Consider the following 55,184-nt stretch of genomic DNA (forward strand, 5'->3'; position numbering starts at 1 on the left):
CGGCCTCACGGCCTCACGGCCTCACGGCCTCACGGCCTCACGGCCTCACGGCCTCACGGCCTCACGGCCTCACGGCCTCACGGCCTCACGGCCTCACGGCCTCAGGCGCCGAGCCAGAGGTCCGGCCCGAACACCTCGTAGTGGATGTCCGCCGCCGGGACGCCCGCGGTCAGCAGCTGCTCGCGGACGGCGCGCAGGAAGGGGAGCGGCCCGCAGAGGTAGGCGGTGGTGCCGGCCGGGACCTCGACGGTGGAGAGGTCCACCAGACCGGTGCGCTCGGCCGGCCACTCGCCGAGCGGCCGCTCGTAGAAGACGTGCGAGTCCGCGTTCGGCAGGTCGGCGGTGAGCCGTGCCAGTTCGGCCCGGAAGGCGTGGCTCAGCTGGTCGCGGTCGCCGTGGACGGAGACGATCCGCCGGGTGGAGCCGGTGGTGGCGAGGTGGTCGAGCATGGCGGTCATCGGGGTGTTGCCGATGCCGGCGGAGGCGAGCAGCACCGGGCCGTCGCCGTCGGCCAGGGCGATGTCGCCCAGCGGGGGCGCCAGTTCGACGGGGTCGCTGGCCTTCAGGTGGTCGTGCAGGTGGCCGGAGACCTCGCCGCCGTCCTCGCGCTTGACGCTGAAGCGCAGGGCGCCGTCGGCGCCGCCGGAGAGGCTGTACTGGCGGATCTGCCGGGCGCCGTCGGCCAGTTCGGTGCGCACCGAGACGTACTGGCCGGGGCGGAAGGCCGGGACGGGGCGGCCGTCGGCGGGGCGGACCAGGTAGCTGGTGACGGCCTCGGTCTCCTGGTGGCGGGCGATCACGGTGTAGGGGCGCCACAGGTCGGCCGGGTCGCCGCCGGCGGCGGCCTCGGCGCGCAGTCGGTCCTCGACGGCGATCAGCGCGTTGGCCATCAGCCAGTAGACCTCGTCCCAGGCGGCGGCGACCTCGGGGGTGACGGCCTCGCCGAGCACCTCCACGATGGCGGCGAACAGGTGCTCGTGGACGATCTTGTACTGGCTGCTGTCGATGCCGACCGAGACGTGCTTGTGGGCGATGCGGGCGAGCATCGCGTCCGGCCGCTGGTCCGGGTCGGCGATCAGGGCGGTGGCGAAGGCGGCTATCGAGCCGGCCAGCGCCTCGCGCTGGGTGCCGTTGGCCTGGTTGCCCCGGTTGAAGAGGTCGCGCAGCAGCTCCGGGTGCGCGGCGAACAGCCGGTCGTAGAAGCGCGGGGTGATGTCGCCGATGGCGGCGCCCACGACGGGCAGGGTGGCCTCGATGACCTCGGTGGACTTCGCGGACAGCATCAGTCGGGCTCCTAACTGGTATCTGAGATTCGTATTAAAGGCTGTGAAAGAGGCGCGCGGCCCCGGTGGGCCGATCGGCCGGTGGGTCCGGCAGTCTCGGTGGATCAGGCGGTGCCGGTGACGCCGGTGGGTCAGGCGGTGTCGGCGGGTCTCGCGGTGAGGCTGAGCAGGACCGGCCCGGTGGGGGAGGCCACCAGGTCGTCGATGGAGAGGTGGTCGAGCGCGGCGAAGAACGCCTCCTGGGCGCCCCGCAGCGCTCCGCGCAGCCGGCACGCGGCCCGCAGCGGGCAGGGCGGGTCGTCCTCGCAGCCGACCACGTCGCCGACCCCCTCCAGCTCCCGCAGCAGCAGTCCGAGCGAACCGGTCCGCCCGGCGAAGGTGAGCATCAGCCCGCCGCCGCGACCGCGCCGGGCCTCCACCACCCCCAGGTGCTGCAGCCGGCTGACCACCTTCGCCGCGTGGGTGTACGGCACGCCGACCGACGCGGCCACCTCGCGGGTGGTCGGGTTGTCGCCCTCGCCCAGGACGGCCAGTCGCATGGCGATCCGCAGGGCGATGTCGGTGCTCTTGGTCAGCCTCACGTTCGGAACGCTATCGAATGCGACTCCGCAACTCCAATTTTCTGCACGACGTCGATCGAGACCCCGGTCACGTCGATCCGGAGCCCTCGGCCCGGTCGGGGCCGTGGCGGGTCCGCGCACCCTCGCGCGGCGATCGGATCTGAACATTTGGCGACATTAGTAGTCACTCCCTGACGGAAAGTCAGGGCGGCTTCTACGCTTCCCCCGGCTCCGAACCCACCACAGCACCACCACACGTTCGTCCGTGCCGAGCAGCTGGAGAGACCCGTGAGAACACCCCGCACACCCCGTCGTACCCGGACGGCCGTGGCCGCGATATCCGCGACCACGGCCGCACTGCTGTCGCTGCCCGCGACCGCCGAGGCCGTCACACCGCCGCCGGCCGTCGCCGCGCACCTGGCGGTGGCGCCGTACCCGGCGGGCGTCGCGCTGACGCCGGACGGCGGCCACGCCTATGTGACCAGCCAGAGCAGCGGCGCCGTCAGCGTGCTCGACACCGCGAGCAACACCGTGTCCGGCGGCTTCACCGCAGGGTCCGGCTCGTACGCCGTGGCCGTGTCGCCCGACGGGCACCGGGCCTACCTGACCCACCACCTGGACAACGCCGTCAGCGTCGTGGACACCGCGACCGACGCCGTCACCGCGACCGTCCCGGTCGGCGCCCAGCCCTGGGGCCTCGCCCTCGCGCCGAACGGCTCCCGCGCCTACGTGAGCAACGCCGCCGCCAACACCGTCAGCGTGCTGGACACGTCGTCCGACACCGTGACCGCGACCGTGCCGGTCGGCGCCGAGCCGCACGGCCTGGCCGTCTCCCCGGACGGCGCCCGGTTGTACGTCGCCGCGTCCGGCGCCAAGGCCGTCACCGTGGTCGACACCGCGAGCGGCACGGTGAGCGGCACCGTCCCGGTCGGCCACGGCGTCTTCGGCCTCGCGCTCAGCCCGGACGGCACCCGGCTGTGGACCGCCGACGGCGACGACGGCACCGCCGCCGTGATCGACACCGCGGCCGGTACGGTCCTCGGCACCGTCGCCGTCGGCTCCGGCCCCTACGCGGTGACCGTCTCCCCGGACGGCACGGCGGCCTACGTCTCCAACTACGCCGACAACACCCTGAGCGTGGTGGACACCGCGAGCCGGACGGTCACCGCGACCGTCCCGGTGGGCGCCAGCCCGTACAGCCTGGCCCTGACCGCCGACGGGCGGCACGGCTACCTCGCCGACTTCACCGGCAGCGCCGTCGACGTGGTGACCTTCCCGCTGCCGGTGCCGGACGTGACCGCGATCAGCCCGAACGGCGGCTCCGGGACGGGCGGCACCGCGGTGACCATCACCGGCACCGACCTGGCCGGCGCCACCGCCGTGACCTTCGGCGCGGCCGGCGCCGCCACCTCGTTCAGCTGCACGAAGACCAGCTGCACCGCGACCGCCCCCGCCACTACCGTCGCCGGAGCCGTGGACGTGCGGGTCACCGGGCCCGGCGGCACCAGCGCGGCCGTCGCCGCCGACCGCTTCACCTACACGGCTCCGGCCGCCCACCTGGGCGTCGCGCTCACCGCGACCCCGGTCACCGGGCTGCTCTCCAGCCGGGTCGACTACACCGTCACCCTCACCGGCCAGGGCCCCGACCCGGTGACCACGGCCACCGTCGCCGCCGACCTGCCCGCCGGGCTGACCACGACCTCCGGCGACTGCACCGTCGCCGCCGGGAAGCTGAACTGCGCGCTGACCGCGCCGCTGGCCAAGGGCGCGAGCACCACCCGGCACTTCTCGGTCGGCGTCGGCCTGCTCACCCTGCTCCGCAGCTGGGACGTCACCGTGGCGCGCACCGCCGGGGCGCCCGCCGACCCGTCGCCCGCCACCAGCCGGGCCACCCGCAGCTGCTCCGCGGTGCTCGGGCTGCTGATCACCTGCAAGTAGCGCACGGGCAGCCGCCCCGGGCCCCGCCGGAACCCTCCGGCGGGGCCCGGGGCGCGAAAAGCCCTGGACCAAGTGTCCGATCCGGACGTACAGTCCAGGCATGTCCTCGGAAAACCCCGACCCCCGCGTACGGACCTGGTCCCCGGTCTGCCGCGCGGTGGCCCTGCTGCTCGGCCCGTACGCCGAGGTCGTACTGCACGACACCGCCACCGACCGGGTCCTCGCCGTCTGGAACCCGATGACCCCCCGGGCCCCCGGCGACCCGTCACTGCTCGGCGAGCTCGACGGGATCGACCCCTCCGCCCCCGACGTCTACGGCCCGTACGCGAAGCTGCTGCCCGACGGACGCCGGCTCTCCTCCGTCAGCGCCGTACTGCGCGACGACGACGGGAAGCCCACCGCGGTGCTCTGCGTCAACCTCGACCGCGGCCCGCTGGAGCAGGCCGCCGCCCTGCTGGCCGGCTTCGCCGCCCCCACCGCGCCGCGCCCCGAACCGCTCTTCGAGCGCGACTGGACCGAGCGGATCAACGACGTGGTCGGCGGGTACGTCCGCGCCCAGGGCCGCCCGCTGGAGCGCTTCACCCGCGAGGACCGGCTCGCCGTCCTGGGCGAACTCGACCGGGCGGGAGTGTTCGCCGTCCGGCGCGCCGTCCCCGTCGTCGCCACCGCGCTGCGGATCTCCCGCTCCAGCGCCTACAGCCTGCTCGCCGAGCTCAAGCAGCACCCCGCGGGCCCCGGCGAGGAGGACCACCAGTGACCCGGCTCCCCGACTTCCGGCTCGAAACCCACTTCTCGCGCTGGGAGTTCACCGCCCGCCACCACCTCACCGCCTCCGACGCGCAGACCATGACGATGGCCGAACTGCTCGCCCTGGCGGGCCCCGAGGACCGCGAGGCCTGGGACACCCTGGCCCTCGGCTACACCGAGACCTTCGGCGACCCCGGGCTGCGCCGCGCCGTCGCCGGGATGTACGAGCGGGTCGGCGAGGACGACGTGATCTGCTTCGGCGGCGCCCAGGAGGGGCTCAACCTCGCCATGCAGGTCCTGCTCGAACCGGGCGACCACGCGGTGGTGCTGACCCCGAACTACCAGTCCGCCGAGACCGTCCCGCTCTCGCTCTGCGAGGTCACCGGCGTCGCGCTGGACCCGGAGCGGGACTGGGCGCTGGACCTGGACGCGGTCGAGGCGGCGCTGCGGCCGAACACCAGGGTGCTGTCGGTCAACTTCCCGAACAACCCGACCGGCACGGTGATCGACGCCGCCGACTTCGTCCGGCTGGCCGAGCTCTGCGACGAGCGCGGCATCCGGCTGTTCTCGGACGAGGTCTACCGCGGCCTGGAGCGCGACCCGGCCCGCGCCCTGCCGCAGGCCGCCGACCTCTCCGCGCGGGCCCTCTCGCTCAACGTGACCTCCAAGTCGCTCGGCCTGCCCGGCCTGCGGATCGGCTGGATCGCCTGCCGGGACCAGGAGCTGCGCTCGCGCCTGGAGCGGGCCAAGCACTACACGACGATCTGCAACTCGGCGCCGAGCGAGGTGCTGGCCCGGATCGCGATCACCGCCCGCGACCGCATCCTGGCCCGCAACCGCGCGATCATCGCCGGGAACCTGCCGCTGTTCGACGCCTTCTTCGCCGAGTTCGCCGACCTCTTCGAGTGGCGCGCGCCGGACGGCGGCTGCGTCGCCTTCCCGCGCTACCTGGGCCCGGACGGCGTGGAGGAGTTCTGCACCGCGCTGGTCGAGCAGGCGGGTGTGCTGCTGCTGCCCGCCGGGATCTTCCGCTCGGAGCTGACCCCGACCCCGGCCGACCGGTTCCGGATCGGCCTCGGCCGCCGCGACCCGGGCCCGGGCCTGGCGGCCTTCGCCGACTGGCTCCGCAAGCGCTGAGCGGCGCTTCCCATGCTGAGCGGCGCTTCCCGTGCTGAGCGGTGCTCCCGTGCTGAGCGGTGCTCGCGGTACTGAGCGGCGTCTCCGTACGGCGAAACGGCCGGGGCGCCGGCCACCGAGGGGAGTCGGTGGCCGGCGCCCCGGCCGTCACGGCCGTCAAGGCTGCTGCCCGGGAGCGCTCAGAGCTTCTGCCAGGCCGGCTTGGCCGCGTAGGTGTCGCGGAAGTAGTCGGCGAGCTTGAGGCGGGAGGCGGCCGCCTCGTCCACCACGACGGTGGCGTGCGGGTGCAGCTGCAGCGCCGAGGCGGGGACGACCGCGGAGAGCGGGCCCTCGACGGCGAGCGCGACGGCCTCGGCCTTGGCCTCGCCGGTGGCGAGCAGGACCAGGTGGCGGGCCTCCAGGATGGTGCCGATGCCCTGGGTGATGACGTGGTGCGGGACCTCGTCGAGGCTGTCGAAGAAGCGGGCGTTGTCCTCGCGGGTCTGCCGGGTCAGGGTCTTGATCCGGGTCCGGGAGGAGAGCGAGGAGCAGGGCTCGTTGAAGCCGATGTGGCCGTCCGTGCCGATGCCGAGCAGCTGGAGGTCGACGCCGCCGGCCTCGGCCAGCGCGCGGTCGTAGGCGGTGGCGGCCGCGGCGATGTCGGAGGCGTTTCCGTCCGGGCCCAGGAAGGAGTCCTCGGTCAGGCCGAGCGGCTCCACGACCTCGCGCAGCACCACCGAGCGGTAGGACTCCGGGTGGCCGGCGGGCAGGCCGACGTACTCGTCCAGCTGGCAGATGCGCGCCTCGGCGGCGTCCAGTCGGCCGTCGCGGACCCGCTCGGCCAGGGCCTGGTAGATCGGCAGCGGGGTCGAGCCGGTGGCCACGCCGAGCAGGGCGTCGGGCTTGTCGGTCAGCAGATCGGTGATCGCCGCGGCGATGAGTTCGCCGGCCGCACGGGCGTCAGGGACGATCACGATTTCCATACTGGGTCCACCGTTCTGAGGCGAGGCTGAGGTCTAGACCTCCAAGGTCTAGACCAGTTTGCCGTGAAGGGGTGCCCCAGGTCCACCCGGGTCCGCGTTCCGGATGATCTCCGCCGCCGCCTCTTCTGCCTGATCGGGACGGCTGCCGCCCGATCGGCATGGCCGGGGCCGGTCGTCGGGACGGGATGTCCCGGCGGCCGGCCCCGGTGGTGGTGCTCTTCACTGCTTCCCGCCCCCTGGTCGTCCGGACGGCTGCCCGGTCGTACGGACGGCGTGGGGGTGGTGGGTGCGGCGCCTCGGCGGCCCCGCGGTCAGAACGGGTGGGTACAGGTGGTGACCTGCTTGGCGACGTCCAGCGCGGGGCCGGCGGTCGCGCAGATCATGCGGGGGGCGCCGGCGGTCACCCGCGGGGTGACCGCCTTGGCGGAGCCGAACCGGACGGTGGTCGCGGAGGCGACCGCCTCCCAGGGGCTGCCCCAGGCGGCCTGGGTGCGGACCTCGACCCGAACCAGCGTCAACTGGCCCGGGTCCGCGCTGACCTGGGCGACGCCGACGATGCCGGAGCCGTCGGCCTGGTGCGAAATGCAGGGCTGGTTGAGCACCGTGGCGCAGAGCGCGGTGTCGGTGTCGGACGTCGCGGTGGCCGCTATGGCCGGGGCCGCCGTCAGGCCGGCGATCCCTGCCGCCGCCATCACCACAGCTGCGATCCGAGCGCGCATGATACGAACCTCCTTGGAAATTAAGGGAATCTCACTCCTTGAGATGAGTCTTGCACACATCGTGAACGTGTTGTGTGTGCGTTGCGTCACACTCATGGTGACCGTTCAACTACATCCTGCAACCATTCCTTATCTGTTCAGCACACGGACAACTCCAGTCCTGACGGATGATCAGTTCATGGGCGGAAGAGGGCGGTTCCTCACCCGTCCGGGTGGCGGGTTTGCCCCCGGGGCGAATGGGACGGATACCATCGACCCCATCCCACGGAGGTATCGACCCGATCACACGGAGGTGCCGCGTGGACACGGTCATCGTCCAACTGCCCGGCCCCGGGCCCGGGATGAGGCCCGGTGGGGCCCCCGGCCTGCTGCGGATGGGCCCGGGCGAGACGGCGGTGTTCGGACGCGGGGAGCCCGGCCGGCCGGTCCCCATCCCACTGCCCGACCAGGGCGTCTCCCGTCGGGCGGGGGAGGTGGTCGCGGCCGAGGACTACTGGCGGCTGTCCAACTTCAGCACCTCGGCCACCTACGTGGTGGAGAACCTGGAGGGCGCGGGGGAGCACGTCAAGGTCGCGCCCGGCCGGCTCGGCGCCCCCGTCCCGTTCGAGCTCTCCCGGGTGCTGCTGCCCGCGCTCGGCGAGCCCGCGGCCTTCAAGGTCTTCGCCCCGCAGCACGCCTACCTCGACGGGCGGCCCGGCGGCGCCGACGGCGAGCACACCGTCAGCCCGTTCGCCCTGGACCCGACCGCCAAGTACTTCCTGGTCCTGCTCGCGCTCTGCGAGCCCCGGCTGCGCTCGCCCTCCGCCGCCGTCGTCCCCGGAGTGACCGAGGTGCTCGCCCGGCTGCGCGCCCTGCCCGGCTGCCGCGGGCTGAGCCGCTCGGCGGTCAACTACCACATCGACTACCTGGTGGAGGCCAAGCTGCGGCTGCGCGAGCCGTACGAGGAAGGGCCGGCCGGCGGCAAGCGCGAGGAACTGGTGGCGCTGGCGCTGAAGTTCGACCTCGTCCGGGAGGAGCACCTGGCCCTGCTCCCGCCCCGGCGCCCGGTCGCCCGGCCGTGACGCCCGGCGCCCCGTCCGAGCCGTCGCCGGGGTCCGAGCCTGAGCCGGAGCCGGGTTCCGACCCCGGGCCGTCCGGGGGCCCGTCCTTCGCGGTCCCGGAGGGCTACCCGATCGCCGGCTACCGCCTCGGCGCCTTCCTCGGCGCGGGTGCCTGGGGCAGCGTGTACGCCGCCGAGGGCCCCGACGGGAGCCAGGCCGCCGTCAAGATCCTCGGCGCGGCCCGGTTCGCCCCCGGTCAGCGCCGGACCGTGGCCCGGATGGCCCGCAGCGAACAGCGCTTCAGCCGCCGCGCCGACCACCCCCACCTGATCCGAACCCTCGCCGTGGCCACCGTCGAGGACCCGGACCACCCGGCGCTCGACGGTGCCGTCGCCCTGGTGATGGAACGCGCCGCCGGCAGCCTCCAGGACCTGCTGGGCGAGGCCCGCCCCGGTGCGGCGGTGCCCGGCGCCGAGCGGATCCTGGCCGAGGTCTGCGCCGGGCTGAGCCACATGCACCGGGTCGGCTGGGTGCACGGGGACCTGAAACCGGCCAATGTCCTGCTGATGCCCGACGGCACCGCGAAGATCGCCGACTTCGGCCTCACCGCCGAGCTGGAGGGCACCCACGCCTACGCCCCGCCGCTGGGCTCACCCGACCACGTCCCGCCCGAGTGGTGGTCCGAGCGCACCGGCGCCCGCGGCATCGCGGTGCGTCCCAGCGCCGACGTCTGGGCCTTCGGGGTGATCGCCCACCAGGTGCTCACCGGCGGCCTGCACCCCTTCCTCGGCGCCACCAGTCGGGCCCGCTCGCTGGCCGCCCAGGCGTACGCGCGGGGCGCCGCGCCGCTGCGGCTGCACGAGGCGCTGCCGGTGCGCTGGCGGCCGGTGGTCGCCGCCTGCCTCGCCCCCGGGCGGGAGGAGCGGACCCGGACCGGGCCGGCCGGGCTGGCGGCCCTGGTCGCCCGGGCCGCGGCCGCTCCGGGTCGGGGTCGGGGCCGTCGGGCCGCTGTCCGTGTAGCCGTCCGGTCCGGCGCGGGCCTGCTCGCCTGCGGGCTCGCCGTCCTCGCCCTGGCCGGTGGCCCGGAGTCCGGCGGTCCGGAGCCCGGCGGGCCGAGCGCGGTTGAGCGCGCGGCGCCCCCGCTGTCCGGCGCGATCCCGGCCGGATCGGACGTCCCGGTGGCCTACCGGGGCATGATCGAGACCGCGGCGCGGCGCTGCCCCGAGCCGGAGGTCACCCCGGCGCTGCTGGCCGCCATGCTGAAGGCCGAGAGCGGCTTCGACCCGAAGGCCGCCCGCCCGGAGACCGGCGAGTACGGCATCGCCCTGTGGACGCCCTCCGTCTTCGAGGCCTGGGGCAAGGCCGCCACCCACGCCGGTCCGAAGTCGTACTGGGATCCGGGCGACGCGATCGCCGCGATGGGCAACTACGCCTGCTGGCTCGACCAGCAGATAAAGCGCCACGGCTTCACCCGCGACCTGCCCGCCCTGGTCGCGGCGGCCTACCGGACCAGCGACAAGACCGTGGCGACCGCCGGGGGCGTCCCGGAACGGCTTCGGCAACATGTCGACAAAGTGCTTCAGTACCTTCATGGCTACGGTGGGTGACTGCCGAATTGGGATGAGTTATGCCACATCCCTATGTATCCGGCGCGGGCACCCGGGTGACGGGCCTCCGGTCTGGGATCCTCGGCGGCATGATCACGAAGCTCCGCGCGGCTCTCGCGCAATGGACCGTCGTCGTCCCGGTGGTGTCGTTCCTCGTCCTCGCCCTGACCTGGCACAAGGAACTCCCCGGCTGGGTGGTGGCGGTGGTCGCCTGCTTCCTGGTGGGCGCCGTGCTGTCGGCCGTGCACCACGCGGAGGTGATCGCGCACTGGTCGGGGGAGCCCTTCGGGTCACTGGTCCTCGCCGTGGCGGTCACCGTGATCGAGGTCGCGCTGATCGTGACGCTGATGGCCGACGGCGGGGACAAGTCCTCCACCCTGGCCCGGGACACCGTCTTCGCCGCCGTGATGATCACCTGCAACGGCATCCTCGGACTGTCCATCCTGGTCGCCGCCGTCAAGTACCGGACCGCCGTCTTCAACGCCGAGGGCACCGGCGCCGCGCTGGCCTGCATCGCCACCCTCGCGACCCTCAGCCTGGTGCTGCCGACCTTCACCACCAGCTCGCCCGGCCCCCAGTTCTCGACCACCCAGCTCACCTTCGCGGCCACCGCCTCGCTGGTGGTCTACGGCCTGTTCGTGGCCACCCAGACCGTCCGGCACCGCGACTACTTCCTGCCCGTCACCCCCGAGGGCCGGGTGCTGGCCGAGGAGGAGCACGCCTCCCCGCCCACCCTCCGGGCCGCCGGGATCAGCCTGCTGCTGCTCGCCGTCGCCCTGGTGGCGGTGGTGGGCCTGGCCAAGGGCGTGTCGCCGACCATCGAGAAGGCGGTGGACGACGCCGGGCTGCCGCACGCCGTGGTCGGCGTCGTGATCGCCATGATGGTGCTGCTGCCGGAGACCATCGCGGCGCTGCGCGCGGCCGTCCGCAACCGGGTGCAGACCAGCCTCAACCTCGCCCTCGGCTCGGCGCTCGCCAGCATCGGCCTGACCATCCCGGCGGTCGCGATCGCCTCCACCTGGCTCTCCGGCCCGCTCGTCCTCGGCCTCGACCCGGCGCACATGGTGCTGCTGAGCCTGACCATCGTGCTGCTCACCCTCACCGTCATCCCGCGCCGGGCGACCCCGCTGCAGGGCGCGGTGCACCTGGCGGTGCTGGCGGGGTACGTGGTGCTGGCGCTGAACCCGTGAGGGCCCGTCGGCCGTAGTCGACAGTGGAAGCCCCTGCCACGTTCCCCCGTGCGGTCAGGGGCTTCCGCCGTTCCCGGGGCCGGATCGGGTGGTGCCGGTGGTGCCGGTGGTGTCAGTGGGACTAGTGAGATCAGTGGGACTGGTGGTGAACCCGGGAGGCGGTGCCGGCCGTGGTACCGGATGAGGGCCCCGGTCCGCCCCCGTGGTCGGGGCCCTCGTCGAACCCGGCGCGACCGCCGTTGATCCCCCCGAGGGGTCCGCGCCGCGGAACGACGGAGAGCCCCTGGTCCCGCTGCTGCTCGCGGGCCGGGGGCTCGGTTGCGTCCGGGCCCCGGCGCGGCGGGTGGACCCGTACGGCAGGGGTGGCCGGTATTGGCCGGTTCGCGGGGCGGCCTGCGTGTCGGGGCGGCGGGCGGGCGCCGGGGTTCTCTATCGTCCGTCCGGAACCGCCCAGTCCGAGGACTCCGTCGCGCGGACAGCCGATCCGACCCGTGGGAGAGTGCGATGCCCGGCCCAGAGCAGACCGTCCGGCCCGAGGAGACCGTCAGTGGCGGGGAGGCCGTCCAGGACGGGGGGAGCGCCGACGTCATCGTGGTCGGCGCCGGACCGGCCGGCTCCACCGCCGCCGCCCACCTCGCCCGGACCGGACTGGACGTCCTGCTGCTGGAGAAGTCCGCCTTCCCGCGCGAGAAGGTCTGCGGGGACGGCCTCACCCCGCGCGCCGTCAAGCAGTTGACCGACCTCGGCATCGACGTCTCCGAGGAGGCCGGCTGGCTGCACAACCGGGGCCTGCGGCTGATCTCCGGGCACCGCTCGGTGGAGTTCGACTGGCCCGAGCTCTCCGCCTACCCCGGGTACGGACTGGTCCGGCGCCGCGCCGACTTCGACGAACTGCTCGCCCGCAAGGCCGCCTCGCTCGGAGCCCGGGTGGTCGAACGCGCCAATGTGACGGGCCCGACGCTGGACGAGCGGACCGGCCGGATCACCGGGGTCACCGCCAAGCTGGGAGAGGAGCGCCGGCCGGTCGCCTACCGGGCCCCGGTCGTGGTCGCCGCCGACGGCAACTCCACCCGGCTGTCGGTGGCGATGCGGCGCTACCGCCGCACCGACCGCGCGATGGGCGTCGCCTACCGGACGTACTTCACCACCCCGAGGCACGACGACCGCTACCTGGAGGTCTGGCTCGACCTGCGCGACCCCGACGACCGGGCCCGGCGCCAGTTGCCCGGCTACGCCTGGGTGTTCGGCATGGGCGACGGCACCGCCAACGTCGGCCTCGGGGTCCTGGACACCGCCGGGACCGAGGCGGACTGGCGCGAGGTGCTGCGGCGCTGGTGCGACGGCCTGCCCCCGGAGTACGGCTACACCCCCGACGCGGTCACCGAGCCGATCCGCGGTGCCGCCCTGCCGATGGGCCTCAACCGCGCGCCCCACTACGCCGACGGCCTGCTGCTGATCGGCGACGCGGGCGGGACGGTCAGCCCGGGCACCGGCGAGGGCATCGCCTACGCGATGGAGTCCGGCCGCTACGCCGCCGAGACCATCGTCCAGGCCCTCGCCCGCCGCACCGACCGCGGTCGCGAACTCGCCCTGCGCGCCTACCCGCAGGCGCTGCGCTCCGCCTACGCGGGCTACTTCGCGCTCGGCCGCCTGGCCGCCGACATGCTGGGCCGCCCGAAGCTGCGCGGCGCGGCCGGGGCGGCCGGGCTCGGCCACCCGGCGCTGCTGAAGGCGGCGTTCCGGCTGATGGCCAACCTGACCGAGCCGAACTCCAAGGACGCCCTCGACCGGCTGCTCCACCTGCTCGGGCGGGTCGCCCCGGGGAAGTGACCCGGGCGCGCCGGACCGCTCATCCTCGCGGACGGGCGGTCCCGGTGTCCCGGCTTTGGCCGAATCCGCCGAGTCGAACGCGCAGTCGCACGGATCATGTTGACGAATGATCAGATGATCCGATTGCCTGGTGTCGAACCAGCCACGGAGGGTGAGCAGAACGCTCCTCCGTGGCTCCTTTTTCGACCGCTGACCCGTTCGACGGAGACACCGTGCGCCTTCGCCTTCGCCTGCTCGTCGCGCCGCTCGCCGCGGCCGCCGCCCTCACCGCCGTGACCGTCCCCGCCGCCGTCGCGGCCCCGGCGGCCACCCCCGCCGACCAGTGCTCCGCCGCCTTCCGCCACGACGACGCCCGCCTCGGCCCGGCCGACCTCCCGACCGCCGGGCCGGTCGGCCGCCAGCTCGTCGGCTACCAGCGCACCGGCGGCGCGGGCGAGCAGGACTTCCTGGCCAAGTACTACGACCCGGCCGGCAACGGCGGCAAGGGCGGCTGGATATACCCGCCGGCCGACGGCTACGTCACCCTGCCCGACGGCAGCCCGATCGAGTTCGACCTCACCCTCTACCCGAACCAGAACATCGACCGCTACGGCAGCGAGTACGGCGCCTACCTCGCCCCCGAGGGCCTGCCCTATGCCAGCCGCGCGCTCCCGCCGCAGAGCCTGGACGGCACCCCGCCGGCCGCCTGCAACTACCACGACTACAAGGTGGTCAAGGCCTTCACGGTGCACGCCGGCCCGATCGCTCCCTGGTTCAACCAGCCCGGCTGGGGCCTCCAGTACCAGCTCGACGCCACCCTGCTGCCCGGCGGCCCGGCCAAGCTGAACGTGCTCTGGCTGGTGGAGAACGGCTACCTGGCCCGGATCTGACCGCGCCCCGTCCGCCCGCCCGGTCCGTACGCCCGCTCCGTCCACCAGGGCGGAGCGGGCGTACGGGCCCGGAGGCCGGAATATTCGCTGGCGGGCCCGGGGGAGCGGGGGATAGGAAGACGGGATGACCATCAGCGATCCCGGCACCGCCCAGCGGCTGTTCCGCCCCACCGTCCTCGACCTCGGCGACGCCGTGCTGCGCCCGTGGGGGCCCGGCCTCGACGTGTCCGGCGGAATCGTGCCCGCCCTGCTCGCCGCCGCGGCGGACCCGGCCGTCGCCCGCTGGAACCCGCTCAGCGCCACCGGCCCGCTCGACCCGCAGGCCTACCTGGAGCGCTGCGAGGCGAGCTGGGCCGACGGCAGCGCGGCCTCCTTCGCCGTGATCGACGCCGCCGACGGCAGCCTCTGCGGCAACGCCTACCTGGGGTGGAGCAACCGGGACGACGGCGTGGCCATGGTCGGCTACTGGCTGCTCGCCGCGGCCCGCGGTCGGGGCCTGGCCACCCGGGCCACCACCGCCGTCACCCGCTGGGCGGTGGAGCACGCCGGCGCCCGCCGGATCGAGCTCTACCACGCCGTCGGCAACGAGGCCTCCTGCCGGGTCGCCGAGCGGGCCGCCTTCCCGTACGAGGGCACCCTGCGCGCCTCCTACACCTACGGCGGGGGCGTCTACACGGACGAGCACCTGCACGCCCGGCTGGCCTCGGACCCGTTCACGGACTGAGCGCCCGCCCGCGGGCCCGCGGCCGGCGGAACGGCTCAGCCCCGGACGGTCCCGCCGCGGACCGCGTACGCGTGGGCGGTGGACTCGGCGAAGCGCTCCTCCTGCATGGCCGTCAGCCGCTGGACGACCAGGACGGCGAAGACGGCGGCGACCACCTCCAGCACGTCGGAGGCCAGCAGCCAGCCGAGGGCGGTCTGGTAGTCGTCCGGGTACTTCGCCGAGTTCAGGTAGTTGGCGCCGTACCGGCCGGTCGCGTTGGCCAGCCAGAAGGTGGCCCACCAGAGGTTGACCAGCGGCTGGGGGTGCGGCAGGCGCACCCCGGAGGCGTCCGGCCGGGCGCTGGCCGTCCAGGTGTCCACCGTGATCCGGAACGGGAACCAGAGGGCGACCACGGGGGTGAACCAGCCGCCGATCGCCCAGCCGCGCTTGAACCGGTGCCCGCTCGGGTCGAAGACCTCCGCGTTCACCCGCACCCGGTGGAACCAGGTGATGAAGGCGACCGCCGAGGCCAGCAGGGTGAGCGTCTGGACCAGGCTGACGTTGTCGTAGAGCAGGGCCGCGTCCGTCAGCGCGGACTCGTCGGCCAGGTCGGAGTCGGCGGCGAACTCCCCCGCCTCCCCGTACAGGCGGAAGCCCGCGGCGAGCGAGGCGAGGGTCGCGGTGCCGCACACGGCGAGCAGGACGGTGGCGGCGGTGGAGCTGGGTCTGGGCGAGCGGTACAGGGCGGGCGAAGGCATCGGGGACGGACTCCTGGACTGGACCAATGTGACGGGGCGACACCCTAGGGCCTGCGGGCAGCCCCGGACCAGCGGCTTTTCGCGGACCGCACCGCACGACGGGCCCCGGCGCGTGGCCGCCGCCCCCGCCGCTGCCCCGGCCCGCGCTCCGGAGCGACGGCGCACGCGCGGAGCGGCGGTCCGGGCGGCGCGAACCGACGGCCGCGCGGCCCCCCGCCGTGGCTCCTTGCCACGGCCCCCCGCCGCGGATCCACGGGGCGCAGGCTGCGCGCGCGGCGGGGGAGCGACCTAACCTGGAGGAGAGCGTTCGGTGCGTCGCCCGCGAACGGAAGCGGTGGTCATGACGGTGGTCTCGGCGGCTCTCTTCGGTACCGACTGGTGGCAGCCCGCGCTGCCCGGCGGTGCCGAGTTGCTGCGCGAGTGCGCGGTACGGGGCTGGACGGTCGTGCTGACCGGCCCCGGGCCGGCCGGGGCTCCGGCCCTGGCCGTGGCCGACCCCGGGGGCGACCCGGTGCGGGCCGCGCTGGACCTGGTGGACGGCAGGCCCTCGCACGCCGTGGCCGTCGCCGGGAGTGTGCGCGAGGTCCGGGCGGCGCGGCGGGCCGGGGTGCCGTGCGTCGCCCTGGCGGCCGGCCGGGACACCGGCCCCGAGCTGCGGGCGGCGGGCGCGGCCGAGGTCCACCGCGACGCCGCCGCCCTGTTGAGCGTCCTGGACGACAGCCTGCTCGCCCGCCCCCGGGCGTTCGGGCCCGTCGGCGCCGGAACAGGCGGTGCCCGGAACGGTTAGCGCGAGCCCGTACCGGGCAACCGCCCGGGTGCGAGCACGTCACCCGAAGTGTCGGAGGTGACCGAGATGGACGGACCCGCGTTGAGCGGATGGGAGCGGCGGCTCCTCGAGGAGATCGAGTCCGATCTGCGCCAGGACACACGGCTCGACCGGAAGCTGAGCACCATGGGCGCCGAGCCGCCGAGCCGGGTCCGGGGCGTGCTCCGCGGCATCGGGCGCAGGTTCTCGGCGGGGGTCGTGCTGACCGCCCTGGTGATGACGATGATCTGCCTCGGCGTGGGCCTGCGGACCCCGGCCACCGCCGTACTGGTCGCGCTCGGCGTGGTCTGGGCGGCCACCGTGGCGGCCGCGTTCGCCGCCTCCGAGCTGCTGCGCCGCCGTCGCGCCGGCCGCGGCCGCACCGAAGCGGTGGACCCGGCGGAGGCCCGGGAACGCCGGGAGCGCCGCGAACGGCGGCCCTGGGACCGTCCGGAGGCGTGACACCATGACCACCGACCTGTGGGAGTACCGCCCGGGCTCCCATCCCGCCGCCGACCTCACGCTGGTCGGGTACGAGGTGCTCGCCACCGACGGCCCGGTCGGCCGGGTCGAACAGGACGCCGGGGACCACCTGCTGGTCGACGCCGAACCCTGGGTGCCCGGCACCCGGGTGCTCGTCCCGGCCGGGCTGGTCGCCCGGCTCGACCACCTCGACCGCGCCGTCCACCTCGACTGCCCGCGCGCCAGGCTCAGCTCCGCCCCGCCCGCGGCCGTCGACCTGACCGCCCCGCACCCGCGCTGAGCGACCACGCCATGGGCTGGCCGTCCACCACGCTCACCGGACGCGTGATCGCCTTCCTGGTCGCACCGTACGGGGCCGAACAGGTCGAACTGACCGACCCCTGGCAGGCCGTCGCCGAGTCCGGCGGCACCCCGCGGCTGCTGTCCACCGCCGAGGGCCGGGTCCGCACGGTCCGCCACCACGCGGAGGGCGACACCTTCGCCGTGGACGCCCTGGTCGCCGAGGCCGACCCGGCGGCCTACGACGGGCTGGTCCTCCCCGGCGGCGTCGCCAACCCCGACCGGCTGCGCCTGGACCGCCCGGCGGTCGCCTTCGTGCACGCCTACTGCGCCGCCGGCCGTCCGGTCGCGGCGATCTGCCACGCGGCCTGGACGCTCATCGAGGCCGACGCCGTCCGCGGCCGCACCCTCACCTCCTGGCCCAGCCTGCGCACCGACCTGGTCAACGCCGGCGCCCACTGGGTGGACGAGCCGGTCCACGTCTGCCACGACGGCCCCGGCCCGCTCGTCACCAGCCGCAAGCCGGGCGACCTGCCGCTGTTCGACGACGCCTTCGTGACGGAGTTCGCCCACGTGGCGGCGAAACGGAGGCGGTGAGCAAGGGGAGCGAGGGCGGGGTCAGTCGCCGCGGAGGCGGAGGAAGGTGGCGGACGGCGGGCGGCCGGTGAGGGTGAACTCGGCGCGGAGCGGGGCGGTCAGCGGGTGGACCGGGCCGTGGTCCGGGTCGGTGGCGGGCGGGCCGAGCAGGGGGCGGGCGAGCTCGGCGACCTCGCGGGACTGGACCGGGGTGAGCCTCGGGGTGGTCAGGAACACCCGGCCGTCGTCCAGCTGGAGGATCAGCGCGTGCGGGTGGGCGGCCGGGCCGGTGACGGCGCGGACGGTGGCGTCGAGGGTGTCGCCGCGGCGGTACTTGACCCAGACCCGGCCCGCGCCGCGCGGGCGGTACGGGGCCGCCGCGGCCTTGCAGACCAGTCCCTCCACCCCGGTGTCGGCGAGCCGCTCCGTCCACTCCAGCGCCTCCGCCCGGTCGGTGGTGGCCATGACCGGCCGGATCGGCGGCGGGACGTCGGCGAGGGCGGCGAGCAGCAGCCGGCGGCGGTCGGTGAGCGGAAGGGCCCGTACGTCGCGGCCGGGCAGCGCCAGCAGGTCGAAGGCGATCAGGCCGAGCGCGACCCCGGTGGCGGCGGCGCGGGCCCGGCGGGTGCGCAGCAACTCGCCGAAGGCGAACCGGCCGTCGCGCCAGGCGACCAGCTCGGCGTCCAGCACCAGGCCCTCCGGCAGCCGGGCGACGGCGGCGGCGATCGGGGGGAACTCGGGGGCGAGGTCGCGGCCGCCGCGGGACTGGAGGTACGCGGGCCGCCCGCCCCGGGCGAAGGCGACGCAGCGGAAGCCGTCCAGCTTCAGCTCGTACTGCACGCCCCCGCCGCCCAGGCCGTCGGCGGGCGGGACGGCGGCCACGGCGGCCGGGCGCATCACCTCGACGGGCGGGTGCAGCACCTGGGCCGGCCGCGCTCCTTCCGCCCGCCTGGTCGGTGGTGACCCCGTCGGCGGTGGCGCCGCCGGTGCGCCGGGCAGCGGCCGGGCCCGCTCCGGGTCCAGCAGCGGGGCGAGCAGGTCGCCGTGGGCGGCCAGCCGGTCGGGCACCTCGGCGAGGGTGAAGACCAGGTCCCGCTCGTCGGCGGCCCGTTCCAGCTCCGCCCAGGCCAGCGGGGTGGAGACGGTCGGCAGCGGCCTGGCCCGCAGGGTGTACGGCGCGGCGGTGGTCTTCTTGGCGTTGTTCTGCGACCAGTCGACCAGCACCCGGCCCCGGCGGCGGGCCTTGGCCATGGTGTGCACCACCAGCTCCGGGTGCTCGGCCTCCAGGGCGGCGGCCAGCGCCTTCGCGTACCCGGAGACCCGGGCGCTCGGCGCGGGCTCGATCGGGACCAGCAGGTGCAGGCCCTTGGAGCCGGAGGTCTTCACCCAGGCCGCCAGGCCGTCCGCCGCGAGCCGCTCGCGCAGCAGCAGCGAGACGGTGCGGCAGGTGAGCATGTCGGCGCCCTCGCCGGGGTCCAGGTCCAGCACCAGCCGGTCGGCGAGGGCGGGTCGGGCCGCGTGCCACTGCGGGACGTGCAGTTCCAGGCAGCCCAGGTTGGCGACCGCCAGCAGCGCCGCGCCGCTCTCCAGCACCACCTGGCGCAGCTCGCCGGTGTTGCTCGGCACGTCGACCGTGCGCACCCAGTCCGGGGTGCCGGGCGGCGGGTTCTTGGCGACGAACACCTCCGCCTCGACGCCGTCCGGGCAGCGGAGGAAGGAGACCGGGCGGTCGCGCAGGTGCGGGAGCAGGGCGGCATGCACGGCGGCGTAGTAGCGCAGCACCTCGCCCTTGGGCGTGCCGGTGCGCGGGTAGTACACCTTGTCGAGGTGGGAGAGGGCGAGGGTGCGCCCGTCCACCGTCATCTGCGGCACGGTCCGCCTCCGATGCCTCCGATGCCTCCGGTGGGGTGGCCCCCGCTGTCAGTCTGCCCCGGTCCGGCGGCCACCGCCTCGGCGCCGCCGCTCCGGGCCGTCCGCGACCGCGGACCGCCTCACCCCCGTGGGCGGCCGGCCGGCCGGGGCGCGCCCGGGTAGGTGCCGAAGTACCAGCGGTTGCCCTCCGGGTCGGCGGCGGCGAAGTCGCGCGAGCCGTAGTCGGTCTCGTACAGCCCGGTGGTGATCCGGGCCCCGGCGGCCACCGCGCGGGCGTGCACGCCGTCCGGGTCGGCGGTGACCACGTACGCGGTGAAGCCGCCCGGCAGGCCCGGCCACGGTTCGGCGTTCTCGGGTGTCGGACGGTCGGAGCCGAGCATCACGCCGCCGCCCTCGGGCCAGGCGAGTTCGGCGTGCGCGACGAACTCGCCCTCGCCGTAGGTGACGACCTCCTGGAAGCCGAAGGCGTCGACCAGGAAGCGGATCAGGGCCCGGGCGTCGGTGGCGCGCAGGTTGGGCCAGACCTGCGGGGCGGGGGTCTCGGTGGTGTCCATGGCTCGCTCACTCCTCGGGACGTGCGGGTGGCCGGGCCGGTGGCCGGGCCGGTCGCGTTCTCTTCCACTCTGCGGCCGCGCCCCGGGCCCCGCCTCGAAGGTCGCGCGGACTCGCCCGCTCCGGCTGCGCGGGGTCGCGGGCGGAGGCGGGGTTGCTTATGGTGAGGGCGCGGTCACAGCCCCCTTCCGCCCCGACGGCGGGAGCCCGGGAGCACCGCCGGGGGGATGCGGGGGGACCAGCGGGGGGAACCACCGACGAAGGAGTCCCCGTGACCACTGCCCGAGACATCATGCACACCGGCGCCCAGTGCATCGGCGCCCACCAGACGCTCGCCGAGGCCGCGCGGATGATGCGCGACAAGCACGTGGGCGCGCTGCCGATCTGCGGCGACGACCAGAAGCTCAAGGGCATCATCACCGACCGCGACATCGTGCTGCGATGTATCGCGGAGGGCAAGGACCCGGCCACGATGACGGCCATCGAACTGGGCGGCCACCTGCACTGCGTACGCGCCGAGGACAGCATGGAGGCGGTGCTGCGCAAGATGGAGCAGCACCAGATCCGGCGCATCCCGGTGATCGACGGGGACCGGCTGGTGGGCATGATCAGCGAGGCCGACCTGGCGATGGGCCACCGCGAAGGCCAGCGGCTGACCGATCAGCAGATCATCGAGTTCATGGACAGCGTGTACCTGAAGCACTGACCGGCTGACACCCCGCCCGGCCCGCCCCGCTCCGTTTCCGCCCTGCCCTGCCCCGCCCCGCCCGCTCCGGTGACCGGCCGGCCCCCCGTACCGGCCGGGCCCTTCGAGCGTGCCGGGCGGGGCAGCGGTGCGTCTTGTACGAATGCGCACGCCTCAGCTCCCGGAGCCCCCTGGGTCCAGGACGGTGCTGGTCACCCGCCCGCTGACCCGGTCGGTGACCCGCTCGGCGGGCCCGGGCAGGGCGGCGGCGGTGCGCCGGGCGGCCAGGAACGCGCGCGGCGAGCAGCCGACCATGGCGCGGAAGGTCCGGTCGAGGTGGGACTGGTCGTAGTATCCGCAGCGCGTGGCCAGGTCGGCGCCGGTGGGCCGGTACCCGGAGCGGTGGTCCTCGGAGGGGTGGTCCTCGTGCGCGGTCAGGGCGTTGAGGGTGCGCTGGAGCCGGAGGATGCCGGCCGCCTGCTTGGGGGCCAGCCCGAGGTGCTCGCGGAAGCGCAGCTCCAGTCGGCGGCGGCTCCACCCGGTGCCCTCGACCAGGGTGCCGATCGGCACCAGCCCGTGCGAGTGCCGCAGTTGCCGCCAGACCCAGTGCACGGACGGGTCCCAGTCCGGCCCGTACGCGAACAGTGCGCCGAAGTACCCGTCCAGCATGGCGAACCGGGCCGGCCAGCTCGGCGCGTGGGCCAGCCGGTCGGTCAGTGCCCGCAGCCGCGGGCCCAGGACGTCCCCGGCCTCGGCCCAGTGCCCGCCGAGCTCGCCGGCCAGCGGCCCGAACGCCCGGAACGCGCCCTGTGGGGTGAGCGAGACGGCCAACCCGTGCAGCGCGCCCGCGTGTTCGGCGACCGTCGCGGTGCGGCGCAGCCCGGCCGCGACCGAGCCGAAGGAGGCCGCGGCCGCGGGGGAGACGGCGTCGGTGAGGCTCATGGTGCCCTCGAAGGCGAGCGCCACGGTGACCACGTCCGTCGGCACCTCCAGCCGTCGGAGCGGCTGCCGCAGCGCCAGCCGGTAGCCCCGGTAGCCGAGCACGTACCCGCGCAGCGGCGCGGCCGGCGCGCCGAGGACCGTCCCGGGAGGGGTGTTCCGGATCATCGCAACTCCCCAGCTCGGTCCGGCGGGTGACACGCGCACGGGCCATCGTAGGCGGCACCGCCCGGCCCCCGGGAGGGCCCGGGCGGCGCGGGGCGTCTCAGGAAGCGGAATCCGGTTTCTTGCCAGCCGAGATGGGGGCAGACTGGCGGGCATGGGAAAGCAGTACGAAGCCATCGACGGTCGGCTGCGCCGGTTCATCGAGCGCCAGCCGGTCTACTTCGTGGCCACCGCCCCGTTGGCCGCCGACGGGCACGTCAACCTCTCGCCCAAGGGCCGGTCCGGGACGCTCGCGGTGATCGACGAACTCACCCTCGCCTACCTGGATTTCGGCGGCTCGCAGGCCGAGACGGTCGCCCATCTGCGGGAGAACGGCCGGATCACCCTGATGTGGTGCGCGTTCGAGGGCCCGCCGACCGTGGTGCGGGTGCACGGGCGCGGGGAGCCGGTGTTCCGGGACGACCCGCGGTTCGCCGAACTGCTCGGCCACTTCGACCCGTCCGCCGACGGATCCGGGCTGCGGGCGATCGTGCTGGTCCGGGCGGAGCGGGTCAGCGACTCCTGCGGGTACGCGGTGCCGTTCATGGACTACCGGGCCGACCGCGACCTGCACGCCCAGTACTTCGACCGGAAGGACGAGGAGGAGTTCGGCGCCTACTGCGAGCGCAAGCCGCTGGTCGGCAGCAGCATCGACGGGCTGCCGGCCGTTCCGCTGCCACTCCCGCCCCGGCCGTCCTGACCGGCCCGTTCCACCGGGGTGGCCGGGATCCGGGGGCCGAGGGGCCGGGAGCCGAGGCTCCGGCCGGGAACGCGACGAGGCCGCCGTACCCCGGGCGGGGTGCGGCGGCCTCGTGGCCTACGTCTTACTTGCCCAGACCGGCCTTGACGGAGCAGACCGGCCAGGCGCCGGGGCCCTGGGCGGCGAGGACCTTCTCGCCGATGGCGATCTGCTGGTCCTTGGTGGCCTGGTGGGCCTGCGCGGCGTAGGAGGTGCCACCGAAGGCGGCCCAGGTGCTCTGGGTGAACTGCAGGCCGCCGTAGAAGCCGTTGCCGGAGTTGATGGCCCAGTTGCCGGTCGCCTCGCAGGCGGCGACCTTGTCCCAGACCGTGGCCGGCGCGGCGGAGGCGCTGGTGGCCGTGACGAGGCCGGCCACGGGCAGGGCGGTGATCGCCCCGGCCATCAGAGCCATCCGGACGCGGTTGCGGCGCTTCGGGGTGGCAGTGGTGGTGGCAGCGGCGGTCTCGTTACGGAAGGTCATGGAGTTCCTTTCGGAGGGGTCTGCGAGCGCGCGGAACCAGGCCCTCGGAAGGCCGTCGGTTTCGGGGACACGTCACTCGCGTGGTCCTGCACCGTTCTGCCCGGGGGCGGTTGGCCCGGCCGGAGCGGATCGCTCGGTGCAACGGGTTCGAAGTTACGGGGGTGGACGGGGCGGTTTCAAGGATCCGAAGGTTTAGCCACGTCAGAGGGGTGTTACCGCGCGTAAGGATCAAGGAAATATGGCGATTTCGCCCGATTTGCCACCATTTCCAAGATCAAATAGCCCCGGGAAGTGGCCCGCGCCACTCCCAACCCGCCCCGGAACCGGTGTGAGGCCGCCCACACGGTCGACAGCGTGTGACGGTCGGCCAGCCGCCGGTGCCGGTTCCGCCGCCGCGGCCGCCCGCCCGGGTGGCCCGCGCCACAGCCCTCACCCGGAGTGCCCCCTGCCGTCACTCCCGGTGGCGGGCATAGCCTCGGCCCCATGAGCAACGACAGCGATGCAGCGGACACGGCGGACGCGGGAGAGGCGGCCGCCGGTGCGGGAGGGGCGGCCGACGCCGGTGCGGGACGGGCCGCCGCGGCGGGGGTGCCGATCGGCGCCGAGGAGCACGAGGCCGCGGCCGCGCCCGCGGGCTTCGAGCTGGGCACCGACGGCCCCAGCGTGGTGCTGGCCGGCCTGGACGGCTCCGACTCCTCCTGGCGCGCCACCGCCTACGCCGCCGGACTGGCCCGCCGGCAGGGCGCCGTCCTCGCGGTGGCGTACGTCCAGCCGATCCTCGGCGCCGCGACCGCCCTGGCCGGGGCCGCGGTGGAGGAGACCACCCAGGAGATCGCCGAGGAGCTGCTGGCCGCCCTGCGCGAGGCCGAGCACCGGGTGCGCGAGGTGTGGAAGGTGGAGTGGCGCTTCCTGACCATGCGCGGCGACCCGTACACCGGCCTCGCCAAGCTCGCGGACGAGCTGCGCGCCGACGCCGTGGTGGTCGGCGTCTCCGAGCAGGCCGGGCACAAGGTGATCGGTTCGGTGGCGGTCCGGCTGGTCAAGGCGGGCCGCTGGCCGGTCACCGTCGTCCCGTAGGCGCCTGCCCTGAGGTGCGTGCCCCCAGCCTGGGGCGCGTGCCCTGAGCTGCGTGCCCCGGGCCTGAGGTACGTGCCCGGCCCGGGGTCGGGTAGCCGCCCGAAGGGCGCCGGAGCGGCGGCCGGTAGGGTGCGTGACCATGACGGACACGCGGGGCACGCACCCCTCCGAGCCCGCCCACCCGACCGGCAGTGACCTGCACCTCGACCTCCCCGCCACCGGGGGCCGGCGTGCCGCGCTGATGACGGCCCTGCGCGAGGCGATCCGCAGCGGCAGACTGGCCCCCGGCACCCGGCTGCCGCCCTACCGCGCCCTCGCCACCGACCTCGGCCTGGCCCGCAACACCGCCGCCGAGGCCTACGCCGAACTCGTCGCCGAGGGCTGGCTCACCGCCCGGCAGGGCTCCGGCACCACCGTCGCCGAACGCGCCGAGCCCGTCCCGAGCGGCCGGGCCCGCCGGCCCTCCCGCCGCCCCGGCCCCACCCACGACCTGCGCCAGGGCCAGCCCGACGCCTCCTCCTTCCCGCGCACCGCCTGGCTCGCCGCCGCCCGCCGGGCCCTCACCGCCGCCCCCAACGAGGCCTTCGGACCCGGCGACCCCCAGGGCCGGCGCGAACTGCGCACCGTCCTCGCCGACTACCTCGCCCGCGCCCGGGGCGTGCGCACCGACCCCGACCGGATCGTGGTCTGCTCGGGCTTCGCCCACGCGCTGCGGCTGCTCTTCGACGGTGCCGCGCCCGTCCTGCCGCCCGCCGAGCACGGCCCGCTGGCCGTCGAGGCGTACGGGCTGGGCTTCCACCGCGGGCTGCTGGCCGCCGCCGGCGTCACCACCGTTCCGCTGCCGATCGACGAACGGGGCGCCCGGACCGGCGAGTTGGCGAACCACCCGGACGTCCGGACGGCGCTGCTCACCCCCGCCCACCAGTTCCCCACCGGCGGCCCGCTGCACCCGGGCCGCCGCGCGGCCGTGGTGGACTGGGCGCGCGGGCGCGGCGGGCTGGTCCTGGAGGACGACTACGACGGGGAGTTCCGCTACGACCGCCAGCCGGTCGGCGCCCTCCAGGGGCTCGACCCCGAACGGGTGGTCTACCTCGGCAGCGCCAGCAAGAGCCTCACCCCCGCGCTGCGGCTCGGCTGGATGGTGCTGCCCGACCACCTGGTGGACCGGGTGCTCGCCGCCAAGGGCGAGCGCGAGGGCTGGGCCAGCGCCCTCGACCAGCTGACCCTTGCCGAGTTCATCGACTCCGGCGGCTACGACCGGCACGTGCGTCGGATGCGCCGCCGTTACCGCGAGCGCCGGGACGAGCTGGTGGCCGCCCTCGCGGCCCGCGCTCCGCACGTCGAGGTGTCCGGCATCGCGGCCGGCCTGCACGCGGTGCTGCGCCTGGAGCCGGGCACCGAGCGCTCGGTGCTCAAGGCCGCCGCCTACCGGGGCCTGGCCGTCGAGGGGCTCGCGGACTACCGGCACCCGGCGGTCGGGGAGGAGGCGATGCCCGCCGTCGACGGCCTGGTGGTCGGCTACGCCACGCCGCCGGACCACGCCTACCCGGCGGCGCTCGGCGCGCTCTGCGACATCCTGCCGCCGTGCGGGTGAGGGCCGCCCCCGGGAGCAGTGGCGAAGGATAGGCCCCCGGGCGCGCCCGTGGGGGCGGAACGAGAGCGGCCGGTGCGCGGTGTCCGCTCGCCGCTCCTGCGTCGGTACGGACCCGGGCCGAGGAGCACAACCCCGGCGGAGGCGGGGCCTACGCTCCTTGGTCATGCGCAGAACACATCCGCGTCGCGCCGCGCTCGCCGCGTGTCCGGCCCTCGTCGTCGGTCTGCTCCTCTCCGCCGCCCCTGCCGCTCGGGCCGACGGACAACTGCCCCTCACGGCCGTCTCCGACAAGCAGACGACGGTCCGGGGGAGCGAGTTCACCGTCACCCTGACGCTCACCAACCCGTACGACACCCCGATCCAGTTCGTCTACCAGAGCGTCCAGGAGACCTACGCCACGAGTCTGGAGACCGGGCTGAAGTTCACCGCGACCGCCTGCGGCACCCAGACCAACGGGTGCAGTGACAACGTCCACGGCGGCATCGCCCGCTACAACGTCCCACTCGCCCCCGGTGCCAGCAGCGCCTTCACGGTGACGTACGCCGTCGCCCCCGATTCGGCCTGCGGTCCCGGCACCCGGATCGACCTCTACTCCTACCTGTACTACGAGTACAAGGGCGGTGAGGCCAACAACTCGGGCATCGTCGGCGTCCCCGGCACCCAGGTCGCCTGCGCCTGACCCGCCCGCCCCGACCGGCCTGCCTGACCGGCCTGGTCACCCGCCTGGTCCGCCTGACCCGAATGACCCGCCTGACCCGAATGGTCCGACCGGCCCACCGGTGTCATCGGCGGAGCACCACAGGCGCGCACCGTCCTCTCCGGCGCAGACGCCCACCGCGCACCCCCCGTTCACCCGTCAGGTGCCGGCCTCCCCCGTGCCGGCACCTGACGGGCCGTTCGCGTTTCCCGTGGTCGGCCGCGGGGAGCGGCGGTCGGAGCCCGGCGGCGCGCGGGTGTCCGAACCGCCGGGACGGTGCGTCGGGTTGACGCCGGACGGTGCTCTCCGGGCCGTCCGGCCGGGCCCCGACCGGGATGGAAAGGCCGTTGGCCGCAGGGGGATCGCCGGGGCGAACGGATGTTCCCGGAGTTTGCGGGGAGATGGGGGCGGACCGGGCAAGATTCACCCTATCGGGGGGTAGTGAGCCTTCGTTCGGGCTCCGTCGGGTCCTGATGATCTAGGGTTCCGGGTGGGCCGCCGGGAGACGGTGGTCGCCTTCTCGCCTAAATCGCCAACGCCCCCACCGATAAACGGATCTGATGATCCGTCATGGCATGCGTCAGGGCGGGCCGCTGTGCCCCTGGACGTGTGACCCGATCACAGGAATGGAGAGCCCTGCCGATGACCGTGGACACGAGCCCGGAGGCAGTGCAGGCCAAGCAGCAGAGCCTTGCGACGGCTGCTGCCCGGAACCTTGCCACCACGACCAAGTCCGCACCGCAGATGCAGGAGATCACCTCCCGCTGGCTGCTCAAGGTGCTCCCCTGGGTCCAGGCGGCCGGTGGCGCCTACCGCGTCAACCGTCGGCTCACCTACGCCGTGGGCAACGGGGTGGTGGAGTTCATCAAGACCGGCTCCCAGGTCCGGGTGATCCCGGCCGAGCTGGGCGAGCTGGCCCTGCTGCGCGGCTACGAGGACGAGGACGTCCTCACCGCCCTGGCCGACCGCTGCCAGCAGCGGGACTTCGGCCCCGGCGAGGTGCTCACCACCCAGGGCGAGGCCGCCGACAAGATCTTCCTGATCGCGCACGGCAAGATCAACAAGATCGGCACCGGCAAGTACGGCGACGACACCGTGGTCGGCGTGGCCGGCGACGGCGACCGCTTCGGCGACGACGCGCTGCTGAACCCGGACGCCGTCTGGGAGTTCACGGCCAAGACCGCCACCTCCGGTGTCGCCCTGACGCTGACCCGGGCGGACTTCGCCGCCATCCGGGACAACGCGCCCAGCCTCCAGGAGCACCTCCAGGGCTTCCTGGCCCTGCCGCTCCAGGCGCAGAACGAGCGCGGCGAGGCCGAGATCGCCATGTCGGCCGGCCACCACGGCGAGTACGAGCTGCCCGGCGCCTTCGTGGACTACGAGCTCAAGCCGCGCGAGTACGAGCTGAGCGTCGCGCAGACCGTCCTGAAGGTCCACACCCGCGTCGCGGACCTGTACAACCAGCCGATGAACCAGACCGAGCACCAGCTGCGGCTGACGATCGAGGCCCTGCGCGAGCGCCAGGAGCACGAGATCGTCAACAACCCGGAGTTCGGCCTGCTCAACAACGCCGACTTCGACCAGCGCATCCAGACCCACTCCGGCCCGCCCACCCCGGACGACCTGGACGAGCTGCTCAACCGCCGCCGCGACCCCGACTACCTGCTCGCCCACCCGCGGACCATCGCCGCGATCGGCCGGGAGTTCAACGCCCGCGGGCTGTACCCCACCCACGTCGACCTCGGCGGGCAGCAGGTGCCGGCCTGGCGCGGGGTGCCGATCCTGCCGTGCAACAAGATCCCGATCACCAAGGAGAACACCAGCTCGATCCTGGTGATCCGTACCGGTGAGGACAACCAAGGCGTCATCGGCCTGCACCAGACCGGCCTCCCGGATGAGTACCAGCCCTCGCTGTCGGTCCGCTTCATGGGCATCGACGAGAAGGCGATCATCTCGTACCTGGTCAGCGCCTACTACTCGGCCGCCATCCTGGTGCCGGACGCGGTCGGCGTGCTGGAGAACGTGGAGATCGCGCACCGCCGCAGCTGAGCGCGCAGAACGGTGAGCGCGGGCCGTTACCGGTCGGCTCGATGATCGTTTGACCTGATGACGGACGGCCCGCCCCCTGAAGGCGGGCCGTCCGCCTGACCGTGTCTGATCACTTCTGGTCGTACCCGATGGAACTTCCGTCGGGAACGCGACCGTACTCGACCTTTCCGCCCGTTCCGTCCGTTCTGCCCGTTCCCTCGCGGCCGGTCGGCCCGAGCCCGTTCCGTCCTCCCCGGACGATCCGAGAGGTGTGTGGAGCCCATGCCCCAGCGTCGGCAGATCTGCCGGATACCGTCCGGCGTCGCTGGGGGTGCGGCCCCCGGGCGGCGGGTACGGCTGATCGGCGCGGCGGCCGGCGTGGTCGCGATCTGCGCGCTGGTCGGCGGTGCGACCGCGTCCGGCGCCGGGCATCCCGGGGGGTACCCGCACGGCCCGGTGGTGGACGTCTGCGTGTGCGACGAGACCGACCTCTCGATGTCGGTGCGGCCGGGCGGACAGGTGACCGTCGGCGTGGACGTGGACGTGGACGTCCAGGTCGGCGCCGCGCCGGGCGTCGGCCCGGGGCACCACGGGCCCAAGCCCCCGCACGGGCACCACCCCTGCCGCACACCCAAGCCCGCCCCGAAGCCCACCGCGCCGCACTTCCCGTCGCCGTCCGTCTCGGCGCCGTCCTTGTCCTCGCCGCCCTTCTCCTCGCCCTCGCGTCCGGCGGGGCTGCGGAGCGAGCCCGGACGGCCGGTCGAGGGGCAGGGTGGCCCCGGGCAGCTCGGGCCGGGCCACGACGACGGCGACGACGACGAGTACGACGACGGGTACGGCGACGACGAGTACGGCGACCACGGCTGGCACCACCATCACCATCACCACCACCATCCGTGCCCGAGCCCCAGTCCGAGCCCGAAGCCCACACCGAGCCCGACGCCGACCCTCACCCACACGCCCAGCCCGACGCCCACTCCGACGCCGACACCGACCCGGACTCCGACCCGCACCCCCACACCGACCGCCACGCCGTCGCCGACTCCGAGCCCCACGCCGAGTCCGAGCGCGACTCCGAGCCCCACGCCGAGCCCGAGCGCGAGCCCGAGTCCGAGCCCCACGCCGAGTCCGAGCGCGAGCCCAAGTCCGAGCCCGAGTCCGAGTCCGAGCCCTACCGCCACGTCGTCGCCGACCTCACCGTCCCCCAGTCCGACGCCGTCCCCCAGCCCGTCGCCCGCGTCGCCCGCACCTTCGGCGTCCCCGGCTCCTTCGGTCCCGCCCTCCGTGCCGCCGTCGGCACCCGCACCGGGGCCCTCCCCGGCCGCCCCCGCGCCGGCGACCCCGGCCCCGGCGGCGCCCGCCCCCGTACAGGCCCCGCCGCTCCCCGTTCCGGCGGCTCCCGCGCCCGCGGTCCCGAGCCCGGCCGCGCCCGGTCCGGCGGCCCCCAGCCCCGCGGCCTCGCCGAGTTCGGCCCGTCCGAGCCCGCTGTGGCCGACCCCGTCGGCGCAGCCGGTGTTCCACGCCCCCAGGGCGAAGCCCGCGCCCATGGCCCGGCAGCACCAGGGCACCTCGATGACCACCATGCTGCTGGTGATCATGGTCCCCGGTGTGCTCGCGGCGGCGGCCCTGCGCCCGGGCCGTGGTGGCCGAGGACGCGGCGGCCGTTCGGGCCCGTCCTGACCGTCCCCTGACGGCCCGCCGACCGGTTCCCGGTCGGCGGGGGCCCGCCCTACCGCGCGGTCCCGAACCGAACCGAACCCGAGCGGGCCGAAGCGGTCGGGGGCCGCCCCCTTGAGCTTTCCGTTCCGTCACAAGCCAAGCCAGAGAAGGGAGTTCCCATGTCCGAGTGGGTGGCGTTGATCATCGCCATGGCGTCGGCCTGTGCCGTCGTGATGGCGGTGGTGGTGCTGAGGCAGCGCCGACCGATCGAGGAGAGTGCCGACGAGACCCCGGATGTCATCGAGTACATCACGATGATGATCGGGGTGGTCTACGCGATCGTCCTCGGTCTCGCCATCGCGGGTGTCTGGGAGGCGCGCGGCGCCGCCCAGGACGACCTGTTCCGCGAGGCGCAGTCGCTGCGCGAGATCAGCGACCGTGCGGTGATCTACCCGGCGGAGTTCCGCGACCAGGTCCGGGCCGACGTGGACACCTACGTCTCGTACGTGGTGAACACCGAGTGGTCCTACATGCAGGAGACCGGTGGCATCACCGAGAAGGGCGACCAGCTGCTCCAGAAGCTCCAGAACGACATCGCCACCCGCTCGCCCGCCTCCGACCTGGAGTCGCAGGGCTACCAGCCGATCATGGACCGGGTCAGCCAGGCGTCCGAGTCCCGCAACTCGCGCGGACAGAACGCCGGGCCGACGATGCCCGGGGTGGTCTGGTTCGGCCTGATCGGGGGTGCGGTGGTGACCGTCGGCATGCTCTTCGCGCTCCAGATCCGGCGCACGCCGAGGGAGTTGACCCTGGCGCTCTGCTTCAGCGTGCTGATCGCCTTCCTGCTGTTCATGATCTGGGACTTCGACAACCCCTTCTCCCGGAGCGTCTCGGTGACCACCCAGCCGTTCGAGGACCTCTTCCCCTCGCTCAACCTCGGCGGCTGAGCCGGTCTCCGGCCGCTGCTCGCCGGTCGCGGGCCGCTGCTTGCGGGCCGCCGGCCGCCGGGCGGATCCGGGCAGATGATCTTCGGATAATCTTGCCCGGATCGTCGGGGGTCGGCCCCCGGCGGAGAGAACGAGGAGATCGTCAGCAGTGTCCGACCCGACGCCGGATCTCGGCGCCCACTTCCCGCCGGCCCGCCCGGAGCGCGCCTGGTGGTGGCTGCCCGCCTCGGAACGGCTCCGGCGGAAGAAGCAGCGCCGGGCCTGGGAGGACTACCGGGAGCGCTACCGCAAGGAGGACCACGCCAAGGCCCAGCGGCGCAAGCGCGCCCGGGACGAGGGCGCGGACTGCTGCGTCGACGGCTGCTGCGAGTTCGCCGACCCCTGCCTGATCGCCCTGATCCCGGTGATGATGGCCTCCGGTGTCCGGTTCGCCCTCACCGGGGCGCGCGGTCGCCGGGCGGCCGATCCGTCCGCCCCCGCCCCGCGCGGGTTCGCGGCCGGGGTGCTGTACGGCGCGGTGCGCTACTACCGCGCCGAGGTCAGCCCCCGCCGTCCGGCCTGCTGCCCGTACACGCCGTCCTGCTCGACCTACGCGGTGCGGGCGCTGCACCGGCACGGTGCGCTGCGCGGGGCCCGGCTGACCGCCGGGCGGCTGCTGCGCTGCCGCCCGGGCGCGGGCGGGGCGGACCCGGTGCCGCCGCGCTGAGCCGCGGCTGGCCGGGTCGCGACGGCCGAGCCCCGGACGGGAAGACCGCGGATGGCCCGCGCGGAGTCTCCGCGCGGGCCATCGTTGTTCCTGACAAAGCGTCAGCGAAGGCTGCTGTCCATCGAGTTGAGCATGGTGCCGGAGGCGTCGTCGTTCTCCAGGGAGAAGGCGAACAGCCCGCCCAGGCCCTTGGCCTTGGCGTAGGCCCCGCGCGCCTGGACGGCCTGCGGGGTGTCACCGGTCCAGAAGTTGGTGCCGTCGTAGACCCAGCTGCTCTCGGTGACCGGGTCCCAGTGGGTCTGGGCCGCGGTCGGGTTGAGCTCCTTCCAGGCGGCCAGGCCGGCCTCCTGGCTCAGCGGCTTCTTCGCCGTCGGGCCGGTCGCGCTCTGGTACAGGCCGTAGTTGGAGCCGGCCGGGACGCCGGTCCAGCCGCGCCAGTAGAACGGGATGCCCAGCACGATCTTGTTCGCGGGGAAGCCGCCGGGGATGCCGTACTCGGGCAGGCCGGTGGTGTACGCGGCGAGCGTGGTGTCCACGTTGTACTTGCGGGTGCCCGGGGTGATCGGCGTGGTCGGGTCGGCCGGGCTGTCGTGCAGCGGGTCCTGGTGGTTGGTCGGGCCGGTGGCGTCCCACGCGCCGTGCATGTCGTAGGACATCACGTCGGCGTAGTCCAGGTAGGCGCCGATCTTGTCGGTCTCCAGCTGGGCGACCTTGTCCTGGCCGCTGGGCAGTGCGGCGGTCAGCAGGTAGCGCTTGCCCTGGGCGGCGCCGAGGGCGTCCAGCTGGGTACGGAACTCCTTGAGCAGCAGGGTGTAGTTCTGCTTGTCGGCCGCGGAGTAGTGGTTGCCGGTGTGGCCGCCGGCCGAGCCCGGGTACTCCCAGTCGAGGTCGACGCCGTCGAAGAGGCCCGCCGCCGAGGCCGCGCCGCCGGAGGCGTCACCGGCCACGCCGGTCGGCAGGTTCCCCTTGAGGAACATGTCGACGCACGAGGAGACGAAGGCCTTGCGGGAGGAGTCGGTGGCCGCCGCGTCGGAGAAGTACTTGGAGTACGTCCAGCCGCCGATCGAGATGGTGAACCGCAGGTTCGGGTACTTGGCCTTCAGCTGGCGCAGCTGGTTGAAGTTGCCCTTGAGCGGCTGCTCCCAGGTGTCGCTGCTGCCGTCCACGCTGGTGGCGGAGCTGTAGTCGGCCTGGTAGTCGGCGTAGGCGTCGCCCGCGCCGTCACCGGCGTTCGGGTTGGACTCGTTGGCCGAGTCGGAGGCCTTCACCGCCTGGAAGCAGGTGAACTTCGTCGGGTCGATGTTGGCGAACGCGTAGTGGACGACGTCCAGCTTGCCCGCCGCGCCGCTGGTGTCGACGTTCTTGGCGTTGTACGCGTTCTCGTAGACGCCCCACTGGTCGAAGTAGGCGGAGCGGATCTGCTGCTGGGCGGGGGCGGCCGCGGTGGTGGTGCTCACCGGCGCGGACTGGGCGGAGGCGTGGCTGCCGGAGTAGCCCTGGACGCTGAAGGTGTAGCTCCTGCCCGGCAGCAGCGAGCTGACCGCGACGGAGGTGCCCATCGAGGTGGCGACCAGCTGGCCGTTGGACCACACCTTGTAGGCGACCGGGCCGTCGCCGCTGGTGAGGGTGGACGGCTGCCAGGTGAGCACCACCGCGTTGGAGGTGGTCCTGGTGACCGCGAAGCCGGTCGGGGTGGTGACCTTGCCGTCCCCGGCCGGGCCGCTCGCGGTGGCCGTCGGGGTCGGGGTGGTGGTCGTGGGGGTGCCCGTGGGGCTGCCGGTCGCCGTCGGGCTCCCGGTGGGGCTGCCGGTGGCGGTGGGGCTCGCGGTGGCCGTCGGGCTGGCCGTGGCGGTCGGGCTGCCGGTGGCCGTCGGGCTGGTGGACGAGGTGGGGCCGGCCGGGCCGGTCAGCGTGAGGTCGTCCGCGTAGTAGGTGCCGGTGCCGTACCAGCCGTGGGTGAAGACCGTGACGGAGGTGGTGGTGGCGCCGGTGGTGAAGGTGGTGCTCAGCTGGTTCCAGCCGGTCGCGCCCGGCGTCCAGGCCGAGGAGTTGACGCCGGTGCCGGTGGCGCCCAGGTAGACGTAGCTGCCCTGCACCCAGCCGGCCAGGGTGTACGTGGTGTTCGGCTGGACGGTGACGGTCTGCTGGCACTGCGCGGTGTCGCCGGCCGAGGCGGCGCCGGCGAGCGCGCGGCTCCCGCCGTGCACCGGGGTGGTGACGACCGAGCCGTTGGAGCAGGTCCAGCCGGCCAGGGTGCCGGTCTCGAAGTCGCCGTTGGCCAGCAGGTTGACCGGGGCGGCCGAGGCGGAACCGAAGGTGAGGGCGATGGCGGCGCCGCTGGTGGTCAGCGTGGCGGCCAGGGCCAGTGCGGTGGCTCTTCTGCGCTGGGCGGCCCGGCGGTCGGCGCGCTCCCCGGCGGGGTGGGCGGGCCGTGCGGGCGTGACGCGGTCGTGCATGCGGTGGGTCCTCCGGATGTGTGGGGGGTTCCGGCGGTGCGGTGGCCCGGGACGGGCCGAGGGGAGCCGGCCCGGGCGCGGTGGGGGCGCGCGGGCTGGTGACGCGTGCTGACGAGCGGTGTGCTGACGAGCGGAGTGCGGACGCGACGGGCGGCCGACCCGTGCACGTCACGACTGAACAGATTGGACTGGACCAATATTCGCCGTCAAGGGTGTCCGCCCGCTGGACCGTTCCCTGCCGGGTCGGCGGCGGCCCGGTAGGTTGGCCGGTACGAGCAGGCCCGTCGAACGGAGGACGCGCGATGGACAGCCAGGACTGGGACGACCGCTACGCCGCGAGCGAGCTGGTGTGGGGTGCCGCGCCCAACCGGTGGGTGGTCCGCGAACTGGCCGGGCGCACTCCCGGCCACGCGCTGGACCTGGCCGCCGGAGAGGGCCGCAACGCGATCTGGCTGGCCGCCCAGGGCTGGGAGGTCACCGGACTGGACTTCTCCGCCGTCGCCCTGGAGCGCGCCGAACGGCTCACCGCCGAGCTGCCCGACGAGGTCGCCGACCGGCTCACCTGGCGCCACGGCGACGCCCGCGCCTACGAGGCCCCCGCCGCCGGCTACGACCTCGTCCTGGTCGCCTACCTGCAGATCCCCGCCGCGGAGCGCCGGGCCGCGCTGCGCCGCGCCGCCGACGCGCTCAGCCCCGGCGGCACCCTGCTGGTCATCGGGCACGACCTGAGCAACCTCACCGAGGGGGTCGGCGGCCCGCAGGACCCGGCCGTGCTCTTCACCCCGGAGGACGTCCTGGCGGACCTCGCCGACCGCGGGCTGCGCACCGTCCGGGCCGAGCGGGTGCGCCGGACGGTCGGCGGCGAGCCGGGCCACAAGGGCGCTGCGGGCGCTGCGGGCGCCGAGAGCGCCGAGAGCGCCGGGAGTGGCGAGAGCGCCGAGGGCGCCGAGGCGAACGGGGGCGGCCAGGGCGGCCGGGTCGCGGTGGACGCGCTGGTGCGGCTGGAGCGGAGCGGCGGATGACGGGCGGGGGCGCCGGCGGGGCCTGCCGGACGGCTGCGCCCTGATCCGCCTGGCGGCGTACGACAACTGACGAATCGTCAACTAGCTTGTGGGGCATGAGGACTCGCATGCTCCCGGCGGTCTTGGCTGCCGTCGTGCTCCTGGCCGGCTGCGGCGGCTCGGGCTCCGGTTCCGAGGAGGAGCCGGCGCCCGGACCGACGGGTGCGCCGTCGGCCGGCGGGTCGTCGACCGGCGCGGCCCCGACCGGCGCGGCCCCGAGCGGCACCTTCCCGAGTGGGGCCGAGCGCCGCGCCGACGGTGCCCGGCTGCTCTACCGCGCCGGGGGCGGCCACAGCGCGCAGAACCCGGCCTTCGCCCCGGACGGCCGCTCGGTGCTGCTGACCGAGTTCAGCGGGGGCTACAACAAGGGCGCCGCCGCCCTCGGCGTCCTGCCGCTGGACGGCGGCGCGCCGCGTACGGTGTTGGAGGATCCCGACAAGGCGGCCGTCAACCTCCCCGGCAGCAGCTGGAACGCCGCCGCCGACGCCTTCGCCTTCGCCACCGACCGGGAGTCCGGGCACGACGAGGTCTGGCTGATGAAGCCGGGCGGCGCCCCCGAGCGGGTGACCAGCCACGCCGACGGCAGCGGTTACAGCGAACCGAGCTTCTCCCCGGACGGCGAGTGGATCGTCTTCCAGCAGAGCTGGGAGCCGGAGCACGCCGCGGTGCACGGCGACGCGGCCGAGCAGGACTCGCTCTGGAAGGTCCGCCGCAGCGGCGGCGCGCCCGTCCTGCTGGTGGACGGCCGGGGCACCGGATCCGACAACCGGCAGCCGAACTGGTCCCCGAAGGGCGACCGGATCGTCTTCCAGCGGCGGAGCGCGGGCCGCGAGGACTGGTCGCTGTGGACGGTGGACGCGGACGGCGGCGGACTGCGGCGGGTCACCGACGCGCCGGGCGAGCACACCGACCCGAGCTGGTCCCCGGACGGCCGCTTCCTGGTCTTCTCCTCCAACCTCGGCGACCTGCCGAACGCCCAGGTCTTCGTGGTGGACGCGGGCGGCGGCACTCCCGTCCGGGTGACCCGCGACGACACCGCCTACGACGGCGCGCCGAGCTGGTCCCCGGACGGGCAGTGGATCGCCTTCGAGTCCGCCCCGGGCGGCGAGGCCAACCCCGCCGCCCTCTGGCGCATCCAGGCCCCTGGAAACGGCTAGCCGACAGTGATCGTCACCACCGAGTACTGGGCGACGGTCAGCGGCACGCTGACCGTCGCGCCGGTGACGGTGTACGGGACGGCCTTGGGCGCCGGGTCGGTGCCGTCCGGGCTCGCGACGGTGACGGCGGTGACGCCCGCCCCGGCCGGGAGGGCGTAGGAGAGCGTGCAGTTGGCGGGTGCGCTGCGGAACGCCGCCGGGGTGTCGCCGAAGTTGGTGAAGTTCACCAGGTGGACGACGGTGTCGGCGCCGAGCCGCCGGGCGTCCAGGAAGATCCGGCGGTCCCCGGCGAAGGTGACCGCCGGCGGGGCGGCCTGCTGGACGGCGGTGAGCAGCTGGTCCGCCGAGGCCTGGTCGGTCTTGGTGAGGTAGCTCAGCCCGGGCAGTGCCTTGACGTACCAACAGCTTCCGCTGCCGTAGGAGTTCCGCTTGCCGGTGGGAAGCGGGTCGGCCTTGCGCAGGCCGAGCACGTCGGAGAGCGCGAACTCGGTGCGCTGGCCGCCGAGTTCGTCCAGCGCGGTGGGTGCCGGTCCGGTGATCACGATGGTTCCGCCAGCCGAGACGAAGCCGCGCAGCAGCGCCGCCTCGGTGTCCGAGACCGCCTGGAGGTTGGGCAGCAGCAGCACCTTGAACCGGGCCAGGTCGTCGGCGGTCAGGCCGGGGCTGGACACCGTGTCGAACGGGACGTGGGCGTAGACCAGCGCCTTGACGGTTCCCCGGAACTCGCCGAGCCAGGGGAGCGAGGCGCAGCTCATCTGCGGGTCGTCGCCGCCCCACCAGTCGGCGATCCCGGCCGGGGCCTTGGCGTTGACGTACATCCCGTTGCCCTCGCCCGGGGCCACGTAGTCCCGGGACGGCGCCGAGTGGTAGACGCCGACCTGCGCGATCGAGGCCGGGTCGTAGAGCTTCGTCTGGTTGGTGCGCACGAAGCGGTACATCCGGGTGCGCATCGCCGCGTCCACGGTGTCGTTCTTGAACGGGGTCTTCACCTCGTACGGGTTGCAGCCGGCCGCGATCAGCTGGGACATCACCAGCGAGGCGTCGTCGGCCTGCCAGCCGTAGGAGAACGCCCAGGCCGGCTTGGTGCCGCTGGCGGCGCGGGCGTACTTGTACATGGAGATCAGGCAGACCCAGTCGGAGGCGGTGGCGTGCCGCATGCCGTCGTAGTTGCCGAGGATGTCCACCTCCCAGACCTGGCTGACGGCGCCGGGGGCCTGGCGCAGGTAGCCGCCGTCCAGGCCGATCGAGGTGGCGTAGCGGTAGTCCATCGACACGGTCTCGACGAAGGTGACCAGGTCGGGGTTGACCGAGCGGCCCGCGTCGGCGATGTCCAGCTGGAATTGGAGCAGGTTGCGGTGGCGCCACTCGACGTAGCGGCGGAAGGCCGGGTCGGCGAAGTTCGCGGCCGTGGGCAGGGCGAGGCCGGTGTCGGCCTTGAACGCGGCGGCGCCCCAGGTGGAGGCGTCGCACCAGGTCTGCACGCCGTCGAAGTAGATCGGGACGTCCGGCCAGATGCCGTCCACGCCGGTCGCGGCCACGCCCTTGATCCGCTTGAGGTAGTAGTCCCGCCAGGGCGAGTTGGGGCTGAGCCAGACGCTCTCGTCGCCTGGGTCGACCCAGACCACCACGCTGCCGTAGAACACGTTGGGCTTGCCGGCGAGGTCGCGCTGGACCCAGTTCTTGCCCTGGTCGTTCTTGTAGAAGGAGCGGCCCTTCTCACCGCCCGGGGAGATCAGCTCCAGCGACGGGTAGTACATGACGACCTTGAGGCCGGCGGCGTGGGCCAGGCCGGTGAACTGCTTCACCTCGGCCATGTGCGCGGCGAACTGGGCGTCGGTGAGCCAGTCGGAGAGCAGGGTGTCCAGCTCGATGACGCTGACCTCCTGCGCCTTGAGGGCGTCCACGGCGCTCTGCATGTCGGCGGGCTCGTTGAAGGTGCCGTCGGCGATGCGGGCGTAGCGGGCCCAGTCCGGCCAGGTCTGCGCGGCGGTCCCGGGGGCGGCGGCCAGGTGGGAGGTGGGCCACTGGCCCTGGTACTCCGAGTTTCCGTAGTCCTCGGCCGCGGCCGGTGCGGGCGGCGGCCCGGCGGCCCAGGCGGCGCCGCCGTTCAGCAGCCGGACGGTGGCCAGCGCGCCGCCGGCGCCGAGGCCGGCCCGGAGCAGTCTGCGGCGGCCGAGGCGGGATCCCCCCGGGCGTTCCGGGGTGGTGTGCTGTTCGGTTCCTTCGTGCTGCTCGGGCATGGTGGTCCCCCCAGCGTGAGCGGGCCGGCGCGGGTCGGCCTGGCCCGGGAACGGTCGTGAGCACTGCGAGTGGTGAGCACGGTGGATCGTGGGCACTGCGAGTGGTGAGCACGGTGGGTCGTGGCGTACGGCGATCGGTGCGCGGACGGCGCGCCGTGGTTGCCGGCGGCGGTCCCGGGGCCGACCCTAGACCGTGCGCCGCCCCGGTCGTCCGGTCGCGGTCCACGGCTACGCCAGACGTCTGACCGCCGGTTCCCTCAGTGTGCGGACCGTTGTCGGGGTGAGGTCCGGGGGAGTTCGGGGTAGGGGTGCTCGCAGGGCGCCGTCGATGATCATAAATTCTCTACAGTGCTGTAGATTCGCGGCACGGGCGGTGGCAGAACGAGGAGGACGCGATGAGCGTTTCGCTGGCCAAGGGACAGAAGATCAGCCTGGAGAAGCCGGGCGGTGGACAACTGAGCCTGGTCCGGATGGGCCTCGGCTGGAAGGCGGCGGAGCGCAAGGGCTTCTTCGCCAAGCTGCTCGCCGCCGGCCGGGAGATCGACCTGGACGCCTCGGCGGTGCTGTTCGCCCAGGGGCGTCCGGTGGACGTGGTGTTCTTCCAGCACCTCAACAGCAACGACGGCTCGGTCCGGCACAGCGGGGACAACCTGGTCGGCGGCGCGGGCGACGCGACCGACGACGAGTCGATCACGGTCGACCTGACCGCCGTCTCCGCGGAGGTCGACCAGATCGTCTTCACCGTCAACTCCTTCACCGGGCAGACCTTCCAGGAGGTCGAGGCGGCCTTCTGCCGGCTGGTGGACGAGACCACCGGCGTCGAGCTGGCCCGCTACACGCTCACCGCCGGCGGCCCGTACACCGCCCAGGTCATGGCCAAGGTGCAGCGCACGGCCACGGGTTGGCAGATGACCGCGATCGGCCAGCCCGCCAGCGGGCGGACCTTCCAGGACCTGATGCCGGAGCTGGTCAAGCACCTCTGAGCGGCCGGGGCGGGTGCCCGGCGCCGCGGGCGTCAGTGGACGTCGCGGCGCCGGAGCCCGGCCGGGGCCGTTGCGCGCGGGGAGGAATCCGTTGATCGGGGCGGGCCGTGGTTCGGCGAACGCTGGCCGTCGCCCGGCGCTTCCGGGTGGTCGGGGCGGACAACGGCGCGGCCGTGAGGCAGTGACCGGCAGCGCCGGTTGAGCGGGGCGCGGTTCCTCAGGAGGAACCGCGCCCCTTTGCTCACTTCGTCGGGGCGGCCGACGGCGAGAAGGCGGCGCTGGGAGTGGTGCTGGGCGCGCCGCTCGGGGTGTCCGTCGCGGTCGGGGTGGGGGTGGGGCAGCCCGGGAGGGGCGTCGCCGTCGGGGTGCCGGTGGGCGTGGCGGCCGGGGACGGGGAGCCCGTCGGGGTGGGCGTGCCGGTGGGGGTGGCCGTCGGGTCCGGGCAGCTGGTGGGCGTACCGGTCGGGGTACCCGTGGGCGTACCGGTCGGAGTCGTGGTGGGCGTGCCGGTCGGCGTCGCCGTCGGGGAGGCGCCGCCGCTCGGGGTGGTCGTCGGCGTCGCCGACGGCGAGGTCGAACCGCCGGGCGTGGGCGTGGCGGTGGCGCTCGGGGTCGTCGTCGGCTGGGGGCTCGGCGACTGGTCCGGCGTCGGCGTGACCGGTGCGGGCGGCTGCGGCTCCGTGGTGGGCGTGCCGCCGGTGCCCGTGCCCGAACCGCCGGTGGGCAGGCCCGGGAGGTACGGCGAGGGCAGCGGGGCGGGCGGCACCGGGGAGCCCGGACGGTTCGGGACGGTGGTCACCGTGCCGCTGCCGTAGTGCGCCATCCAGTTGCGCACCGTCCGCAGGTACTCGCCGGAGTTGTTGTAGCTGAGTATCGCCCGGTCGAGCTGCGCCGGGTCGGCGAGGTCGCGTCCGCCCGCGCACAGGTAGCGGCCGGCGCTCTCGGCGGCGTCGAAGATGTTGTTCGGGTCGGCCTTGCCGTCGCCGTTGGCGTCCACGCCCCAGGAGGCCCAGGTGGAGGGGATGAACTGCATCGGCCCGACGGCGCGGTCCCAGCGGGCGTCGCCGTCGTAGCGGCCGCCGTCGCTGTCGGGTATCGCGGCGAAGCCGTTGCCGTCCAGGGCCGGGCCGAGGATCGGCGTCAGCGTCGTGCCGGCGGCGTCCACCTGGCCGCCGTTGGCCTGGCCGGACTCGACCTGGCCGATCGCGGCGAGCAGCTGCCAGGGCAGGTGGCAGCCCGGCGAGCGCTGCGCCAGCGAGGCCTCGGCCTGCCGGTAGGCGGCGAGCACGGTGGCGGGCAGCGCGGGGCCGGTGGCCGCGAACGGGCCGGCCGAGGGCAGGCCGGGCAGGGTGCCGGGAGGCTGCGGGAGCTGGACGGTGCCGCCGCCGTCGGCCGGCACGCCGGTGCCGAAGGTGCCGGGGAGGTCCGTCGAGGGGCCGCCGCCGGGCAGGTAGCGGCCGGCGCCCTGATCGGCGGCGCCGTTCGCCGGACCGGCGTCGGCGACCGCGGCCGGGGCGAGCCCGATGCCCGTCACCTGAGAGCCGGTCAGCGCGGCCAGCGCGGCGAAGGCCGCCGCCGTCCCCGTGACCCGCTTGCCTATCCGGACCTTCCGCCCGTCCTTGGCCTTGCCGATCCGCACCGTCATCCGCTACCCCTCCCCGTTGCCGTCCGGACCCTTCCGGAACGGTTGAGCTGTCGTCATCGTGCCCGTCCAGCCGAGGACCGGGCCCGCCGCCGCCACGATTAGTATCACGACGATCTGACAGGGACAGGGTGACCGGGAGGCGGACCGGAGCCCTCCGAGGGGTTAACTCGGCACCTCAGCGGGGGTGCGGCCGGGCACCGTGCCGTCCGGCCGCCTGCGCCGCCTACCGCCTCCCGACCGCGACCCGGCGGCAACTCCCCTTCCGGTACGGAGAGTTGACTGTGAGGCCAACACCGGTGGGACGGGCGCTCCCGGGCGCCGGACCGGCGGTTCGGGGCACGGGGGTGGTGCGTCCGCGGCGTTTCGGGCCCCCCGGCGCCGCCCGCTGCCGCCCCTGCTGACCTGCTGGAACGTCGGAGGGCGTCGGTGGCGCCACTACCAGGAAGGACGTCGGGACGCCAGGGCGCGACCCCGACTCGGCCCTGGACGGGTGACGTTCTGGTGAAAATGGGCATGCCAGGAATGACTGCCCGGCATGCTGTGCCGCGTGATGATGCGGATGGAGGTCCAGACCGTGAGCCCGAACCTGCCGGAGACCCTCGCCGAGGGGACGGTCGTCCTGCCGGCTCCCCCTCGGGTGGTGGACGACCTGGCCCGTGACCTGACCCAGGCCGCCGCGGCCGTCCGGGCGGTGTCGCGCACCCGCCGCTCCGGTGGGGACGTCGCGGTCGCCGCGTACACCGCCGTGGTGTGCACCGGGCGGTCCCCCGCCGGCGTCCTGGAGGAGGCCGCCGCCTGGTGCCGGCAGGCTCCCGAGGCCGAGGTGCACTCGCTGGCCTGGGCGCGGGTGCCGGGACACCGCGAGGACGTCCACGAGTACCGCGTCACCATGGCCGTCAGCTTCCCCGACGACGAGACCGGCGAGCACGTCGGGGACACCCACCACGCCTACCGCTGACGCCGTATCATCGCCCTCATGACCGAGGGGGGTACGAACGAGATGACGAAGGACCCGACCGCCGACCCGGACGGCACGGCCGCGAGGGAGCACGCCGACGGCCCGCGGGAGCTCTCACGGGCCGCCGCCGTCGTGGTCACCCTGCTCGCGGCGCTGTTCGGCGCCGCGGTCCTGCTGGCCGTGTTCCACTGGCTGGGGTGGGGCGTCCCGTGGGTCGGCTGGATCGTCGCCAAGGCCGGGATCAAGCTCGCCGTCGGAGGGTTCGCCGGGCTGGCCGTCGGCTTCGCCTGGCTCCGGGGCAGACTGCGGGCGCGGCCCCGGAACTGACCGGCGGCCGGTCTCAACCGGCCTGCGGGGAGGGGCAGGTGAGGTCGCGCCCCGGTGCGGTGCCGTCCAGCAGGTAGCGCTCGACCACTGCGCTGACGCAGGTGTTGGACGTGGGGTACTGGCCGTGGTCGCCGCTCCCGGCGACGGTGACCAGCCTGGAGCCGCGCAGCGCGCGGTGGGCGCCGAGCGCCGCCTCGTAGTAGGTCGCCGGATCGTGCACCGAGTTGAGCATCAGCGTGGTCGGCAGGTGGGCGCCCGTCACCGTGACCTTGGGCGCCGGGGCGACCGGCCAGGCGGCGCAGACCGCGCTGAAGGCGAGCGTCCGGGCCCCGGCCAGCGGCCAGCGGGCGGTGTTCTCGGCGCCGCGCTCGATCCAGCTGCCCAGGTCCCTGGTCCACGGGGTGTCGTTGCAGGTCACCGCGAAGTACTCGGCGAGGAACTCCGGGCTGAGGTAGCTGTTGAAGGCCTTCGCGGCCGCCGCCCTGGTCGCCGGAGCGGCGCCCTGCCAGTTGTCGACGGTGGCCAGGATCCCGGCCAGGTCGGGGAAGTTGGCCGCCCGGTAGATCGCCGACATGGTGAGGCTGTCCAGCTGGTTCGGGCCGATCGTCACCGGGCCCTCGACGATGGGGGAGTCGTGCAGCGCGGCCCGCCGCTGCTCCCAGTGCGCCCGCACCTGCTCCGGCGTGGCGCCCCAGTGGTAGGTGGCGTCCCGGGCCGCGAGCCAGGGCACGAAGTCCTCGTCGAAGCGGCGCTGGAAGCTCATCGGCTGGCCCAGCTCGAACGTCTCCCAGGTGCCGTCGAAGCCGATGTTGCTGTCCAGCACCATCCGTTCGACCCGGTGCGGGAAGAGTGTCCCGTAGTAGGCGCCGATCATGGAGGCGTAGGACGGGCCGTAGTAGCTGAGCCTGCGCTCGCCGAGCAGGCCGCGGAACAGGTCGATGTCGTGGGCCGTCTGCTCGGTGGTCAGGTAGGGGAGGAGGTCCCCGCTGCGCTCCTGGCAACCGGCGACCAGCTTCTTCGAGTTGGCGATGACCCGGTCGATGGCTGCCGGGGACTGGTCGCGGTAGTCGCCGGCCAGGAACTCCTGGAACTCCTCCGGGGTCTGGCAGACCGCCTTGGTGCTCTCGCCGACCCCGCGCTGGTCGAAGCCGACGACGTCGTACGCGGCGCCGAGCGCCGGGGCGGCGCCGGCCAGCCCGGCCGGGCGCAGCAGGCCGGAGCCGCCGGGCCCGCCGGCCGCCATCAGCAGGGTGCCCTTGCGCTTGGCCGGGTCGGTGGCGCGGTGCCGGGAGACGGCGATGGTCAGGTCGGCCCCGACGCCGGGGTGGTGCCAGTCGCGCGGGGCGGTCATGGCGGCGCAGTCCAGCGCGGGCTGCTGGGCGCAGGGCTGCCAGTTCAGGCTCTGGTGGGTGTACCGGGCGGGCGCCGGGTCGGCGTCGCCCGGGTCGCGGCCGGTGGCGGCCCCCGCGGTGGCGGGCGCCGCCAGGCCGGCCAGCACGGCGGCGGCGACGGCCAGCACGGCACGGCGGCTGCGCCGGGCGCGCCGCGGGGCGGTCTCGGCGGGCCGACTCCCGGCCTTGCTCCGGGTCTGGTTCTGGTTCTGGGCCGGGGTCTTGGTCACGGTCTTGGTCACAGGAACGATCATGTCCGGCCCCGGCCTGACGATCGATCACCCCCACTGCCGTCTTCGGGGTGGTGCTGAGTACACCCCCGCCGGGGCGGGGGTGCCAGGGCCTCGGGTGGTCAGGTGGATGGGCAGGTGGTCAGTAGGCGGCGGTGAAGCGGGACCGGTGGTGGGCGGGCCGCTCGGTCTCGTCGAGGAGTGCGACGGCGAGGTCCTCCATGGAGATCGCCGAGGTGCCGTCGGCGTCGACCAGCAGCTCGTCGCGGCCGGTCCGGAACCGGCCGGTGCGCACGCCGGGCTCCAGCAGCGCGGCCGGGCTCAGGTACGTCCAGTCGGTGTCCGGGCCGGCGGCGCGGTAGAGGTCGAGCTGCTCGCCGCAGGCCAGGGCGATGGGCCGGATCGCGTCGGGGAAGCCGGGGCTTTCGACCAGGGTGGTCCCGCCGCCGCCCGGGACGAGCAGGCTGCCCGCGCCGCCGACGGCCAGCAGCCGCACGCCGGTGCCGGCGATCCCGGCCAGCAGGCCCTTGGTGGCGATGGCCAGCTCGTGCTCGCTGCCGGGCACCGGGCGGGTGGCGGTGACCACCACGTCCTGTCCGGCCGCGATCCGGGCGACGTCCTCGGGCGCCCGGGCGTCGCCGACGACCAGGGTGACGGCGGACGGCAGGTCGTGCGGCTTCGCCGGGTCCCGTACGACGGCGGTGGTGTGGTGGCCGCGGGACAGGGCCTCGGCCACGACCCGGCGGCCGACGTTGCCGGTGGCGCCGAACACGGTGATGCGCATGGGGTACTCCCTGGAGGTGGTGGGAAAGGGGTGGGAAGGGTGGGGTGGGGCGGGGTCAGACGTTCTCGCGGACGGGCCGCGGGGCGGCCGTCGGCCCGGCTGAGGGTGCGGACTCCGGTGCGGTGCGCGGCCGTTGGACCTGGGCGGCGAGCAGCGAGCCGAGCACGACCAGGGCGCCGAGCGCCTGGAGCGGGCTGAGGTCCTGGCCGAGCGCCAGCCAGCCGAGCAGGGTGGCGACCACTGGGCTGAGCAGGGCGAGGAAGGAGACCGAGGTCGGCGGCAGCGCGCGGAGCCCGCGGAACCAGAGCACGTAGGTGACGGCCGCGCCGATCAGGCAGAGGTAGGTGTAGCCGAGCACGTTGGCAAGGCTGTAGTGGGACGGTGGGGCGCCCTCGGTGAGGAGCGTGACCGGCACCAGCAGCAGTCCGCCGGCGGTGAGCTGCCAGCCGGTGGTGGCGAGCATCGGCGCGGGGGAGGCCCAGCGCTTGGAGAGGACGATGCCGGCGGCCATCACCACGGCACCGCCGAGCGCGGCGGCCACCCCGACCGCGTCCGGCTCGGCGTCGGCCCGCAGCACCAGCAGGCTGACGCCGGCGACGCCCGCGATCCCGGCCAGCACGGTGCGCAGGGTGAGCCGGTCGCCGAGGACCAGGGCCGAGAGCCCGGCGGTGACCAGGGGTTGGACGGCGCCGACGGTGGCGGCGATGCCACCGGGCAGACGGTAGGCGGCGATGAACAGCAGCGCCTGGAACACCCCGATGTTCAGCGCGCCGAGGATCAGCGAGCGCCACCACCAACTGCCCTGCGGCAGACGGCGGGTGAGGGCGATCAGGAGGAGTCCGGCGGGCAGGCAGCGGATGACGGCGGCGAGCAGCGGGCGCCCGGGCGGCAGGAGTTCGGTGGTGACCAGGTAGGTCGTGCCCCAGACCGCCGGGGCGAGGGCCGTCACCAGGACGAGGGCGAGGCGATTTCTTAGCACTAAGGCAATGTATCTCAGCGCTAAGGCATTCTTCACCGCATCGAGCGAGTGACGTGGCTCACAGTTACCTCAGCGCTAAGGAATGTGGTCGGGATCGCCTACCCTGAACCCGTGGCAGATCATGTGGACCGCGTCGTCGCGCAATGGGGCACCGAGCGCCCCGACCTGGACGTCTCCCCGATGGAGGTGTTCGGCCGACTCAAACGCCTCTACCGGCTGGTGGACACGGCGCTCAACCGCACCTTCGCCGAGCACGGGCTGGACGCCGCCTCCTTCGACGTCCTCGCCACCCTCAGGCGCAGCGGCCCGCCCTACCGCCTCACCCCCACCGGCCTGATGCGGTCCGCGATGGTCACCTCCGGCGCCATCACCCAGCGGCTGGACCGGCTGGAGGCCCGCGGACTGGTCACCCGCGCCCGCAGCGACCAGGACGGCCGCAGCCGCGAGGTCGCCCTCACCCCCGAGGGCCGGGACCTGATCGACCGCGCGCTGCCCGACCACCTCGCCACCGAGTACCGCATGCTGGCGGGCCTCGACGAGGCGCAGCGGACGGCGCTCGTCGAGGTGATGCGCACCCTGCTGGCGGACCTCGGGGACAGCCCGGAGTAGTGCCCCGGTCGGGGTTTGGCTCCCAGGCGGGCCCCGCGGGCGCGATCGTGACCCCCGTCCACGACCCCGCCCGCGGGGCCCGCTCCGGCAGGAGCAGGTCCCGGCGGGCCCGCGCTACGGCCGGACCGCCACCGCCTTGAAGAAGGTGTAGTGGAACGTCCCGCCCGGCTCGGCCGCGCGGCGCAGCTCCGCGATGCCCCGGTCGAAGGCCTCCGGGGTGCTCAGTCCGGCTTCCAGCGCCTCCGCCCGGACGGCCTCGACCATCGCGACGAAGGTCCGGCGGGTGAAGCCCTCCACCAGGGCGGGCCGGGCGTCGTCGGCGTAGACCGTGCGCGGGCGGACCGTCACCCGCGCGAACCCGGCCTCCGTCAGCAGCGGGTGGAGGCGGCGGCCGAGCAGGCCGTCGCCGCCCGCCCGGGCCTGCAGCCGGACCAGGTGGTCGACAGTGCGGCGGGCCGCCGGGGTCTCCGGGTGGAAGAGTGCCGAGCCGTGGTCGCCCTCGATCACGGTGATCGTCCCGCCCGGCCGCAGCACCCGGCGCAGCGCCGCCAGCCCGGCGGCGGGGTCGGCCAGGTGCTCCAGCACGAAGCAGAGGAAGACGTGGTCGAAGGAGCCGTCCGGGAACGGCAGTCGGTGGAGGTCGCCGTGGTGCCAGGTGACGTCCGCGGCGGGTGCCTGCGCGGCCACCCGGGAGCGGGCCTGGGCCAGCGAGTCCGCCGAGAGGTCGGCCGCCGTCAGCCGCACGCCAGGGCTGGCGGCCAGCAGGTGCACGGTCTGCGCCCCCACCCCGCAGCCGGCCTCCAGCACCCGGCTGCCCGCGGGGTAGGCCGTGCCCGCGTGCAGCAGTTCGGCGAGGGTGTCGGCCTGGTCGCCGAGGCGCCGGGCCTCGGTCTCCGAGTAGCCGTGGACGTAGTCGGGGCCGTGGTCGGGGCCGTGGTCGAGCCCGTGCTCCGGCGCCGCCGCGTTCGCGGGCGCCGTCGTTTCCGTGGTCATGGCCCCACCCTCGCCGCCACTATGGTCCGGTGAACAGGTCCAAAGCCGAGGCATCCGACCAGTCCAAAGAGGCCGGCGCCGACTTCCTCCAGCTCGACACCGCCGAGGCCCCGCCCGGCGGCCTCACCGACTGGCTCGCCCGCCGGCTGCGCGAGGCCGTCGCCGACGGGCGGCTCCCGGTCGGGGCCCGGCTGCCCGCCGGCCGGGTGCTGGCGGCCGAACTCGGCGTCTCCCGCGGGGTGGTGACCGACGCCTACCGGCGCCTCGCCGAGGAGGGGCAGGTCGCCGGCCGCGGGCGGGGCGGCACGGTCGTGGTCGCGGCCACCGCCGTACCGGACACGGCCGTCGTCGTACCGGGGGAGGTGCCCGCGGCGCGGCCGCCCCGCCAGGCGCCCGCGCTGTTCCGGGACGACCCCGACCCCGAGGTCTTCGAGCGGCTGCGCGGCGCCCCCGCCAGGATCGACCTCACCCCCGGCGTGCCCGACCTCGCGGCCTTCCCCCGCGCCGCCTGGCTGCGCGCCGAACGGGCCGTCCTCGACGGCCTCGCCGCGTCCGACCTCGGCTACGGCGATGTGCGCGGCACCCCGGCCCTGCGCCGGGCCGTCGCCCACTGGCTGGCCCGCAACCGGGGCATCCGCGCCGACCCCGACGAGGTGCTGATCGTCGCCGGTACGGCCCAGGCGCTCGCCCTGCTCGGCCGCGCGCTCGGGCGGGCGGGTATCGACGAGGTCGCGGTGGAGGACCCGGGCTCGGTCGGCGTCCGGCAGCACCTCGCCCACTGGCTCGCCGCCACCCCGCCCGTCCCGGTCGACGCCGAGGGCGTCCGGGTCGACGCGCTGCGCGCCACCGGCGCCCCGGCCGTCCTGCTCACCCCGGCCCACCAGTTCCCGACCGGTGTCGTGCTCGGCGGCGAACGGCGCCGCGAACTGCTGCGCTGGGCGGCGGAGGGCGGCCTGGTCATCGAGGACGACTACGACGCCGAGCACCGCTACGACCGTCCGCCCGTCCCGGCCCTGCGGGCGGTCCTGCCGGATCGGGTCTGCTACGCGGGCAGCGTCTCCAAGCTGCTCGCCCCCGCGCTGCGCACCGGCTGGCTGCTGGTCCCGGACCGGCTGCGGGACGCCGTCCTGGAGGCCAAGCGGTTCGCCGACCTCGGGAACCCGGTGCTGCCCCAGCTGGTCCTCGCCCGGCTGATGGAGTCCGGCGACCTCGACCGGCACCTGCGGCTGCTGCGCCGCCGCCACCGCCGCCGCCGGGATGCGATGATCGACGCCATCCGCACCCACCTGCCGGGGGCCACGGTGCACGGCGCGGCGGCCGGCCTCCACCTGATGCTGACGCTCCCGGAGGGATGCGGCCGTACCGATACGGGGTTGGCCGCCGCCGCCCTGGCCGAGGGGGTCAAGGTGCAGCCGCTGTCCTGGCACGCCCGGCTGCCGCACCCGCCCGGCCTGGTCCTCGGCTACGCGGCGGGCTCGGTGTCCGAGATCGCCGAGGGCGTGGCCGTCCTGGGCCGGCTGGTCCGCGGAGAGGCGTCACCTCGCGGAGATTGAGTCGGATTATCGGATGAATACGGTGTATGGGGGAATGCCGCGCCGCACCCCTGGGTACGTTGACACGCCGAAGTCACCTGTCGACCGGGAGGCGTGATGGCCCTGTTCCGAAGTGTCGCCCAGTTCGGGGTGGTGCTGGCCGTCATGGGCGCCGCGCTCGGGCCGGTGCCGCTCGGCTCGCCCGCCCCGCCGCGCGGTGCCCCGAGCGCTCCGGGTGCCCCGAGCGCTCCGGGCGTCCCGGGCGCACCGGACGAGAGGACCGCGGCGATGGCCGGCCTGGCGCAGAAGGACTCCCGGGTGCTCGCCGGGCGGCGGGTCGTGCTGTCGTACCCGGGCCCGATACCGTCGGCCACGACGCTCCAGGCGATCCGGGAGGGCCGGGCCGCCGGGGTGATCCTGTTCGGTGAGAACATCACCAGCCCGGAGCAACTCGCCGAGGCCATAGCCGAGTTGAAGCAGGCCGCCGCCGAGGCGCCGGATCCGCGCCCGCTGCTGCTGATGACCGACCAGGAGGGCGGCAAGGTCCGCCGGCTGCCCGGTGCGCCCGAACTCTCCGCCCGCCGCGTCGGGTTGGCGGCGAACCCGGTCGCCGCGGCGGCGGAGTCCGGGGCGGGCGCCGCCCGGACCCTCACCGACGCCGGGCTGAACCTCAACCTCGCCCCGGTGCTCGACGTCTACGACACGCCGGACAACTTCATCGACCACTCCGAGCGCTCCTTCGGCCAGGACCCGGCCAAGGTGGCGGAGTTGGGCAGCGCCTTCCTCACCGCCCAGCAGGGCCTCGGCGTGGCCGCGACCGCCAAGCACTTCCCCGGTCTCGGCGCCGCGCCCCGGGGCGCGAACACCGACGAGAGCCCGGTCACCCTGAACGTCCCGCTGTCGCAGCTCCGCGCCCGCGGCGAGGCCCCGTACCGGGCGGCCATCGCGGCGGGCGTGCGCCTGGTGATGGCCTCCTGGGCGATCTACCCGGCGCTGGACCCGGACCACCCGGCCGGGTTCTCGCACGCGATCATCCAGGGCGAGCTGCGCGGCCGGCTCGGCTTCGACGGCGTGACCGTCACCGACGCCATGGAGGCCGCCGCGCTCGCCCCGTACGGCGGCCCCGGTGACCGCGCGCTGGCCGCCGCGGCGGCCGGGATGGACCTGATGCTCTGCTCCGGGCGCGACCCCCGGCAGGGCGAGGAGGCCACCGAGGCGCTGGCCGCCGCCCTGGACGACGGCCGCCTGGACCGGCACGCCTTCAGCGAGGCGGTGGCCCGGGTCGACGCCCTGCGCGGCTCGCTGGGCTGAGCCGGTGGCGGCTCGGCAGCGGCTTCGGCGGCGGCTTCGAAGGCGGCTCCGGGGGCGTTCGGAAACGGTTCACCCGGGCTCCACACGGGCGTCCCCTGGACGGGGGTGCCCGTTCGACTGTCCGGCGCTGATTGCGCCATCGAAGGTTCAGTTTCGGTCGACACCTGACTTCCGAGGGTAAATCCGCCTCATGGCCGAGGAATCGCATGTCAAAGTTTCTGTCGTGGGCCTATGAAATGTCATATGTACCACGTCACCTGTTCCCAGTCCGTCCTCATACCCTCCGAAGGAGGAGGCACCGATGAACCGCATGAGTCGCGCCACCTGGATCGCCGCCGGCGCCGTCACCCTGCTCGCCGCCCCCGTCCCGGCCATCGCCGCGACCCCGGCCGCCGCCACCACCACCGCCACCGTCACCACCTGCGGCTACTCCAGCCTGCAGGCCGGCCTGGCCACCTACGCCTGCGCCGACGTGACGGGTGACAGCGTCGCGGTCTACGGGAAGATCGGCCTGGCCGGCCCGCCGTCCCCGGGCACCCCGTGGCCGCCGGCGCCGAAGGAGCTGGTGACCCACCTGTCGGCCAACGTGACCGGCGGGGCCTCGCTCGGCACCGTGAACGGCCGCACCGTGTTCCAGGTCTCCACCGTGCGGGTCGACGGCATCTCCAGCACGGTTCCGTGCGGGTCCACCGTGCACGTCTCCTTCGACGTCGAGGGCTTCTGGAGCGGGCAGGTCCCGGCCACGGTCGATGTGCCTGTAGTCTGCTGACGGCTCATCACCATGACTGCCGAGCCCGGGAGTTGGCAGCGTCCCGGGCTCGGCTTTCGCATGCCCCGACCCGATCGCGACCGCCCGGCGGAGCGTCCGGTCGGGGCCTTCCGGATCCCGGCGCACCCCGGCTGCGCGCGGTGACGACTTGAAGAAATCTTCATCTGTCGCGATGATGCCTACCGGCCGCGGCGGAGATCCCCGCCCGGCCGGACGACCATCCAGCCGGACCCGAGGGAGAGCGCGGACGATGCCGGTGCCGCTGTACCAGGCCAAGGCGGAGTTCTTCCGCACCCTCGGCCACCCCGTACGGATCCGGGTCCTGGAACTGCTCCAGGACGGCCCCCGGCCGGTGCGCGAGCTGCTGGCGGAGATCGAGGTCGAGCCGTCCAACCTCTCCCAGCAGCTCGCGGTGCTGCGCCGCACCCAGCTGGTCACGGCGACCCGTGAGGGCAACACCGTGGTGTACGCGCTCAGCACCCCGGACGTCGCCGAACTGCTGCGCGCGGCCCGCCGGATCCTGACCGAGCTGATCACCGACCAGGGCGCGCTGCTCACCGAGCTGCGCGCCCCCGGCGGTCGGCCCCGCTGAGCCGCGCCCGGCCCGTCCGCCCGATCCGAGGAGAAGCACCACCATGAGCGCCAGCACGAGCGACGACAGCGTGAGCGAGGGCAGTACCAGCGGGAGCGGTACGGGCGGGGACGGTACGAGCGAGGAGAAGCGGCGCCGCAAGGCGATGCTGATCCGCGCGGGCATCTACATCTTCGCCACCCACCTGTTCGCCGGTTTCGTGCTGCTGCTGTTCGCGCTCGGCGGCCGGAAGTAGCGCTCCCGGACCGGGCCGCTCACTGGCGCGCCTCCCGGTCCCGCACGCGGTAGCGGTGGCTGGTGCTGGTCCAGGCCTGCACGCCGGCGACCAGCTCCCGGGTGCCGTCCAGGTACCAGCGCCCGGCCGGGTGGCGGCGCAGCAGGTCGCGGCGCAGCTCCTCGCTCTCCTGCTGCAGCTGCGCCACCCGGGTGCGCACCGCGTGGACCGCCCGGTCGCGGGTGCAGCCGTGGGCCCGCTCGAGGGTGAGCACGGTGTTGAACGCCGTCCCGCCCTGCCGCTCCTCGCGCTTCAGCGAGTAGAGGTCGTTGATCAGCGTGGCGGCGTCGGCGGTGTTGGCGCGCAGCTGGTGCAGCGCGGGTTCCGCGTGCAGCGCGGCCGGGGCGTCGGTGCCGTGGACCCGTTCCATTATGTTCATGAACGGGTAGAGGCAACTGCCGTGCCGGCGCAGCCACATGGTGTCCGTCAGGTCGAGGCCGAGGGCGGGCACGGTGCCGTTGGCGCGGTGGTCGGCCTCGGCGGGGAAGGTGGCCAGGCAGGCCCGCCATTCCCGGGCCGCCCGGGCGCGCCACTCGGGGGACATCGAGGCGGTCTGGCGCTCCCACAACTCCCTCCAGGAGAGCAGTAGTCGACTTTCGGAAGGGCTCCCGCCGCGGGCGCCGTCGAGGACCGCGATCAGCGGGTCGACCACGGCGCGGGCCTGGACGGGGTGGCGGCCGGGCGGGCCGTCGAACCGGTCGTCCAGGATGGTGAACCAGCCCAGCATGTCCACCAGGAGGTCGAGTTCGGTGCCCCGGGCGCGGGGATAGGCGTAGCCGATCAGCTCGTGCAGCGCGTACCCCCGGTAGCGGGGCAGCTCCGCCGGGGTGAGCAGGCCGCGGCGGACCGCCCAGTCGGCGTGCCGGTCGGCGGAGAGGAGCAGGTCGGCACGCGACCGGAGGTCCGCCGGGGCGGCCGGGTCGGCGGGGGCGGTCGCACGGGTGGCGCCGGTGAACGGGCACCGGCCCGACGGCGGCTCACCGGGGGAGGAGGGCACTGTGTCCCCCGGTGAGGAGCCGGTATCACCCTCGCGGGAGGCCGCGGTGGAGCTCCTGCGTGGGGAGCGCGCGCCGCGCGGCGCGAGCCGCACCCGCAGGCCGTGCGCCTGGACCGTCGTCCACACCACCTCGCGGGCCCGGGCGCCCGGCACCGCCACCGGCCGCCAGCGCCGCAGGATCGCCGCGGCCGCGACGGTCAGCTCCGCCCAGGCGAAGGCCTCGCCGATGCACTTGTGCTTGCCCGCACCGAACGGCAGGAAGGACGGCCGTCCGGTGCCGCCGGCGTCCTGCCAGCGCTCGGGCCGGAAGCTCATGGGCTCGGGGTAGCGCAGCGGGTCGCGGTGCAGCGCGGTGAGGCTGTACAGCAGCTCGGTGCCGGCCGGGACGCGGTACGGGCCCAGATCGACCGGAACCCGGGCGGTGCGCATCAGGAAGGCGTTCGGCGCGTGCAGCCGCACCACCTCCTGGGTGACGCTGCGGGTGTACGTGAGCCGGGCCAGCGCCTCGAGGGTGGGGACGGTGCCCGCGGGCAGGTGCTCGTCCAGCTCGGCGAGGATCCGGGCCTCCACCTCGGGGTGGCGCAGCAGCTCGTCCAGCAGCCAGGTGAGCGTGGTGGAGACGGTCTCGGTGCCCGCGCCGAACATGGCGATCGCCTCGGACCGCACGTCGGCCTCGGTGAGCGGGCACCCGCTGGCCGGGTCGGTCGCGGCGCGCAGCAGGGCGGGCAGGGTGCGGCGGCCCTCCTCGGCGCCCGCGGCGCGGCCGTTGACGGCCTGGTCGACCACCCGGTTGAGCACCCGGACGGCGTCGTCGAAGCGCCGGTTGACGGGCAGCGGCAGCCGGGCGAGCGCCGGGCTCGGGTAGAGGGACTGGACGATCTGGCCCTTCACCAGGTCCGGCAGCGCCCGGTGGAAGGCGACGGTGGCGTCCTCGCTGAGCCGGGCGTCGAACAGCGTGCGGGTGACGATCTCCAGCGCCAGGTGGTTCATCTCCTTGGCCACGTCGAGGACCTGCCCGGGGCGCCAGCGTCCGGCCCGCTCCTCGGTGACCTGCTGCATCACGGCCAGGTACTCGCCCATCCGGTCCGGGCCGAAGGCCGGCTGGATGATCCGGCGGCGGTCCCGGTGGGCCTGGCCCTCGGACATCAGCAGGCCGTCGCCGAAGGCCGTCTTGAGGGTGTCCTGGACGGCGCCGCGCGGGCAGTCGTGGGCCAGCGCGACGAGCAGGGTGTGGACCAGCCGGGCGTCGGTGACCACGCAGACGGTGCGCGGGCCGAGGCGGATGCGGACCACCCCGCCGTGGCGGGAGAGCGAACCGAGGAAGCGGAGCGGGTCGCGCAGCAGGGCGCCGGCGTGCCCGAGGCCGGGCAGGGCGCCGGGGGCCAGCGGCGGGACGGCGGCGCGGGCCAGCGGGGACGGGCCGGGTGCGGTTCTCGGGGGGACGATCAGCTTCCGCGTCTCGGTCAGCAGGGACATGACACTACCTCTCACCAGAGGGGCCGGTGCGGGCGATGCCGGGTGGCAGCGGCGGGCCGGCCGGGAGCCGGGGGTCCGCCCAGCGCGGGCCCCGCGCGCGCCCCCGGCGGGAGGGCGCACGTTGAACAAACGCGCCGGTTTCCCGAGCGTTGCGCCGAATGTGCGGGGATCACTCCAACGGCCGAGTGGATCGACCCTTTCGTGCGTGCTCGAAATCCGGTGTTGACCTGCGCCGATGCGACCCTCCGGGCGGTCGGCGGCTCGCCCGCGGGGCAGGGTCTTTGGACCCTCGCCGCACGGGCGTACGAGGGACAGCATGGATGCGAAGAAGGAGGAACCTGATGACCCGTCTGCGCCACCGGCCGGCCCTCGACGTCCGGGTGGAGATCCGCGGTGAGCTGCCCCGCGAGGAGGCCGAGTACGCCCGGGCCCGGGCACTGGCCACCGCCGCGGCGCTCGGCCCCGACACCCACGCGCTGCGACTGCGGCTGACCCGCTCGCGAAACCGCTCGGTGACCCGGCCCGCGCTGGCCCAGGCGGACGTCGAGCTGGCGGGCGTCGGCCCGGTCCGGGTGCAGCTGGCCACCGGCACCGCGCGGGAGTCCGTCGACCTGGTGCTCGGCACACTGGCCGGCCGGGCCGTCCGGCTGCGCGAGCAGGGCGACATCGGCTTCGCCGTCGCGTACGAGAGCGCCTACCGCCCGCAGTTCGCCGACCGTCCGCTCGCCCAGCGGCGGATCGCCCGGCACAAGGC

50 protein-coding genes and 2 pseudogenes (1 of these 52 only partly in view) are annotated in these 55,184 nt (G+C 74.6%); 33 read left to right on the top strand and 19 right to left on the bottom strand.

Features of this window, described 5'->3' with window-relative positions; all coding sequences use genetic code 11:
- Positions 1-101: 101 nt before the first annotated feature.
- A complete protein-coding gene (locus ACFCY1_RS06230) occupies positions 102-1,283 on the bottom strand; it encodes a globin domain-containing protein (RefSeq protein ID WP_375873726.1) in 1,182 nt (393 codons plus the stop codon).
- A gap of 131 nt (positions 1,284-1,414) precedes the next feature.
- Positions 1,415-1,864, bottom strand: coding sequence for an Rrf2 family transcriptional regulator (locus ACFCY1_RS06235; protein ID WP_049652449.1), 450 nt, complete (start codon positions 1,862-1,864; stop codon positions 1,415-1,417).
- A gap of 306 nt (positions 1,865-2,170) precedes the next feature.
- Here ACFCY1_RS06235 and ACFCY1_RS06240 point away from each other — a divergent pair, with 306 nt between their 5' ends.
- From ACFCY1_RS06240 to ACFCY1_RS06250, 3 genes are all read left to right on the top strand, one after another.
- On the top strand, positions 2,171-3,781 hold the full coding sequence (locus tag ACFCY1_RS06240) for a beta-propeller fold lactonase family protein (protein ID WP_375873727.1): 1,611 nt from the start codon (positions 2,171-2,173) through the stop codon (positions 3,779-3,781).
- Between the two features lie 100 nt (positions 3,782-3,881).
- Positions 3,882-4,538, top strand: a complete 657-nt coding sequence (locus tag ACFCY1_RS06245; protein WP_049652446.1) for a transcriptional regulator — start codon at positions 3,882-3,884, stop codon at positions 4,536-4,538.
- Complete coding sequence (locus ACFCY1_RS06250) at positions 4,535-5,665, top strand: aminotransferase class I/II-fold pyridoxal phosphate-dependent enzyme (protein WP_375873728.1); 1,131 nt, start codon at positions 4,535-4,537, stop codon at positions 5,663-5,665. Before ACFCY1_RS06245 ends, ACFCY1_RS06250 begins: the two co-directional genes overlap by 4 nt.
- A 179-nt stretch (positions 5,666-5,844) precedes the next feature.
- Here the strand turns inward: ACFCY1_RS06250 and nagB are convergent, their stop codons facing one another.
- Both nagB and ACFCY1_RS06260 read right to left on the bottom strand, forming a co-directional pair.
- A complete protein-coding gene (nagB, locus tag ACFCY1_RS06255) occupies positions 5,845-6,627 on the bottom strand; it encodes a glucosamine-6-phosphate deaminase (protein WP_049652442.1) in 783 nt (260 codons plus the stop codon).
- 311 nt (positions 6,628-6,938) lie between these two features.
- The gene (locus tag ACFCY1_RS06260) at positions 6,939-7,346 is read right to left on the bottom strand and encodes a hypothetical protein (protein WP_375873729.1); all 408 of its coding nucleotides are present in this window, start codon (positions 7,344-7,346) and stop codon (positions 6,939-6,941) included.
- 299 nt (positions 7,347-7,645) lie between these two features.
- On the opposite strand from ACFCY1_RS06260, the gene ACFCY1_RS06265 reads away from it, so the two are divergent.
- From ACFCY1_RS06265 to ACFCY1_RS06290, 6 genes are all read left to right on the top strand, one after another.
- Positions 7,646-8,407, top strand: coding sequence for a serine/threonine protein kinase (locus ACFCY1_RS06265; RefSeq protein ID WP_375873730.1), 762 nt, complete (start codon positions 7,646-7,648; stop codon positions 8,405-8,407).
- Complete coding sequence (locus tag ACFCY1_RS06270) at positions 8,404-9,993, top strand: protein kinase (protein WP_375873731.1); 1,590 nt, start codon at positions 8,404-8,406, stop codon at positions 9,991-9,993. The genes ACFCY1_RS06265 and ACFCY1_RS06270 overlap by 4 nt, the downstream gene beginning before the upstream one ends.
- An 89-nt stretch (positions 9,994-10,082) precedes the next feature.
- Complete coding sequence (locus tag ACFCY1_RS06275) at positions 10,083-11,183, top strand: calcium:proton antiporter (RefSeq protein ID WP_074004922.1); 1,101 nt, start codon at positions 10,083-10,085, stop codon at positions 11,181-11,183.
- A gap of 504 nt (positions 11,184-11,687) precedes the next feature.
- Positions 11,688-13,013, top strand: a complete 1,326-nt coding sequence (locus tag ACFCY1_RS06280; RefSeq protein ID WP_049658498.1) for a geranylgeranyl reductase family protein — start codon at positions 11,688-11,690, stop codon at positions 13,011-13,013.
- A 212-nt stretch (positions 13,014-13,225) separates the two neighbouring features.
- On the top strand, positions 13,226-13,882 hold the full coding sequence (locus ACFCY1_RS06285) for a TNT domain-containing protein (protein WP_074004920.1): 657 nt from the start codon (positions 13,226-13,228) through the stop codon (positions 13,880-13,882).
- A gap of 124 nt (positions 13,883-14,006) precedes the next feature.
- Positions 14,007-14,606, top strand: a complete 600-nt coding sequence (locus ACFCY1_RS06290; RefSeq protein ID WP_375873732.1) for a GNAT family N-acetyltransferase — start codon at positions 14,007-14,009, stop codon at positions 14,604-14,606.
- A gap of 35 nt (positions 14,607-14,641) precedes the next feature.
- Here the strand turns inward: ACFCY1_RS06290 and ACFCY1_RS06295 are convergent, their stop codons facing one another.
- Positions 14,642-15,343, bottom strand: coding sequence for a DUF4328 domain-containing protein (locus ACFCY1_RS06295; RefSeq protein ID WP_375873733.1), 702 nt, complete (start codon positions 15,341-15,343; stop codon positions 14,642-14,644).
- Positions 15,344-15,653: 310 nt separating this feature from the next.
- On the opposite strand from ACFCY1_RS06295, the gene ACFCY1_RS06300 reads away from it, so the two are divergent.
- The 4 genes from ACFCY1_RS06300 (at position 15,654) to ACFCY1_RS06315 (ending at position 17,507) form a co-directional block, all read left to right on the top strand.
- Positions 15,654-16,130 (top strand): hypothetical protein, encoded by a 477-nt coding sequence (locus tag ACFCY1_RS06300; RefSeq protein ID WP_143204671.1) that lies wholly within the window; start codon positions 15,654-15,656, stop codon positions 16,128-16,130.
- A gap of 66 nt (positions 16,131-16,196) precedes the next feature.
- Positions 16,197-16,610: a hypothetical protein gene (locus ACFCY1_RS06305; RefSeq protein WP_375873734.1), complete on the top strand. Its 414-nt coding sequence runs from the start codon at positions 16,197-16,199 to the stop codon at positions 16,608-16,610.
- Between the two features lie 4 nt (positions 16,611-16,614).
- Positions 16,615-16,911, top strand: a complete 297-nt coding sequence (locus ACFCY1_RS06310; RefSeq protein ID WP_049660555.1) for a hypothetical protein — start codon at positions 16,615-16,617, stop codon at positions 16,909-16,911.
- An 11-nt stretch (positions 16,912-16,922) separates the two neighbouring features.
- On the top strand, positions 16,923-17,507 hold the full coding sequence (locus ACFCY1_RS06315; RefSeq protein ID WP_375873735.1) for a type 1 glutamine amidotransferase domain-containing protein: 585 nt from the start codon (positions 16,923-16,925) through the stop codon (positions 17,505-17,507).
- A gap of 21 nt (positions 17,508-17,528) precedes the next feature.
- Here the strand turns inward: ACFCY1_RS06315 and ACFCY1_RS06320 are convergent, their stop codons facing one another.
- From ACFCY1_RS06320 to ACFCY1_RS06330, 3 genes and pseudogenes are all read right to left on the bottom strand, one after another.
- Positions 17,529-18,383, bottom strand: coding sequence for a DNA ligase (locus ACFCY1_RS06320; protein ID WP_375873865.1), 855 nt, complete (start codon positions 18,381-18,383; stop codon positions 17,529-17,531).
- Positions 18,384-18,479: 96 nt separating this feature from the next.
- Positions 18,480-19,349 (bottom strand): annotated as a pseudogene (ligD, locus tag ACFCY1_RS06325) (non-homologous end-joining DNA ligase); the annotation flags it as partial.
- Positions 19,350-19,477: 128 nt separating this feature from the next.
- Complete coding sequence (locus tag ACFCY1_RS06330; protein WP_074004912.1) at positions 19,478-19,912, bottom strand: VOC family protein; 435 nt, start codon at positions 19,910-19,912, stop codon at positions 19,478-19,480.
- A 269-nt stretch (positions 19,913-20,181) separates the two neighbouring features.
- On the opposite strand from ACFCY1_RS06330, the gene ACFCY1_RS06335 reads away from it, so the two are divergent.
- Positions 20,182-20,616, top strand: coding sequence for a CBS domain-containing protein (locus tag ACFCY1_RS06335; RefSeq protein ID WP_375873736.1), 435 nt, complete (start codon positions 20,182-20,184; stop codon positions 20,614-20,616).
- Positions 20,617-20,769: 153 nt separating this feature from the next.
- On the opposite strand, the gene ACFCY1_RS06340 is transcribed toward ACFCY1_RS06335, so the two are convergent.
- Positions 20,770-21,702 carry a helix-turn-helix domain-containing protein gene (locus ACFCY1_RS06340; protein ID WP_375873737.1) on the bottom strand — a complete coding sequence of 311 codons (933 nt, stop codon included), beginning with the start codon at positions 21,700-21,702 and terminating at the stop codon, positions 20,770-20,772.
- A 151-nt stretch (positions 21,703-21,853) separates the two neighbouring features.
- On the opposite strand from ACFCY1_RS06340, the gene ACFCY1_RS06345 reads away from it, so the two are divergent.
- Positions 21,854-22,438, top strand: a complete 585-nt coding sequence (locus tag ACFCY1_RS06345; protein WP_049658863.1) for a pyridoxamine 5'-phosphate oxidase family protein — start codon at positions 21,854-21,856, stop codon at positions 22,436-22,438.
- Between the two features lie 133 nt (positions 22,439-22,571).
- Here the strand turns inward: ACFCY1_RS06345 and ACFCY1_RS06350 are convergent.
- Positions 22,572-22,958, bottom strand: a pseudogene (locus ACFCY1_RS06350) (transglycosylase family protein); the annotation flags it as partial.
- Between the two features lie 483 nt (positions 22,959-23,441).
- Here ACFCY1_RS06350 and ACFCY1_RS06355 point away from each other — a divergent pair.
- The 4 genes from ACFCY1_RS06355 to ACFCY1_RS06370 all read left to right on the top strand — a co-directional run bounded on the left by ACFCY1_RS06355 (position 23,442) and on the right by ACFCY1_RS06370 (position 28,375).
- On the top strand, positions 23,442-24,035 hold the full coding sequence (locus ACFCY1_RS06355; protein ID WP_375873738.1) for a universal stress protein: 594 nt from the start codon (positions 23,442-23,444) through the stop codon (positions 24,033-24,035).
- 139 nt (positions 24,036-24,174) lie between these two features.
- Positions 24,175-25,629 (top strand): PLP-dependent aminotransferase family protein, encoded by a 1,455-nt coding sequence (locus ACFCY1_RS06360; RefSeq protein WP_074004909.1) that lies wholly within the window; start codon positions 24,175-24,177, stop codon positions 25,627-25,629.
- 163 nt (positions 25,630-25,792) lie between these two features.
- Positions 25,793-26,308 (top strand): hypothetical protein, encoded by a 516-nt coding sequence (locus ACFCY1_RS06365; RefSeq protein ID WP_063780349.1) that lies wholly within the window; start codon positions 25,793-25,795, stop codon positions 26,306-26,308.
- Positions 26,309-26,968: 660 nt separating this feature from the next.
- The gene (locus ACFCY1_RS06370; RefSeq protein ID WP_074004908.1) at positions 26,969-28,375 is read left to right on the top strand and encodes a family 2B encapsulin nanocompartment shell protein; all 1,407 of its coding nucleotides are present in this window, start codon (positions 26,969-26,971) and stop codon (positions 28,373-28,375) included.
- 860 nt (positions 28,376-29,235) lie between these two features.
- Here the strand turns inward: ACFCY1_RS06370 and ACFCY1_RS06375 are convergent.
- On the bottom strand, positions 29,236-29,952 hold the full coding sequence (locus ACFCY1_RS06375; protein WP_375873739.1) for a hypothetical protein: 717 nt from the start codon (positions 29,950-29,952) through the stop codon (positions 29,236-29,238).
- Between the two features lie 240 nt (positions 29,953-30,192).
- Between ACFCY1_RS06375 and ACFCY1_RS06380 the strand changes: the two genes are divergently transcribed.
- The gene (locus tag ACFCY1_RS06380; protein ID WP_049660896.1) at positions 30,193-30,960 is read left to right on the top strand and encodes a DUF4239 domain-containing protein; all 768 of its coding nucleotides are present in this window, start codon (positions 30,193-30,195) and stop codon (positions 30,958-30,960) included.
- A 148-nt stretch (positions 30,961-31,108) separates the two neighbouring features.
- Positions 31,109-31,666: a membrane protein insertion efficiency factor YidD gene (gene yidD / locus ACFCY1_RS06385; RefSeq protein WP_259317003.1), complete on the top strand. Its 558-nt coding sequence runs from the start codon at positions 31,109-31,111 to the stop codon at positions 31,664-31,666.
- Between the two features lie 101 nt (positions 31,667-31,767).
- Here the strand turns inward: yidD and ACFCY1_RS06390 are convergent, their stop codons facing one another.
- Positions 31,768-34,122 (bottom strand): glycosyl hydrolase family 18 protein, encoded by a 2,355-nt coding sequence (locus ACFCY1_RS06390; protein WP_375873740.1) that lies wholly within the window; start codon positions 34,120-34,122, stop codon positions 31,768-31,770.
- Positions 34,123-34,424: 302 nt separating this feature from the next.
- Between ACFCY1_RS06390 and ACFCY1_RS06395 the strand changes: the two genes are divergently transcribed.
- Both ACFCY1_RS06395 and ACFCY1_RS06400 read left to right on the top strand, forming a co-directional pair.
- Positions 34,425-35,144 carry a class I SAM-dependent methyltransferase gene (locus ACFCY1_RS06395; protein WP_375873741.1) on the top strand — a complete coding sequence of 240 codons (720 nt, stop codon included), beginning with the start codon at positions 34,425-34,427 and terminating at the stop codon, positions 35,142-35,144.
- A gap of 95 nt (positions 35,145-35,239) precedes the next feature.
- A complete protein-coding gene (locus tag ACFCY1_RS06400; RefSeq protein ID WP_375873742.1) occupies positions 35,240-36,340 on the top strand; it encodes a hypothetical protein in 1,101 nt (366 codons plus the stop codon).
- On the opposite strand, the gene ACFCY1_RS06405 is transcribed toward ACFCY1_RS06400, so the two are convergent.
- Positions 36,337-38,580 carry a hypothetical protein gene (locus tag ACFCY1_RS06405; RefSeq protein ID WP_375873743.1) on the bottom strand — a complete coding sequence of 748 codons (2,244 nt, stop codon included), beginning with the start codon at positions 38,578-38,580 and terminating at the stop codon, positions 36,337-36,339. The genes ACFCY1_RS06400 and ACFCY1_RS06405 overlap by 4 nt on opposite strands.
- Before the next feature lie 395 nt (positions 38,581-38,975).
- On the opposite strand from ACFCY1_RS06405, the gene ACFCY1_RS06410 reads away from it, so the two are divergent.
- Positions 38,976-39,563, top strand: a complete 588-nt coding sequence (locus ACFCY1_RS06410; protein ID WP_049656177.1) for a TerD family protein — start codon at positions 38,976-38,978, stop codon at positions 39,561-39,563.
- Between the two features lie 241 nt (positions 39,564-39,804).
- Here the strand turns inward: ACFCY1_RS06410 and ACFCY1_RS06415 are convergent, their stop codons facing one another.
- Complete coding sequence (locus tag ACFCY1_RS06415; RefSeq protein ID WP_117492968.1) at positions 39,805-41,208, bottom strand: lytic transglycosylase domain-containing protein; 1,404 nt, start codon at positions 41,206-41,208, stop codon at positions 39,805-39,807.
- Positions 41,209-41,755: 547 nt separating this feature from the next.
- Here ACFCY1_RS06415 and ACFCY1_RS06420 point away from each other — a divergent pair.
- Together ACFCY1_RS06420 and ACFCY1_RS06425 are read left to right on the top strand one after the other, a co-directional pair.
- Positions 41,756-42,166 (top strand): hypothetical protein, encoded by a 411-nt coding sequence (locus tag ACFCY1_RS06420; RefSeq protein WP_143204668.1) that lies wholly within the window; start codon positions 41,756-41,758, stop codon positions 42,164-42,166.
- Positions 42,167-42,184: 18 nt separating this feature from the next.
- On the top strand, positions 42,185-42,493 hold the full coding sequence (locus tag ACFCY1_RS06425) for a hypothetical protein (RefSeq protein ID WP_375873744.1): 309 nt from the start codon (positions 42,185-42,187) through the stop codon (positions 42,491-42,493).
- A gap of 13 nt (positions 42,494-42,506) precedes the next feature.
- Here ACFCY1_RS06425 and ACFCY1_RS06430 read toward each other — a convergent pair whose 3' ends face one another.
- From ACFCY1_RS06430 to ACFCY1_RS06440, 3 genes are all read right to left on the bottom strand, one after another.
- Positions 42,507-44,126: an alpha/beta hydrolase gene (locus ACFCY1_RS06430; RefSeq protein ID WP_375873745.1), complete on the bottom strand. Its 1,620-nt coding sequence runs from the start codon at positions 44,124-44,126 to the stop codon at positions 42,507-42,509.
- Between the two features lie 130 nt (positions 44,127-44,256).
- Complete coding sequence (locus tag ACFCY1_RS06435) at positions 44,257-44,898, bottom strand: NAD(P)-dependent oxidoreductase (protein ID WP_375873746.1); 642 nt, start codon at positions 44,896-44,898, stop codon at positions 44,257-44,259.
- Between the two features lie 55 nt (positions 44,899-44,953).
- A complete protein-coding gene (locus ACFCY1_RS06440) occupies positions 44,954-45,877 on the bottom strand; it encodes an EamA family transporter (protein ID WP_375873747.1) in 924 nt (307 codons plus the stop codon).
- Between the two features lie 111 nt (positions 45,878-45,988).
- Here ACFCY1_RS06440 and ACFCY1_RS06445 point away from each other — a divergent pair, with 111 nt between their 5' ends.
- Complete coding sequence (locus ACFCY1_RS06445) at positions 45,989-46,486, top strand: MarR family winged helix-turn-helix transcriptional regulator (RefSeq protein ID WP_375873748.1); 498 nt, start codon at positions 45,989-45,991, stop codon at positions 46,484-46,486.
- 114 nt (positions 46,487-46,600) lie between these two features.
- Here the strand turns inward: ACFCY1_RS06445 and ACFCY1_RS06450 are convergent, their stop codons facing one another.
- On the bottom strand, positions 46,601-47,479 hold the full coding sequence (locus ACFCY1_RS06450; RefSeq protein WP_375873749.1) for a methyltransferase domain-containing protein: 879 nt from the start codon (positions 47,477-47,479) through the stop codon (positions 46,601-46,603).
- A 29-nt stretch (positions 47,480-47,508) separates the two neighbouring features.
- Between ACFCY1_RS06450 and ACFCY1_RS06455 the strand changes: the two genes are divergently transcribed.
- From ACFCY1_RS06455 to ACFCY1_RS06475, 5 genes are all read left to right on the top strand, one after another.
- Positions 47,509-49,032, top strand: coding sequence for a PLP-dependent aminotransferase family protein (locus ACFCY1_RS06455; RefSeq protein WP_375873750.1), 1,524 nt, complete (start codon positions 47,509-47,511; stop codon positions 49,030-49,032).
- Between the two features lie 96 nt (positions 49,033-49,128).
- Positions 49,129-50,322 (top strand): glycoside hydrolase family 3 N-terminal domain-containing protein, encoded by a 1,194-nt coding sequence (locus ACFCY1_RS06460; RefSeq protein WP_375873751.1) that lies wholly within the window; start codon positions 49,129-49,131, stop codon positions 50,320-50,322.
- Between the two features lie 301 nt (positions 50,323-50,623).
- Positions 50,624-51,091, top strand: coding sequence for a hypothetical protein (locus ACFCY1_RS06465; protein ID WP_049656770.1), 468 nt, complete (start codon positions 50,624-50,626; stop codon positions 51,089-51,091).
- Between the two features lie 250 nt (positions 51,092-51,341).
- Positions 51,342-51,683 (top strand): helix-turn-helix transcriptional regulator, encoded by a 342-nt coding sequence (locus ACFCY1_RS06470; protein ID WP_049656769.1) that lies wholly within the window; start codon positions 51,342-51,344, stop codon positions 51,681-51,683.
- A gap of 43 nt (positions 51,684-51,726) precedes the next feature.
- Positions 51,727-51,918, top strand: coding sequence for a DUF6126 family protein (locus ACFCY1_RS06475; RefSeq protein ID WP_049656767.1), 192 nt, complete (start codon positions 51,727-51,729; stop codon positions 51,916-51,918).
- 19 nt (positions 51,919-51,937) lie between these two features.
- Here ACFCY1_RS06475 and ACFCY1_RS06480 read toward each other — a convergent pair whose 3' ends face one another.
- Complete coding sequence (locus ACFCY1_RS06480; RefSeq protein ID WP_375873752.1) at positions 51,938-54,430, bottom strand: cytochrome P450; 2,493 nt, start codon at positions 54,428-54,430, stop codon at positions 51,938-51,940.
- Between the two features lie 341 nt (positions 54,431-54,771).
- Here ACFCY1_RS06480 and ACFCY1_RS06485 point away from each other — a divergent pair, with 341 nt between their 5' ends.
- A protein-coding gene (locus ACFCY1_RS06485; protein WP_375873753.1) for a sigma 54 modulation/S30EA ribosomal C-terminal domain-containing protein crosses the window boundary here: on the top strand, positions 54,772-55,184 show its 5' portion. 352 nt of this gene lie beyond the right edge of the window; only the first 413 of its 765 coding nucleotides appear in the window; its start codon is at positions 54,772-54,774; its stop codon lies beyond the right edge, outside the window.

The sequence above is a fragment of the Kitasatospora sp. NPDC056273 genome (assembly GCF_042268845.1).
In the GTDB taxonomy this organism is placed as follows: Bacteria; Actinomycetota; Actinomycetes; order Streptomycetales; family Streptomycetaceae; genus Kitasatospora.

What these genes read in the sequence shown, in the direction of transcription:
- ACFCY1_RS06230 (WP_375873726.1), bottom strand. Translation starts at nt 1,283, where the DNA reads ATGCTGTCCGCGAAGTCCACCGAGGTCATCGAGGCCACCCTGCCCGTC.
- ACFCY1_RS06245 (WP_049652446.1), top strand. Translation starts at nt 3,882, where the DNA reads ATGTCCTCGGAAAACCCCGACCCCCGCGTACGGACCTGGTCCCCGGTC.
- nagB (WP_049652442.1), bottom strand. Translation starts at nt 6,627, where the DNA reads ATGGAAATCGTGATCGTCCCTGACGCCCGTGCGGCCGGCGAACTCATC.
- ACFCY1_RS06260 (WP_375873729.1), bottom strand. Translation starts at nt 7,346, where the DNA reads ATGCGCGCTCGGATCGCAGCTGTGGTGATGGCGGCGGCAGGGATCGCC.
- ACFCY1_RS06275 (WP_074004922.1), top strand. Translation starts at nt 10,083, where the DNA reads ATGATCACGAAGCTCCGCGCGGCTCTCGCGCAATGGACCGTCGTCGTC.
- ACFCY1_RS06280 (WP_049658498.1), top strand. Translation starts at nt 11,688, where the DNA reads ATGCCCGGCCCAGAGCAGACCGTCCGGCCCGAGGAGACCGTCAGTGGC.
- ACFCY1_RS06290 (WP_375873732.1), top strand. Translation starts at nt 14,007, where the DNA reads ATGACCATCAGCGATCCCGGCACCGCCCAGCGGCTGTTCCGCCCCACC.
- ACFCY1_RS06295 (WP_375873733.1), bottom strand. Translation starts at nt 15,343, where the DNA reads ATGCCTTCGCCCGCCCTGTACCGCTCGCCCAGACCCAGCTCCACCGCC.
- ACFCY1_RS06305 (WP_375873734.1), top strand. Translation starts at nt 16,197, where the DNA reads ATGGACGGACCCGCGTTGAGCGGATGGGAGCGGCGGCTCCTCGAGGAG.
- ACFCY1_RS06310 (WP_049660555.1), top strand. Translation starts at nt 16,615, where the DNA reads ATGACCACCGACCTGTGGGAGTACCGCCCGGGCTCCCATCCCGCCGCC.
- ACFCY1_RS06315 (WP_375873735.1), top strand. Translation starts at nt 16,923, where the DNA reads ATGGGCTGGCCGTCCACCACGCTCACCGGACGCGTGATCGCCTTCCTG.
- ACFCY1_RS06320 (WP_375873865.1), bottom strand. Translation starts at nt 18,383, where the DNA reads ATGCGCCCGGCCGCCGTGGCCGCCGTCCCGCCCGCCGACGGCCTGGGC.
- ACFCY1_RS06330 (WP_074004912.1), bottom strand. Translation starts at nt 19,912, where the DNA reads ATGGACACCACCGAGACCCCCGCCCCGCAGGTCTGGCCCAACCTGCGC.
- ACFCY1_RS06340 (WP_375873737.1), bottom strand. Translation starts at nt 21,702, where the DNA reads ATGATCCGGAACACCCCTCCCGGGACGGTCCTCGGCGCGCCGGCCGCG.
- ACFCY1_RS06345 (WP_049658863.1), top strand. Translation starts at nt 21,854, where the DNA reads ATGGGAAAGCAGTACGAAGCCATCGACGGTCGGCTGCGCCGGTTCATC.
- ACFCY1_RS06355 (WP_375873738.1), top strand. Translation starts at nt 23,442, where the DNA reads ATGAGCAACGACAGCGATGCAGCGGACACGGCGGACGCGGGAGAGGCG.
- ACFCY1_RS06360 (WP_074004909.1), top strand. Translation starts at nt 24,175, where the DNA reads ATGACGGACACGCGGGGCACGCACCCCTCCGAGCCCGCCCACCCGACC.
- ACFCY1_RS06365 (WP_063780349.1), top strand. Translation starts at nt 25,793, where the DNA reads ATGCGCAGAACACATCCGCGTCGCGCCGCGCTCGCCGCGTGTCCGGCC.
- ACFCY1_RS06370 (WP_074004908.1), top strand. Translation starts at nt 26,969, where the DNA reads ATGACCGTGGACACGAGCCCGGAGGCAGTGCAGGCCAAGCAGCAGAGC.
- ACFCY1_RS06375 (WP_375873739.1), bottom strand. Translation starts at nt 29,952, where the DNA reads ATGATCACCAGCAGCATGGTGGTCATCGAGGTGCCCTGGTGCTGCCGG.
- ACFCY1_RS06380 (WP_049660896.1), top strand. Translation starts at nt 30,193, where the DNA reads ATGTCCGAGTGGGTGGCGTTGATCATCGCCATGGCGTCGGCCTGTGCC.
- ACFCY1_RS06390 (WP_375873740.1), bottom strand. Translation starts at nt 34,122, where the DNA reads ATGCACGACCGCGTCACGCCCGCACGGCCCGCCCACCCCGCCGGGGAG.
- ACFCY1_RS06395 (WP_375873741.1), top strand. Translation starts at nt 34,425, where the DNA reads ATGGACAGCCAGGACTGGGACGACCGCTACGCCGCGAGCGAGCTGGTG.
- ACFCY1_RS06400 (WP_375873742.1), top strand. Translation starts at nt 35,240, where the DNA reads ATGAGGACTCGCATGCTCCCGGCGGTCTTGGCTGCCGTCGTGCTCCTG.
- ACFCY1_RS06405 (WP_375873743.1), bottom strand. Translation starts at nt 38,580, where the DNA reads ATGCCCGAGCAGCACGAAGGAACCGAACAGCACACCACCCCGGAACGC.
- ACFCY1_RS06410 (WP_049656177.1), top strand. Translation starts at nt 38,976, where the DNA reads ATGAGCGTTTCGCTGGCCAAGGGACAGAAGATCAGCCTGGAGAAGCCG.
- ACFCY1_RS06415 (WP_117492968.1), bottom strand. Translation starts at nt 41,208, where the DNA reads ATGACGGTGCGGATCGGCAAGGCCAAGGACGGGCGGAAGGTCCGGATA.
- ACFCY1_RS06425 (WP_375873744.1), top strand. Translation starts at nt 42,185, where the DNA reads ATGACCGAGGGGGGTACGAACGAGATGACGAAGGACCCGACCGCCGAC.
- ACFCY1_RS06435 (WP_375873746.1), bottom strand. Translation starts at nt 44,898, where the DNA reads ATGCGCATCACCGTGTTCGGCGCCACCGGCAACGTCGGCCGCCGGGTC.
- ACFCY1_RS06450 (WP_375873749.1), bottom strand. Translation starts at nt 47,479, where the DNA reads ATGACCACGGAAACGACGGCGCCCGCGAACGCGGCGGCGCCGGAGCAC.
- ACFCY1_RS06460 (WP_375873751.1), top strand. Translation starts at nt 49,129, where the DNA reads ATGGCCCTGTTCCGAAGTGTCGCCCAGTTCGGGGTGGTGCTGGCCGTC.
- ACFCY1_RS06465 (WP_049656770.1), top strand. Translation starts at nt 50,624, where the DNA reads ATGAACCGCATGAGTCGCGCCACCTGGATCGCCGCCGGCGCCGTCACC.
- ACFCY1_RS06470 (WP_049656769.1), top strand. Translation starts at nt 51,342, where the DNA reads ATGCCGGTGCCGCTGTACCAGGCCAAGGCGGAGTTCTTCCGCACCCTC.
- ACFCY1_RS06475 (WP_049656767.1), top strand. Translation starts at nt 51,727, where the DNA reads ATGAGCGCCAGCACGAGCGACGACAGCGTGAGCGAGGGCAGTACCAGC.
- ACFCY1_RS06480 (WP_375873752.1), bottom strand. Translation starts at nt 54,430, where the DNA reads ATGTCCCTGCTGACCGAGACGCGGAAGCTGATCGTCCCCCCGAGAACC.